Origin of the sequence: Arthrobacter sp. AFG20 (genome assembly GCF_002892795.1) — a bacterium.
GTDB lineage: Bacteria > Actinomycetota > Actinomycetes > Actinomycetales > Micrococcaceae > Arthrobacter.
The window spans coordinates 57672-115342 of sequence record NZ_PJMC01000002.1; the positions used below are offsets into that span (position 1 = coordinate 57672).

At 64.8% G+C, this 57671-nt stretch carries 50 protein-coding genes (2 of these 50 cut by a window edge); 19 read left to right on the forward strand and 31 right to left on the reverse strand.

From position 1 onward, the window contains the following. The 3 genes from CXZ05_RS02250 to CXZ05_RS02260 form a co-directional block, all read right to left on the reverse strand. Positions 1-507, reverse strand: partial view of an ABC transporter permease gene (locus CXZ05_RS02250; protein WP_102971005.1) — the start only. Its footprint begins 507 nt before the window's first position; 507 of the gene's 1014 nt are visible here — the first part of the coding sequence; its start codon is at positions 505-507; the stop codon falls past the left edge of the window. 1 nt (position 508) lies between these two features. After that, positions 509-1972: a sugar ABC transporter ATP-binding protein gene (locus tag CXZ05_RS02255; RefSeq protein ID WP_258006409.1), complete on the reverse strand. Its 1464-nt coding sequence runs from the start codon at positions 1970-1972 to the stop codon at positions 509-511. A 261-nt stretch (positions 1973-2233) separates the two neighbouring features. After that, positions 2234-3367 (reverse strand): Gfo/Idh/MocA family protein, encoded by a 1134-nt coding sequence (locus CXZ05_RS02260; RefSeq protein ID WP_102971007.1) that lies wholly within the window; start codon positions 3365-3367, stop codon positions 2234-2236. Between the two features lie 248 nt (positions 3368-3615). Between CXZ05_RS02260 and CXZ05_RS02265 the strand changes: the two genes are divergently transcribed. Together CXZ05_RS02265 and CXZ05_RS02270 are read left to right on the forward strand one after the other, a co-directional pair. Further along, positions 3616-4890: an ROK family transcriptional regulator gene (locus tag CXZ05_RS02265; RefSeq protein WP_102971008.1), complete on the forward strand. Its 1275-nt coding sequence runs from the start codon at positions 3616-3618 to the stop codon at positions 4888-4890. Between the two features lie 300 nt (positions 4891-5190). After that, positions 5191-6213, forward strand: coding sequence for a helix-turn-helix domain-containing protein (locus tag CXZ05_RS02270; RefSeq protein ID WP_102971249.1), 1023 nt, complete (start codon positions 5191-5193; stop codon positions 6211-6213). Between the two features lie 951 nt (positions 6214-7164). On the opposite strand, the gene CXZ05_RS02275 is transcribed toward CXZ05_RS02270, so the two are convergent. From CXZ05_RS02275 to CXZ05_RS02305, 7 genes are all read right to left on the reverse strand, one after another. Further along, positions 7165-8130, reverse strand: a complete 966-nt coding sequence (locus CXZ05_RS02275) for a zinc-binding dehydrogenase (protein ID WP_102971009.1) — start codon at positions 8128-8130, stop codon at positions 7165-7167. A 106-nt stretch (positions 8131-8236) separates the two neighbouring features. Next, positions 8237-8770 carry an acyl-CoA thioesterase gene (locus tag CXZ05_RS02280; RefSeq protein ID WP_102971010.1) on the reverse strand — a complete coding sequence of 178 codons (534 nt, stop codon included), beginning with the start codon at positions 8768-8770 and terminating at the stop codon, positions 8237-8239. Positions 8771-9046: 276 nt separating this feature from the next. After that, positions 9047-10258, reverse strand: a complete 1212-nt coding sequence (locus CXZ05_RS02285) for an acyl-CoA dehydrogenase family protein (protein ID WP_102971011.1) — start codon at positions 10256-10258, stop codon at positions 9047-9049. A gap of 130 nt (positions 10259-10388) precedes the next feature. Continuing rightward, entirely contained in the window at positions 10389-12086 is a 1698-nt protein-coding gene (locus tag CXZ05_RS02290) for a class I adenylate-forming enzyme family protein (protein WP_219726520.1), read from the reverse strand. A 230-nt stretch (positions 12087-12316) separates the two neighbouring features. Beyond that, complete coding sequence (locus CXZ05_RS02295; protein WP_102971013.1) at positions 12317-13804, reverse strand: aldehyde dehydrogenase (NADP(+)); 1488 nt, start codon at positions 13802-13804, stop codon at positions 12317-12319. Positions 13805-13896: 92 nt separating this feature from the next. Then, entirely contained in the window at positions 13897-15087 is a 1191-nt protein-coding gene (locus CXZ05_RS02300; RefSeq protein WP_219726521.1) for a CaiB/BaiF CoA-transferase family protein, read from the reverse strand. A 117-nt stretch (positions 15088-15204) separates the two neighbouring features. Next, entirely contained in the window at positions 15205-16554 is a 1350-nt protein-coding gene (locus tag CXZ05_RS02305; RefSeq protein ID WP_219726522.1) for an MFS transporter, read from the reverse strand. Positions 16555-17033: 479 nt separating this feature from the next. On the opposite strand from CXZ05_RS02305, the gene CXZ05_RS02310 reads away from it, so the two are divergent. Then, positions 17034-18212, forward strand: a complete 1179-nt coding sequence (locus CXZ05_RS02310) for an alcohol dehydrogenase catalytic domain-containing protein (RefSeq protein ID WP_102971015.1) — start codon at positions 17034-17036, stop codon at positions 18210-18212. On the opposite strand, the gene CXZ05_RS02315 is transcribed toward CXZ05_RS02310, so the two are convergent. Next, a complete protein-coding gene (locus tag CXZ05_RS02315) occupies positions 18143-18919 on the reverse strand; it encodes an IclR family transcriptional regulator (RefSeq protein WP_102971016.1) in 777 nt (258 codons plus the stop codon). The two genes, CXZ05_RS02310 and CXZ05_RS02315, sit on opposite strands and share 70 nt — an antisense overlap. A gap of 171 nt (positions 18920-19090) precedes the next feature. Between CXZ05_RS02315 and CXZ05_RS02320 the strand changes: the two genes are divergently transcribed. From CXZ05_RS02320 to CXZ05_RS02330, 3 genes are all read left to right on the forward strand, one after another. Continuing rightward, positions 19091-20242, forward strand: a complete 1152-nt coding sequence (locus CXZ05_RS02320) for a glycoside hydrolase family 88 protein (RefSeq protein ID WP_102971017.1) — start codon at positions 19091-19093, stop codon at positions 20240-20242. Between the two features lie 37 nt (positions 20243-20279). Then, positions 20280-21497, forward strand: a complete 1218-nt coding sequence (locus CXZ05_RS02325; RefSeq protein ID WP_102971018.1) for a CaiB/BaiF CoA-transferase family protein — start codon at positions 20280-20282, stop codon at positions 21495-21497. Positions 21498-21698: 201 nt separating this feature from the next. Then, positions 21699-22676, forward strand: coding sequence for an ornithine cyclodeaminase family protein (locus CXZ05_RS02330; protein WP_102971019.1), 978 nt, complete (start codon positions 21699-21701; stop codon positions 22674-22676). On the opposite strand, the gene CXZ05_RS02335 is transcribed toward CXZ05_RS02330, so the two are convergent. The 11 genes from CXZ05_RS02335 to CXZ05_RS02380 form a co-directional block, all read right to left on the reverse strand. Beyond that, complete coding sequence (locus tag CXZ05_RS02335) at positions 22671-22922, reverse strand: helix-turn-helix domain-containing protein (protein WP_102971020.1); 252 nt, start codon at positions 22920-22922, stop codon at positions 22671-22673. The genes CXZ05_RS02330 and CXZ05_RS02335 overlap by 6 nt on opposite strands. Before the next feature lie 76 nt (positions 22923-22998). Beyond that, entirely contained in the window at positions 22999-23061 is a 63-nt protein-coding gene (locus CXZ05_RS23635) for a hypothetical protein (protein WP_374754621.1), read from the reverse strand. 433 nt (positions 23062-23494) lie between these two features. After that, positions 23495-25855 carry an FdhF/YdeP family oxidoreductase gene (locus CXZ05_RS02340; protein WP_102971021.1) on the reverse strand — a complete coding sequence of 787 codons (2361 nt, stop codon included), beginning with the start codon at positions 25853-25855 and terminating at the stop codon, positions 23495-23497. Between the two features lie 132 nt (positions 25856-25987). Continuing rightward, entirely contained in the window at positions 25988-26608 is a 621-nt protein-coding gene (locus tag CXZ05_RS02345) for an MBL fold metallo-hydrolase (RefSeq protein ID WP_102971022.1), read from the reverse strand. Next, a complete protein-coding gene (locus tag CXZ05_RS02350) occupies positions 26605-27744 on the reverse strand; it encodes an S-(hydroxymethyl)mycothiol dehydrogenase (RefSeq protein ID WP_102971023.1) in 1140 nt (379 codons plus the stop codon). The genes CXZ05_RS02345 and CXZ05_RS02350 overlap by 4 nt, the downstream gene beginning before the upstream one ends. Positions 27745-27803: 59 nt before the next feature. Further along, positions 27804-29447 (reverse strand): APC family permease, encoded by a 1644-nt coding sequence (locus CXZ05_RS02355; protein WP_102971024.1) that lies wholly within the window; start codon positions 29445-29447, stop codon positions 27804-27806. 151 nt (positions 29448-29598) lie between these two features. Further along, the gene (locus tag CXZ05_RS02360) at positions 29599-31134 is read right to left on the reverse strand and encodes an aldehyde dehydrogenase family protein (RefSeq protein ID WP_102971025.1); all 1536 of its coding nucleotides are present in this window, start codon (positions 31132-31134) and stop codon (positions 29599-29601) included. Between the two features lie 4 nt (positions 31135-31138). Then, complete coding sequence (gene betA / locus CXZ05_RS02365; RefSeq protein WP_102971026.1) at positions 31139-32854, reverse strand: choline dehydrogenase; 1716 nt, start codon at positions 32852-32854, stop codon at positions 31139-31141. Positions 32855-33189: 335 nt separating this feature from the next. Further along, a complete protein-coding gene (locus CXZ05_RS02370; RefSeq protein WP_102971027.1) occupies positions 33190-33774 on the reverse strand; it encodes a TetR/AcrR family transcriptional regulator in 585 nt (194 codons plus the stop codon). A 38-nt stretch (positions 33775-33812) separates the two neighbouring features. Then, on the reverse strand, positions 33813-35186 hold the full coding sequence (locus CXZ05_RS02375) for an ATP-binding protein (protein WP_102971251.1): 1374 nt from the start codon (positions 35184-35186) through the stop codon (positions 33813-33815). 23 nt (positions 35187-35209) lie between these two features. Continuing rightward, positions 35210-35893, reverse strand: a complete 684-nt coding sequence (locus CXZ05_RS02380; protein ID WP_102971028.1) for a response regulator transcription factor — start codon at positions 35891-35893, stop codon at positions 35210-35212. Positions 35894-36312: 419 nt separating this feature from the next. On the opposite strand from CXZ05_RS02380, the gene uraD reads away from it, so the two are divergent. Genes uraD through purM form a run of 6 tightly spaced genes read left to right on the forward strand, consistent with a single transcriptional unit; the run spans position 36313 to position 41424 of the window. Beyond that, the gene (gene uraD / locus CXZ05_RS02385) at positions 36313-36810 is read left to right on the forward strand and encodes a 2-oxo-4-hydroxy-4-carboxy-5-ureidoimidazoline decarboxylase (protein ID WP_102971029.1); all 498 of its coding nucleotides are present in this window, start codon (positions 36313-36315) and stop codon (positions 36808-36810) included. Continuing rightward, positions 36807-37145 (forward strand): hydroxyisourate hydrolase, encoded by a 339-nt coding sequence (gene uraH / locus CXZ05_RS02390; protein ID WP_102971030.1) that lies wholly within the window; start codon positions 36807-36809, stop codon positions 37143-37145. Before uraD ends, uraH begins: the two co-directional genes overlap by 4 nt. 11 nt (positions 37146-37156) lie before the next feature. Then, entirely contained in the window at positions 37157-38044 is an 888-nt protein-coding gene (locus CXZ05_RS02395) for a fumarylacetoacetate hydrolase family protein (protein WP_102971031.1), read from the forward strand. A 16-nt stretch (positions 38045-38060) separates the two neighbouring features. Beyond that, positions 38061-38483 (forward strand): hypothetical protein, encoded by a 423-nt coding sequence (locus tag CXZ05_RS02400; protein WP_258006410.1) that lies wholly within the window; start codon positions 38061-38063, stop codon positions 38481-38483. Between the two features lie 47 nt (positions 38484-38530). Continuing rightward, positions 38531-40261 (forward strand): amidophosphoribosyltransferase, encoded by a 1731-nt coding sequence (gene purF, locus CXZ05_RS02405; RefSeq protein ID WP_102971032.1) that lies wholly within the window; start codon positions 38531-38533, stop codon positions 40259-40261. After that, positions 40261-41424, forward strand: a complete 1164-nt coding sequence (gene purM / locus CXZ05_RS02410) for a phosphoribosylformylglycinamidine cyclo-ligase (protein WP_102971033.1) — start codon at positions 40261-40263, stop codon at positions 41422-41424. Before purF ends, purM begins: the two co-directional genes overlap by 1 nt. 60 nt (positions 41425-41484) lie before the next feature. Here the strand turns inward: purM and CXZ05_RS02415 are convergent, their stop codons facing one another. Then, on the reverse strand, positions 41485-42294 hold the full coding sequence (locus tag CXZ05_RS02415) for a VOC family protein (protein ID WP_102971034.1): 810 nt from the start codon (positions 42292-42294) through the stop codon (positions 41485-41487). A gap of 236 nt (positions 42295-42530) precedes the next feature. Further along, a complete protein-coding gene (locus tag CXZ05_RS02420) occupies positions 42531-42764 on the reverse strand; it encodes a DUF3073 domain-containing protein (RefSeq protein ID WP_003803040.1) in 234 nt (77 codons plus the stop codon). Between the two features lie 327 nt (positions 42765-43091). On the opposite strand from CXZ05_RS02420, the gene CXZ05_RS02425 reads away from it, so the two are divergent. Continuing rightward, complete coding sequence (locus CXZ05_RS02425; RefSeq protein ID WP_102971035.1) at positions 43092-43805, forward strand: septum formation family protein; 714 nt, start codon at positions 43092-43094, stop codon at positions 43803-43805. A gap of 46 nt (positions 43806-43851) precedes the next feature. On the opposite strand, the gene clpB is transcribed toward CXZ05_RS02425, so the two are convergent. Further along, the gene (gene clpB, locus CXZ05_RS02430) at positions 43852-46509 is read right to left on the reverse strand and encodes an ATP-dependent chaperone ClpB (RefSeq protein WP_102971036.1); all 2658 of its coding nucleotides are present in this window, start codon (positions 46507-46509) and stop codon (positions 43852-43854) included. Between the two features lie 291 nt (positions 46510-46800). Between clpB and CXZ05_RS02435 the strand changes: the two genes are divergently transcribed. Beyond that, the gene (locus CXZ05_RS02435; protein ID WP_102971037.1) at positions 46801-47136 is read left to right on the forward strand and encodes a YciI family protein; all 336 of its coding nucleotides are present in this window, start codon (positions 46801-46803) and stop codon (positions 47134-47136) included. Positions 47137-47139: 3 nt separating this feature from the next. On the opposite strand, the gene CXZ05_RS02440 is transcribed toward CXZ05_RS02435, so the two are convergent. Next, positions 47140-47937 carry a trypsin-like serine protease gene (locus tag CXZ05_RS02440; protein WP_180987234.1) on the reverse strand — a complete coding sequence of 266 codons (798 nt, stop codon included), beginning with the start codon at positions 47935-47937 and terminating at the stop codon, positions 47140-47142. Positions 47938-48445: 508 nt separating this feature from the next. Here CXZ05_RS02440 and CXZ05_RS02450 point away from each other — a divergent pair. Beyond that, positions 48446-49306 carry a metallophosphoesterase gene (locus CXZ05_RS02450; protein ID WP_102971039.1) on the forward strand — a complete coding sequence of 287 codons (861 nt, stop codon included), beginning with the start codon at positions 48446-48448 and terminating at the stop codon, positions 49304-49306. A gap of 19 nt (positions 49307-49325) precedes the next feature. Here the strand turns inward: CXZ05_RS02450 and CXZ05_RS02455 are convergent, their stop codons facing one another. Then, the gene (locus tag CXZ05_RS02455; protein WP_258006411.1) at positions 49326-50423 is read right to left on the reverse strand and encodes a glycoside hydrolase family 16 protein; all 1098 of its coding nucleotides are present in this window, start codon (positions 50421-50423) and stop codon (positions 49326-49328) included. A 234-nt stretch (positions 50424-50657) separates the two neighbouring features. Between CXZ05_RS02455 and CXZ05_RS02460 the strand changes: the two genes are divergently transcribed. The 4 genes from CXZ05_RS02460 to CXZ05_RS02475 all read left to right on the forward strand — a co-directional run bounded on the left by CXZ05_RS02460 (position 50658) and on the right by CXZ05_RS02475 (position 55778). Continuing rightward, entirely contained in the window at positions 50658-51509 is an 852-nt protein-coding gene (locus CXZ05_RS02460; protein WP_102971040.1) for a glycosyltransferase family 2 protein, read from the forward strand. A gap of 1 nt (position 51510) precedes the next feature. After that, positions 51511-52509, forward strand: coding sequence for a glycosyltransferase (locus tag CXZ05_RS02465; protein WP_102971041.1), 999 nt, complete (start codon positions 51511-51513; stop codon positions 52507-52509). A gap of 61 nt (positions 52510-52570) precedes the next feature. Further along, positions 52571-53671 (forward strand): hypothetical protein, encoded by a 1101-nt coding sequence (locus CXZ05_RS02470; RefSeq protein ID WP_102971042.1) that lies wholly within the window; start codon positions 52571-52573, stop codon positions 53669-53671. Between the two features lies 1 nt (position 53672). Beyond that, positions 53673-55778, forward strand: a complete 2106-nt coding sequence (locus CXZ05_RS02475) for a glycosyltransferase (protein ID WP_102971043.1) — start codon at positions 53673-53675, stop codon at positions 55776-55778. Between the two features lie 111 nt (positions 55779-55889). Here the strand turns inward: CXZ05_RS02475 and CXZ05_RS02480 are convergent, their stop codons facing one another. The 4 genes in view from CXZ05_RS02480 to CXZ05_RS02495 are tightly spaced (each overlapping or abutting the next) and all read right to left on the reverse strand, a layout consistent with a single transcriptional unit that may run on beyond the window. Further along, positions 55890-56942, reverse strand: coding sequence for a hypothetical protein (locus CXZ05_RS02480; RefSeq protein WP_102971044.1), 1053 nt, complete (start codon positions 56940-56942; stop codon positions 55890-55892). Continuing rightward, positions 56939-57145, reverse strand: coding sequence for a hypothetical protein (locus tag CXZ05_RS02485; RefSeq protein WP_102971045.1), 207 nt, complete (start codon positions 57143-57145; stop codon positions 56939-56941). Before CXZ05_RS02485 ends, CXZ05_RS02480 begins: the two co-directional genes overlap by 4 nt. Next, complete coding sequence (locus CXZ05_RS02490; protein ID WP_102971046.1) at positions 57142-57483, reverse strand: hypothetical protein; 342 nt, start codon at positions 57481-57483, stop codon at positions 57142-57144. The genes CXZ05_RS02485 and CXZ05_RS02490 overlap by 4 nt, the downstream gene beginning before the upstream one ends. Next, on the reverse strand, positions 57480-57671 hold the 3' portion of the coding sequence (locus CXZ05_RS02495) for a glycosyltransferase (protein ID WP_102971047.1). It continues 1662 nt past the right edge of the window; the window shows 192 of its 1854 coding nt (coding positions 1663-1854); its start codon lies beyond the right edge, outside the window — the gene reads right to left on this strand; the stop codon is at positions 57480-57482. Before CXZ05_RS02495 ends, CXZ05_RS02490 begins: the two co-directional genes overlap by 4 nt.

The window sequence follows — 57671 nt, forward strand, 5'->3', positions numbered from 1 at the left end:
GTCCCCGTATCCACTCGGCAGACTTTGGGCCGTGACCTGGTTGCTGCCGGCGAGAATTGAGTCAATACCTCGGTAGATATACAAGGTTCCGAGGGTGACCATGATAGAGGGGACGCGCAAAGTTGCGATGATGATCCCGTTGATGCTGCCCAGCACCAGGCCGAGCAGGCACGAGGCCAGGACGACGATGATGATCGGCAACTGCGGGTTCTTGACCGCGAAATCCGCGGCGAAGTAGGCGGTCAGCCCCACCATGGATCCTACTGATACATCAATGTTGCGTGTCAGGAGCACGAGTGCGAGGCCTATGCCGACGATGACGACTATCGCCATGTTGTTCAGGATCTGACCTACCGTGTTCACGCTCGCGAATCGGTCACTGAGCACACTGAACACAATGAACAGGAACGCGAGTACGGCAAGCAGGCTGATCTCGCGCCGGGCAACGAATCTTTTCCACGACGGCTGGGATGCCGGTTTCTGAAGTGTTTCGGTTTGGAGCGACATCCTAATGCTGTCCTGTCATCGAAGCGAGAACGGTTTCGGAGTCGAAGGGCCGTTCGGTGAACTCGCGGCCTTGGGCGCCGCGATAGAAGGTAATAACGCGGTCGGAGACTGAGAGCAGTTCTTCGAGCTCGTTGGAAATCAGGATGATTGCCAGCCCGGCCTGGGCCATTCTCCCGACGATCTTGTAGACCTCAGACTTCGCCCCGACGTCAACGCCCTTCGTGGGATCGTCGAGGATGAGGATCTCAGGGTTGGTCGCCAGCCACTTGCCCAGGACAACCTTTTGCTGGTTTCCGCCCGAAAGCGCCGAGATTAGTTGCTCAGGGCCACTGGTCCGGACACCCAGGCGTTTGATGTAATCGGCGGACAATTCCCTGTCGCTCTTGCTCTTGACCAGACCGAACGAGGAAAGAGTGTCCAAAACGGCCAGCGAAAGGTTGAAGCTGATCGACTGCTCCAGGACGGCACCCTCACGGGTCCGGTCTTCGGGCACATAGGCGATCTTGTGCTTCATGGCATCGCCCGGTCCGACGATGCGTACGGGCTTGCCCCCGATCAGGACTTCTCCGGAGTCCACGGGGTCCAGGCCGAAGATGCCGCGGGAGATCTCCGTGCGGCCAGCTCCCACCAACCCGGCCAGGCCAAGTATTTCGCCCTTTCGCACGGTGAAGTTGACGTTTTCGTACGCCCCCTTGCGGGTGAAGTCACGCACTTCGAGGTGCACATCCCCGAGTTCGACGTCTTCTTTGGGAAAGACACTCTCTAGGGTCCGCCCGACCAAGTGAGTGACCACGGATTCGGGTGTGAACTCGGCTGCGGGTCCGGAGATGATGGTCGTCCCGTCCCGGGAGACAGTTACGCGGTCGGCCAGTTCAAAGACTTCGTCGAGCCGGTGGCCGACGAAGAGAATTGCGACGCCCTGGCTCTTAAGCCGGCGGATCACCTCCATCAGGTGGTCGACTTCGTGCTTGGAAAGAGCGGCGGTCGGTTCATCAAGAATCAGCAACGCGGTGTCGTCACTCAGAGCCTTGACGATCTCCAGCAACTGCTGATCTGCCGCCGAAAGATTCTGCACAAGTTCACGCGGATCCAGTTTCACCTGGAGGCGCTCCATTGCCCGGATGGAGTTGGCCTGTACGGCCTTCCAATCCAGGGTGTGCAGACTGGTACGCGGCGGAGCCGCGGCAAACATGATGTTCTCGGCTACTGTCAGGTCCGGAAACACTACGGGGTGCTGGTGCACTACGGAGATGCCAAGCGCGCGCGCTGCGTGCGGATTATGGATCGTGATCGTATCGCCGTTGACGGTAAGCGTGCCGGCGTCCGGTTGCACGATGCCTGCGAGAATGTTCACCAAGGTGCTCTTGCCCGCGCCATTCTCACCGAGCAGAGCGTGGACCTCGCCAGGGTAAAGGGTGATATCGGTGCGCTTGATCGCGATTACGCCGCCAAAGCGCTTGGACACACCAGCGACGCTGACGAGCGGCGTCGCCGTGGCCTCATGGCCTGTTACAGCTATTGATTCGGTCATCGTAGTTCCTCGTTGAGCTAGCTGGACCTGAACGTTATGACGTCAGGGAGAAGGATGGGACACGCAAGGGGACTCCACCCTCGCGCCGGTTTGGTGAGACCCGAGCAATGCACCTGTAAGAATGGCGGCACGTGCCGGAGACGAAGGCATCGAACGCATCCTGATTACCCTGCGCCCGAGCACATGCCTGGCTCATTACTGCACTCCTTCTAGTTCTTTCATCTTTTTGACGTCGACCCACTCGCCGCACTTGCTGGATTCGAGGATGCTTTCGGTGAGGACGGCTGACCTAAGGCCGTCGTGGAAGGTGGGAAGGCCGTCGCGGAGGTCTCCGTCGATTGCGGCGTAGGTATCTGCAACAAACGCATTGAAAGCATCCTGATAACCCTGCGGGTGCCCCGCAGGGAGAACAGATAACCGCGCCGCGTCGGCTCCCAGGGCCTCCGGGTCGCGGACGAGCAGCTGGGAGCCGCCCCGTTTGCCTAGCCACAATGTCTCCGGTGCTTCCTGGTCAAACTGCACGGTACTTTCGGTGCCGGAGATCTCCATCATCAGCCGGTTTTTCCGGCCCGGCGCGACTTGGCTGATCAGAAGGTTTCCCACAGCGCCGGCGTCGGTTGCGAATACCGCTGCAACGAGGTCCTCAGTCTGGACCTCCTCGTGGTTGGCCCGGCCGGTAAACAGCGTTCGGCTAACAGCGCCAATGCGGGTGATCCGGTCATTGGTGACGAATTCGATCAGATCGCACAGGTGGGAGCCAATGTCAGCGAACGCGCGTGACGGCCCGCCGAGGCCGGCGTCCACCCGCCAGTTGTCGTCGTCCCGGGACAGCAGCCAGTCCTGAAGGTAGGACCCCTGGATGGTAGAGATCCGCCCCGTCTGGCCGGAGGCAATGCGTTCCCGGGCTTCCCGAACCATGGGGTGGAACCGGTAGACGAAAGGAACCGTCGCGATCGTTCCGGCGTTCGCGGCCAGCTCCACCAGATGGGCGGCATCCTGCACATTGGTAGCCAGAGGCTTCTCGCAGACAACGTGCTTGCCTGCCTTCAGCGCTGCGTCCGCTACCGGGAGATGGGTCGCGTTGGGGGTGCACACGTGGATGACATCGATCGCATCGTCCTCGATGAGGTCCTGGACGGAGGCGTAGGCCTGCGCGATGCCCAGACGGTCTTTGGCGCGGGCGGCACTGGCAGGGCTCGAGGACGCGATGCCGGCGATTTCCGCACCGGCAGCACGGGCGGCTCGGCTGTGTACCTCAGCCATGAACCCGGCGCCGACGAACCCGGCCCGTAACCGGGAGGGGGCTGTCGTGGTTCTGTGGTTTTCCATGCCGAAACAGTGACACGCCCCACAGGGCTTTCGTCAGTCATCCAGCAAAAGTGTGCACCTTTTGACGCTGTTGGGCACGGAATGCACACCGAAGTTGCACTTTTTGATGCTGCGGGCATCAACGAGTGGACGGGGACGTGCAGGCGCCCGACACTGGGTGAAGATAAGGGCCCCTCGGGGTCGTGTGAGCCTGGTGTGTCAAGACCTCAGTTTCACGATTCACTTCTTGCGCCCCGAAATGGAGAGACATGGATAACGGCGGCCCCGGCGAACTTTTGCATATCCTGCGGGACGGACGCCCGCGAACCAGGGCGGACCTGGCCGGAATCACTGGCTTGGGACGAGGTGCCATCAGTTCCCGCCTGGAGCCGCTCCTAAGGCTCGGACTGGTTGCACCCGTATCGGGTGCGCCTTCCACCGGGGGCCGCCCCTCAGCACGGCTAGCCTTCAATCCGGGTGCAGGGTTGGCCGCCGCCGCTGACGTCGGCGCCACGCACGCGACCATGGCTGTCACCGACCTTTCGGGAAGGGTGATCATCGAAAACACTGAACGACTTGAGATTTCGTCCGGACCGGAACCTGTCCTGGACTGGCTAACGATGACGCTGACAGGCCAGTTGAAAGAGATGAAGCGCCCAGCAGCAGATATCCTCGCCGTCGGCATCGGGCTACCCGGTCCGGTAGAACACTCCACCGGAAAGCCGATCAGCCCCCCGATCATGCCCGGATGGGACGGATTCGATGTCCCCGCGTACGTTCAGCAAACCTTTGACGTTCCCGTCCTCGTCGATAACGACGTCAATCTCATGGCCCTCGGGGAGCGGGCGACGCGCTGGCCCAATGAGGACAACATGATCTTCCTTAAAGTCGCCACCGGTATTGGCTCGGGGGTTGTGAGTGGAGGAATATTGCAGCGAGGCGCGGCAGGGGTCGCTGGAGACGTCGGCCATATCGCTGTTTCTAGAGGAGCAGGAATACTATGCCGCTGCGGCAAAAGTGCCTGCCTTGAGGCCATAGCAGGCGCCCCGGCCATCGCCGCGCAGCTCCGCGATAACGGGCTCGAGGCCATCTCCGGAAACGACGTAGTCACACTCGTCCGTTCCGGTGATTTGGCCGCGATTCAAGCCGTCCGCCAGGCCGGGCGCGACATCGGGGAAATGCTCAACATGTGCGTGAGCTTCATCAACCCCTCCCTGATTGTCGTGGGCGGATCCCTTGCACAATCCGGAGAACATTTGATCGCCGGGATCCGCGAAACGGTTTACGCACGCTCAACACCGTTGGCGACCCAGCACCTGAATATCACCCAATCCGAAACCGGGCCGGAAGCCGGAGTGGTTGGTGCCAGCATCTTGGCCATCGAATACGCCCTCGCCCCTCACCGAGTCAACGACCTCGCAACCAGGCTGAATTCCGGCGGACACGATGATACTGACGATCTCCAGAAAGTGGGGCACGCCGCCCAGACATCCCAACCGCTCCGTAACGTGACGGCCAAACAACTGCAAGCCGCATTTCCTTGACCCCGGCTCCCAATGAAGAGGCGGAAGACAGCCGGGCCAGGGTGTAAAGCGGCCGACTGGTCATTTCTCCCAGCGCCCGCCCGCTTCAGGGCATGCTCACCCAGGCCTCTGGGGCGCCAATTCTCCCGTGAGGGCGGCCGATAGCAAACCCCATCAACGCACCAATCAAAACTGCAACAGGTAAAATAAGGCTAACAGCTGAGGCCCTTCGGCCAGTCTTATGAGCCCCCGCAACCGCTTCCTCAAAACGTGGCAACTGGCAGGGCCGCCATGATGGTTCAGCTGGTGAAGGAGGATCGCATGCCTCAAGCTGCTAACGGAAGTAGCGGCCGTCTGCGACGATATGCAGTGCCGGAGGGGCTCAATCCCGAACAAAGGTTCGAACACTGGCGAACATGGTACGGCAGTGCCGTGGAAACCCCGATGCGGTTGGAAAAGTCGGCACGTCAGACTCCCGTGTCCTTCAATCCTGCAGCCATTAATCTCAACGGGCCAGGCTTCAGCCTCATAGAAATGGTCAACGGCCCCGCATTGGGTTCGTGGGCGCCGAATCCCGACGCCGCAGATTTGCGCCTGGCCTACTTCCGTAAGGCGACGGGGCTAACCCTCGCACTCCACGGGGTGCCTGAGCCAGTATCACCAGGCGCCGTCAGGTTCATCGATACCTCCCTGGGCGGAAGTTTCGATGCTCCCGAAGGTTTTCACGCCTTGCAGCTCAACATCGACCGCAGCAGCCTGAATGTGAGTGAGGCCGAACTGCGCTCCCTGCTTCGCCTGCCTGACCTCGCGAAGCACCCAATTGTGGGCACTTTCGTGATCCCTGCGCTGATGAGTTGGAAGCGGCCAGGCATCGACCGCGAAGCACCGGGAACAGCAGACATCCTCCGTTCCGTGATGGCAACTCTTGTGGGCTCCCTGCTTGAAACTCCGGTCGACGAGGCGGCACAGAAACCGGCCCTAAGTCGCGCGGTGAAGAAATACCTTGATGCCAGTTACGACAACCCCAATCTCGATGTGGCGATGGTCGCCGAAAAGTTCAATCTCTCCCGTCGCTCTCTGTTCTACTTCTTCGAGAATGAGGAACTCCGCCTGGGTGAGCGTATTCGCGCCTTGAGAACGCGCAAGGCCCTCGAGCTCCTCCTTCAGGCCGGCGCCCAAAGGATCACCTACTCAGAAATAGCGAGATCATGCGGATTCACCAACGTGCAAAGCCTGCGCCGTGCAGTAAAAGAATTCACCGGGATGAATGTGAGGGAGATTCATCGCTCCGAGACCGTCGTTCGTGACGCACTGCAACGCCTGCGGGAGGTCACTAACCCCTAACGCCTAACCACGCTGGGGAAGCGTAAATAGACGGCAACCCGGGCCCTGGTCAAAACCGCGTACGACCTATCGGCGAGGTCATGTCCAGCCTTTCACCGTGTCGCAGCACTGCTTGATGACAGTAATAGCAACAGCCGCTCAATGCGGTGAGACTCCCAAGGACCGTTAGTGCCTCATTGACCAGGCCTTGCAACCCGTGCTTGCGCGACCGGCATCCGGTTGGAGCTGGCGAACAACAGGCTGAAGTGCACCCCAACATGACACTGCTGACGTGAGCTTTGCCGTGGCGCGGCATATGGCTGGAGCACTGATTAATGCGACAAGTCAGATGCGGCATGGGTTGACCCCTGCCCTGCCCGCGGCTGCTGACGCACGGGAACAGCATCGATCTTGACCAAAGCGCGATGCACCGCGACGAGAATCATAATGTAACCGGCCACGGTGAGGAGTCCACCAACGGCAGCGATGATCAAACCGATTACCAACCCCCGCGATTTACGTTCCCGGTATGGATGACAGCGCCGTTTGGGGCGGCGATGACTGCTCCAAGTGCACCGAGGACTGGGCCACCAATGGCCATCAGAATCCCTGCCTTAAAGATCCCTGCTGAACGCTCGAACCGCATCATTCCCCCATTAGATATTCGTGACTAGGGACAGACTACAGTTGGTGCCGATGCGCCTTGACATGCTTGGTATGAACGATTTCCAGATCGTGTGCGGGCTGACGATGCACACCGCATGGATCCCCTGCAGCCGATGGGGCTGCCCGCGGTCAGCCGCAGGCTCGCTGCAGGTTGATCGAATCTCGGTTATCGGCGTTTGAATAGCACGTCGGGATGCTAATAGCGGTTATTACTTAAACCTAGGGCGATGAGTTCCACGGACACTACGCACTCCGTGACTCCCTGTTTATCGCCTCCCCGACGCGGGTCGCGCCGCTTCATTCAGGTCAATGTGTGAAGACGATCTTTCCGATCAGGTTGCCTTCAAGCATTTTGCTGAAGCCTTTAAGAGCTTCGCCAAGGGGCAGTACAGTGTCGATCGTTGGGCGTATCCCGGTTCCCGCAAGGAACCGGGTGAGTCTTTCGAGTTCGTCCCTGGTGCCCATGGTGGAGCCAAGGATCTTCAGTTGGGTGAAAAAGAGCCGATTCAAGTCGGTTGCTGCAACGCTGCCCGAGGTTGCCCCGCAGGTGATGACGGCCCCGCCGGCTCGCAGCACCTTGAGGCTATGCGCCCACGTTGCCTGCCCCACACAATCAAAGACGGCGTCCACCCTGTTTGGGAGCCTCGCACCGCAATCAAAAACCTGTTCCGCCCCGAGAGTCAATGCGTGGAGCCGCTTTTCATGGCTGCGGCTGGTAACCCACACCCGGAACCCGCTAGCTGCTGCCAACGATGTCAACGCTGTGGAGACCCCTCCGCCGGCCCCTTGGATCAGGATGGTGGATCCGGGCGCCGCAGGAGAGACGGAGAACAGCATTTTATAGGCAGTCAGCCAGGAGGTGGGCAGGCAGGCGGCTTCTTCCCAGCTCAGTTCCGCTGGTTTGGGGACTGTGCTTCCTGCAGGCACCCAGACGTGGTCCGCCATGGTTCCCGGATGCCGTTCCGAGAGGACTGTGCGTTCAGGGTCCAGTGTTTCGTCGCCACGCCATCCAGGGCTTGCAACGACCGGGTGGATAATCACCTCGTTGCCGGCCGCATCCACTCCCGCGCCGTCACAGCCCAGCACCATCGGCAGATCCTCTTTGCCGAGAACGCCTTTGAGGGAGAACAGGTCGTGATGATTCAGGGCGGAGGCTTTGAGCGTGATCTTCTCCCAGCCCTTGGCTGGAGATTCGGTGTCCGGCAGGTCCCCGATCGCGAGTCCGGCAAGTGGGTCATCAGGGGCTAGCGATGTTGCATAAACAGCACGCATTCTTGTCTGCCTTCTCGGGCTGAGTCTCTGGCCCGCCCCGTCTTGGGTAGGCATCTTGTGTGAGGGTTTAACGGTACGGACCAGCCACGGTCCTGGGCACCGTGGATCAGGCGGGCAGCAGATCCAGCGGGTTCCGTTCCCTCCGGTCCCGTCTGATCCGCGCTCGGCGCATCCTATCGTTCCGTCGTTGGTGGGCTTCCTGGAAGCGCCTCCTTTCGATGGTGTCGGAGGGCTTGAATTCGGGCACGGGCGTGGGTTTGTTGTTGTCGCCTATGGCCACCATGGTGAAGTACGAGCTGTTTGTGTGCCTGACGCTTTGCTCCTGGAGATTTTCGCTAAGAACCCGGATTCCGACTTCCAGTGACGTGCGTCCGGTGTAATTGACGGAGGCCTGGAACGTTACGAGTTCACCGACCTGGATGGGTGCGATGAAGTCCACGCGGTCCACTGAAAGGGTGACGACGTAGGTGCCGGCGTAGCGGGTCCCGCAGATGTATGCGACCTGGTCAAGGTACTTGAGCAGGACTCCGCCGTGGACTTTCCCTGAAAAATTAACCATGTCCGGCGTCATGAGTACCCTCATGGACAGTCTGCCATTTTCGTCGACGACCTCCTCAAGAGGGTTTTCCGTGCGGTTCATTTCGTCTTCCTTGGATCTGTGGGCGTGGAGTACGGATTGTTGCTGCGCGGATCCGGGCTGGAATCGGCTGGTGATGGTTTCGCGTCCCGGGGCCGCGGCCGGTGGATCGGTTGTCGAAACGCTGACGGGCGCCGCGCGAAGAACACCATTCGGGTGTGTGGAAGCCATCTTGGGTTGCGATCGGGCCCTGGGCCGGACCTCCGCCGGGAGCGTGCACAACGGAGGTCCGATCCCGAGCCAGGTTGCCTGACTAGAGCAGAATTTTCGGACGTGCGGCTACGCGCCGGTAGGGGTCTCGGCTGGCTGCCCGGTCTTCCAGGAGGGCATGTAGGAGCCGCCGTGGCCGTCCTTGGCGAATGCGTTGACCAGTCGGCGTCCGAGCATTGTTTCGTGGATTTCGCTGGTGCCGTCGAAGATCTGGGTCGCTTTGGCGTCCCGGTGCAGCCGTTCGACCCGGGAATAGGCGATGAGGCCCGATGCGCCGAAGACCTGCATGGCCTGGTCCGTGTGTTCGCGGGCGAGGTCGCTGGCGGTCATCTTGGCTATCGAGATGATGTCCTGGTCTCCCCCGGTGCCCTGCATGTAGGTTTCGGTGGCGCGCATCGCGAGTTCCCTGGCGGTGTGGTAGGCAGCGCGCATCCGGCCTAGCTTGATCTGGATGCTGGGCAGGTCGCCGATGCGCTTGCCGAATGCGGTGCGTGTAGCTGCTCGTTCCACGCTGACTTCCAGGGCAGCACGCAGCAGACCGCAGGCGTAGGAGGCGGCGTCAATGCGTGCCATGTTCAGGCCGTCCATCATGCCGGCGAAGCCATCCACTTGGAGGGCATTCCCTGCGGGGACCACGACGTTGTCGAAGCGGAGGGCGCCGTTGGTCAGGCCGCGGAAACCCGAGAGCTCCGGGCCCGGCTCGCCCGAGGCTCCCTTGCTGGACATGTCGACCACGAGCGCGATGGTGGGGGCGTCTCTGTCGGTGGACTCCAGCTTGCACAGAACGATGGCGTAGGACGCTACGGGAGCGAACCCGACCCAGCATTTCTGGCCGCTGAGGATGTAATTGTCACCGTCCCTGCGCGCCACCGTCAGCATGCCGCGAAGGTCCGTTCCTGCCTGCGGCTCCGTGAGGGCGAAGGAGCCGTAGGCGCGGCCTTCGATGGTGGGCTGCAGCCAGCGTTCTTTGACGGCCGGAGCCGCATATCGCGAGAGCAGATAGGCCACGAGCCGCATGACGCCAAGTTCCATTGCTACAGGGGGGCAGACACTGGCGATGCGCTCCGTCACATCATGAACCAGCGGCATCCGCGACAGGTCCAGGTCCAGATTCTCGTCAAAGATCAGTTTCACGAGACCCAGCGCTGCGCCTTCGTCCAGAATCTGCTTATCGAATTTGGCGTTTCTATCCATGGTTTCTGCCCGCTCGGCCAATTTGGTGGCGAAGTCTTCGACGTGGGCCAGGACCTGCTCGGGGGCGAAGGCGGTCGCGATGCTCATGCGCCTGCTCCGATGCTGCGGGTACCGGGGGTTACGGTGGTGATCGTTGTCATTTGTCTCTCTCCTGGGCGTTTCGATTTATGTGTGATGGCCGGGCCCGTCGTGGGTCCCGGATGCGTAGTCAGATTGGTCATTGGGCGGCAGGTAAAGGGCTCTGCGTGTCCGCCCTGCGCTCAGGGACGACGGCGGCCGGGCGGTGGCCCCGAGTTTCGGTGCGGAAGGACGTTTCCCAGAAGCGGGCGAGCTCGCCGGCCAACTGCAGGGCCAAAGCACTGCGGCGGATTTTTCCCACGCTTGTCGAGGGCATCTCGGATCCGAAGATGACGACTTTCGGGCACATGTTCGGCTCGAGCCGTTCGGCGCACCAGGCAAGAAGCTCTGCTTCGGTCAGATCCCCGCTGGCGATCACGAACACGGCGATTTCCTCACCCTGCCAGCGGTTGGCGAAGGGAACCGTTGCGGCGCTCTGGACCAGCGGGTGGGTTGCGACGACCTCGTCGATCAGCTGGGGCGCGATATTCAGGCCTCCACGGACGATACTTTCCTTCAGACGTCCTTCCAGGAAATACCAGATCTTTCCATCGGCCGCGCGTTCCCAGTATCCGCGGTCCCCGGTGTGGAACCAGCCACCACTGAATGCTTTGGTGTTCGCGGCGTCATTGTTGGCGTAGCCGGTCATGAGCATGCCGCCGCGTGCCACTATTTCCCCCCGCACGCCGTGGCCGCACGGGATCCCGTTGGAGTCTACGACGTCCACCTGGGCATGAGGAACGGCCGTGCCGATGGATTTCCGAAGCCGTGGTTCAAGATTTCCGCCCGTCCGTGGCGGTGTGGCGGTCAAGACGGCTGTGGTCTCTGACAGGCCGTACAGCTGCCGAACCGGTATCCCGAAGCGCTGCTCGAATTCGGATGCGGCAGTGGAGCGCAGCGGACCGCTTCCGGAGATCACTTCCTTCATTAGCGGCGCAGGGTGGTCCCCGGCCTCACCGGCGAGCAGATATTCCAGCACGGTCGGCACGATACTGCTTGTCGTAGCCCGTGTTTCGGCGGCGATGTGCCAGAACGTGCTTCCTTGGAACTTATCGACCAGCACCGTGGATCCCCCGACGAACCAGGGCAGGAAGCTGTTGATGAGCAAGCCGTTGGCATGGCTTATGGGCAGTACGGTCAGCACCCTCGTTTCCGGCGTCCAGCCGAAGGCTTCCTGCATTGCATGGCAGTTGAGCAGTATGCTGCGCATCGGGATGATGATTGCTTTGGGGCGACCGCTGGTGCCGCTGCTGTGCATGCGCAGGGCCGGAGCGTCCAGCGGTCCTCCGATCACCGCGGGATGTTCCCGCCGCTGAGTGGACATCAGACCGCCAACGACGATCGTATCCGCAGACGCATGACGACGCGCCCGGGCAACCGATTCCACACCCGAATCCACGCCTATCCATCGCGCTCCGCACTCCTGGAGGATTTCCTCGTGTCTCTCGTCGCCGTCCCGTGGGTCAAGAGGAACCAGGCAGCCGCCGAGCAGCCACACCGCGAAGGTCAGAGCCAGCGTCTCCGCGGAGTTGTGAGCCAGAACGGCGACGCTGTTACCGGCCCTAACACCATGCCGGCTCAGTTGGTCGGCCACGTTGTAGACCGCGTTCCGCCACTGACCTACGCTCCATTCCGCCCGTGTTCCCTGGCCTCGGCTGACAGCGATCAGGAACGTCCGGTCATCGTCCTTCCGGTGCCGAAAGAACGCCGCGAAGTCGGCCCAGGGCGGCGAGTAAGCGTCGATATCGCGCCGTGCAACAGGTTCGGCGGCCGTCGGCCGGCAGCGCTGCTCAGTCATCATGTGGAACCTTTTCTGAATGCAGAACACTGATCGCGTTGATCGCGCCAGAACTGCAAATAGTCGTGAATCAGAGGGCTCGAAGTGGGTTTCTTCGGTGCGTCTGACATATCGATCAGTGATTGATATATAGAACGCTAGCGTGGGTGGGGTCACATCGCAAGCGGGCGGGGGAGCCTCACGGCAGAATCTGGATCCGGGTAGTCACCGATGGGCGGGCCTCGCCGGTCTCAGACTTTGTAGTCTGGGTTCTGAAGCCGGCCGTCTATCTTGCGGGGGATGCGCAGGGGGTTGGTGTCCTGCAGTTGGCCGGGCAGGAGGTGCTGGGGCAGGCCCTGATATGCGACAGGTCGCAGAAAACGGAAGATGGAGGCGGTTCCGACGGACGTGGATGTCACTGAGGTGCTCGCCGGGTAGGGGCCGCCGTGTTGCTGGGCGTGGGTGACCGACACGCCGGTCGGCCATTGGTTCCATAGGATACGCCCGGATTTGCGGGCGAGCAGGCGAATCAGTTGCGGGGCGATGTCATCGTCGTCTTCCCCGTGCACGGTGGACGTCAACTGTCCGTCGATGATCCGCGCGATCTGGAGCAGTTCGGATTCGTCCTCGTAGCTGACCACGAGGGCGGCCGGACCAAAGCACTCCGCGAGGAGTTCCTCGGGTTCTGCCAGTACACGGGCTGCGGTGGTGTGCAGGAGGGTCGGCGCCGGCGGGTTCTCATACGCTGCCGGCCCCAGGACCAGGGGCTCAACATCGTCGTGTCCGCTGAGTGCCTGCAGGGCTTCGACGTAACCGGACTGGATGCGCTCGTTCAGCAGCACGGCGGCGGCGGGGTGCGCGGCGGCAGCGAGGCGGCCGGGGATGTCTGATTCGGCAGGTACGAGCAGGATGCCCGGTTTTGTGCAGAACTGGCCCGCTCCGAGCGTGTAGGAGTTCACGAAGTCGGTCACGATCTGTCCGCTCCTCTTTTGGGCGGCTGCGCGGGTGACGAAGGTGGGGTTGACGCTGCCCAGTTCTCCGTAGAAGGGAATCGGGTCAGGCCTGGAGTTGGCGAGGTCGAACAGTGCCCGGCCGCCGGGGATGGAGCCGGTGAATGAGCTGGCCTTCACCCTTGGATCAAGCAGCGCGTCGCGTCCGGCCTGGGTGCCGAAGATGACGTCGAAGAGCCCTGTGGGGGCTCCGGCATGTGCGAGGGCGGCTGCCACGACGTCTCCCGTTCGCTCTGAGAGCCGGGGATGACCCGAATGTGCTTTGACGATAACGGGGCAGCCTGCGGCCAGAGCGGAGGCGGTGTCTCCGCCTGCGACGCTGAAGGCAAACGGAAAGTTGCTGGCTGAGAACACGAGCACGGGACCTAGGGGCTCCAGAGTGCGCCGGATCTCGGGCCGCGGCCCCATGCCCCAGATCGGATCGGCATGATCGATCCGTGCGTCCAGGTAGCTTCCTTCTTCCAGGACTTCGCCGAATAGCCGTAGCTGGAAGGTGGTGCGTTTCAGTTCACCTCTCAGCCGGGCTTGGGAGAGGTGGGTCTCCTCGTGGGCGGTTTCGATGAGTTCGTCTGCCGCGCTGTCCAGCTGGTCGGCGACGGACAGGAGTACTGTGGCGCGCTCCTGGGGAGTGGTCTCAGCCCAGATGCCGGCCGCGTCTGCTGCCCGGGCAAGAATGCTGTTAAGCCTGTCGGTACTGGTGGGGGCGGGTGTGGTACTGGTCAGTGCCATGGGTTCCTCGGTCATCATTGGCGGGAGTGGTGCGCACTGCAATGCACGGCGCTCTCCGGTGGATTTGGAGTGGATAGTTTGCCGGTTCCGCTTTACAGGGGCGGCCAGCTGAGGCCGGTGACGGCTGTGCGGTCGCTCTGGGCTGCGACCCTGGCTGCGAGTTCAGGGTCAAGGCCCTGACGGACCAGCACCTTTTCGGTGCGCGGCTCCATGTCGGTCTGGCGGCGTTCCGGACCGTCGTGGAACGCCGGAATCACGGGTACCGAATCCAGGGTGAAGCCGGGATCCCGACTGATGATCTGCTCGAACGAGGCCAGTTCGTGTGGCTCCAGGACGGGGGTGACGCAGGCGTCGACCTCGGCGAAGATTCCGGCCCACTCCCCCATCGTTTTTGTGGCGAATGCGCCAGTGAGTGACTCTTCGATGGACGGCCACGTTGCCCGGTCGAAATGGTCCGGTACTGCCCCCAGGTTAAGGGTGTTCCACAGTTCTGCGAAGAAGGCCGTTTCGAGGGCTCCGACCGCTACATAGCGGTTGTCTGAGCAGCTGTAGCACCGGTAGAACGGTGTGGTGCCTGTCAGGACACCCTCGCCCCGGCGGGGCAGCGTCGGGGTGTGCCAGTCAGCAAAGTTCATCGCCATCATGGACAGGACCCCGTCCACCATGGCTGAGTCGATATAGCGTCCCTTGCCCGTGTTGGACCGCTCGTAAAGGGCGCTGACGATGCCGAAGGCAGAGAGCATGCCCCCGCCGCCCAGGTCGGCGACAAGATTCAACGGAGGAACCGGCGGCTGGCCGGCCGGCCCAAACGTCCCTAGGGCCCCGGCAGCGGCAAGGTAGTTGATGTCATGCCCGGCGCGCTGGGCCAGTGGCCCGGTCTGGCCGTAACCCGTGACGCTGCAATAGACGAGGCCGGGATTGATTTCGGACAGCTCCCCGTAGCCTGCGCCCAACCTGTCCGCCACGCCTGGGCGGAAGCCCTCCATGAAGACGTCGGCTTCGGAGACCAGCTGGCGCAGGGCCTGCCGGCCGTCATCGCTCTTGAGGTCAAGGGCGATGAATTCCTTTCCCCGGGACAGTGACGGAACCGGGAGGCCGGAGCGGCCTCCGCCGATGACGATTACTTCGGCGCCCAGGTCGGCCAGAAGCATGCTCGCGTAGGGTCCGGGCGCGAGGCGGGTCATGTCCAGCACCCTGATTCCGGCCAGGGGACCTGCCGGGTCGCTGACGTCCGCGCCGCTAATCTGCGGGCTGTCGATTGCTCGCGTTGATGCTTCAATCACGTGGGTTACTCCTTGTTCATGCGATGTGTGGTCGTGGCCCGGGCTACGGACGGTTTGCCCGTGCTGGCCGCGGCTGTGTGTGGGCCTCCGGGCAGTTTTTCGAGGCCACGGTGGTTCCTAGAGGGGGGTCTTCAGGTGCTGGCTGGTTGTGTCGGCGTTGTGCGTGCTGTCCGCGCCGGCGGCCGGCGGCTCCTGGTCGTATTTCTTTCCGAGCTCGGAAAGACCCAGCCGGTGGGTTTCCTTCATGGCGATCACGCAGATCACCGAGATGACGCACATGGCAATCATGAACAGGGCTACGCCTTCATAGGATCCGGTCTCGGCGATCACGTATGCGGCGACAATGGGTGTCGGGGCACTGGCGGCGAGGGTGCCGATCGTGTAGCCGAAGGAGATGCCGGTGTAGCGGATTTTCGTCTCGAATGCCTCGGCGAAGAACGCGGCCAGCGGTCCGTAGGAGGTGGAGAATGCGAGGCAGAAGACCACGAACCCCAGCAGTGCCAGGATGTAGGAGCCGCTGTTGACCAGCCAGAACCACGGGAACGTGAATAGGAGCATGGCGATGACGCCGCCGAGGAAGACGGGCTTGCGGCCGAGTTTGTCCGACAGTTTTCCGAACAAGGGCAGGGCGAAGAACGTGACGGCCATGGAAATCAGGACGATGCTCAGCATTTCGTTACGTGAGAAGCCGACCGTCTGGACGCCGTAGCTGAGGCCGAACACAGTGGCCCCGTAGAAGGTGACGCCGATTGCGAAGTAGGATCCGCAGATCAGGAGAATCTGCTTCGGGTAGTGGCGAAGGACGACGGCGATGGGCATCTTCTCGGTCTTTTCCTGCCTTTTCAGCTCGTCAAATACGGGACTTTCAACGACCTTCAGACGGACAACCAGACCGATCACCACAAAGACCCCGCCGACCAGGAACGGGATGCGCCATCCCCAGGCGAGGAAGGATTCGGACGACAGACTCGCCATGAGAAGGAAGACCGCGTTGCCCAGCATCAGACCGGCGGGAACGCCCATCTGTACCCAGCTGCCGTAGTAGCCGCGCTTGTTGGCAGGGGCGTGCTCCACGGTCATCAGGATGGCACCGCCGACCTCGCCGCCCAGCGCAAGTCCCTGCACGAAGCGCAAGGTGACCAGGACGATGGGCGCTGCGACGCCGATGGTCTGGTAGGTGGGAAGAAGGCCGATTGCCAGGGTGGTGAGGCCCATCAGCGTCAAGGTGATGATGAGCATGGACTTCCGGCCGATCCGGTCGCCGAAATGGCCGAACAGGATTCCGCCCAGTGGTCGGGCGATAAATGCCGCGGAGAACGTGGCGAACGCCAGCAGCGTCCCGACCAGCGGGTCGAAGTCGGGGAAAAAGATCTTGTTGAACACAAGCCCTGCGGCCGTGCCGTAGATAAAGAAGTCGTACCATTCGACCGTGGTGCCCACACCACTGGCCAAACCGACTTTCTGCATTTGGGACATTCTGGACATGCGATGGCCTCCTTGCCATTTGGGTGGGAAGGCTTAGTAATCTGCGTTCCCGAAAAATCAACCGAACCGCGCGTCTAATATTTCAGACGGGTTCTGGTATGTGGACAAATCGTTGCACGGGGTCAGTCGCGAGGTCAACCCCCTCGTCTTGCTTGTCGGTAAGCGGCGACATGGAAGCGCCGAGCGGGCCCGAGGTGAGTGGGCATGAAGAATTATGCCGACCTCCGAAGTGCTTGACGGCGCCGGGAATGATTACTAGGCTGTTTGTTATTCCAGACACCGTCTGAAATATCGTACACAATCGGGGAGGGCCCCGATTGAACCGCGCGGCTGTGGTTGGGACGCAGAGTTGCGGAACCGACTAACCACAGCGCAGGGCCGCACCGGAGGGACCAGAGGCATGAACCGCGAAGCGGTGCCATTCTGGCCGCCGGGATGATCCACACCACGAGGAGACCACCATGAAAGCAGCCGTCCTATTTGAGGCCAGGACCCCGCTCCGCATCGTAGACGTAGATCTGGAGCCTCCCCGTCGGGGCGAAGTCAGGATCCGCATCCAGGCGGCGGGGGTGTGCCACAGCGACCTTCACTATATGAACGGGGACCTGAACGGGAAGCTTCCTGCCGTCCTTGGGCATGAGGGGGCTGGCATTGTGGTGAGCGTCGGTGAAGGCGTGACACGAGTTGCCCCGGGGGATTCTGTCATCACTACCTGGCGTCCCCGCTGCGGCGACTGTGAATTCTGCACCAGCGGGCGCCCCGCTTTGTGCGTGGCCGGCAAGGTGCAGGCAAGCACGGGCGGTCTCGTGGACGGGACTTCACGCCTGAGCCTGGACGGGCTGAAGGTCCACCACCTTATGGGCGTTTCGTGTTTCGCTGAAGAATGTGTGGTCTCCGAGCGTTCCGTGATCCGAATTTCATCGGAGATACCGCCGGAAATCGCCGCCATTACCGGATGTGCCGTCATTACCGGCGTTGGAGCAGCACTGAATCTGATGAAGGACTCCACTGGGGAGGCGGCCCTCGTCATCGGAGCCGGCGGGGTCGGACTGAGCGCCATCATGGGTCTGAACCTTATTGGTGCGCATCCCATTATCGCAGTGGACACCGTCGACGCCCGGCTCGACCTTGCCCGCGAGGTCGGCGCTACGCACACGATCAACCCTGTGACGGAGGATCTGGAAGCGGAGATCGCACGGATATGCCCGAGGGGGCTCAAATGGGCGCTGGATGCGGTTGGAATCCCCGCCACTCTCGCCCAGGCAGTGAACAACGTCGGAACCTCCGGCACCGTAGTGGCCGTGGGTCTGGGCCGGGCAGGAACATCCTTCGAGGTTCCCGTCAACACCCTCGTCCAGCAGGAAAAGCGCATCATAGGAAGCCTCTACGGCTCCTCCAACACCCTGGTACAGGTACCGAAGATCCTCGAGCTGTACACGGCGGGCAAGCTGCCGCTGGAGCGGCTGGTCGGCGACAGGTTCGACCTTTCGCAGATCAACGAAGCGTACGAAGCGCTGTCCACCGGAGCAACGGGACGCGCCGTCATCCTGCCCTCAGCCGACGCTCCGGACTATCGTGTGGACAGCGACCCCAGGTTCGTCGAAATCTCCCGGGCCCCCTTGACGACCAGCTTGACATAGTCCTCCTTCTGCTTCTCGCCCCATCGCAGAGTGGGGGTGGAGATGCTCATGGCAGCAACGCAGGCGCCGGAGCGGTCAAAGATGGGGGCAGCGACACAGGCGACATTCTCATTGGATTCGCTGTTCTCCTCGGCCCATCCCCGTTCCCGCGTCGTCGCCAGCTCGGCCAACAGACGCTCACGGCTATTGATGCTTTGCGCAGTCATGGCAGGAAGGGCCGCATCATCAGGAAACAGGGCGTCCAGCTCTTCGGGAGCCAATGACGACAGCAACATCTTTCCTCCGGCGGTGCAGTGGGCGGGGAGACTGCTCCCAACATCGGAGACAAGGCGAATGGAATGCGTGCTGTCAATCCGCACGATGAACACGGCAAACCGTCCCTCCCTGACGACGATCTGCACGGTCTCTCCGCACTCCGCGGCGACCTTGCGGGCACTGTCCCGACCCAGGGCAGCCAGGTCCAGTCCACGTTCGTACGCACCGCCCAGGCGGAACGCCCGGACCCCGAGGACGTAACGGCTCGGTGGTTCCGAAACCGCCTGGAGGTAGCCACGATCCGCCAGGGCACCAACCAGCTCATGGGCGCTGGCCCGGGGAATACCGAGTTTCTCGGTGATCTCGGGAACACGGAGACCATTATTCGGCTCCAAAAACAACTCGAGAATATCCAGGCCCCGCCGAAGCGCGGGGGCGGTGGTGCGGTTCATGTTCTCCCCAATCCTGAGTCGGGCGTCGTCGGCCGGTAGACGCACCACCGGCCAAACAGTAAGCTTTATAAATATCGGACACCGTCTGAAGTATCAGACAGAATCATACACCCGTTTCACAACCAACAGACCGTACCAGACACGGTCTTACCGACTGAACAAAGGAGTTGCATGTCGTCGTCACAGTTTTTGGAAGCCCAGTCGCGGATGCTTACACGCATTCAGGCCACTAGGGACGCCGGGCTTCCCGGTGTTCCGCACTGGGCGGACACGGAGACCGGAGAATGGACTATCACCCCTGATGGGGACTGGACCGGTGGCGGCTGGGTTGGGCAGCTGTGGCTGGCCAACAGCATCGACCCGGCCAGGTTCAGCCTCACGGACGCACACCGCGCCCTTGAGCTGATCACACCACGGATGTTCAAACAGACCGTCTTTAAGGGGTACGGCTTCTACTGCGGCGCCGCAATAGGAGACCTCCTCACCGGCGATCCGCACGCTCGCGAAACAGCCCTGCAGGCGGCAAAGTCCCTCGCAGAGATGTTCGATGAACGGCTCGGACTCATACCCTTGGGTGAGGATGCCGAGGAGGCGTCTTCGACGGGTGCGGCTGAAAGCAGCATCGACTCTCTTCTGGCCAGCCCCCTCCTGTTCTGGGCGGCATCCGAACTGGGCGATGCCCGCGTGGAGGAAGTGGCCATCCGCCACACTCAAAGAGTGCTCGAGAATCACGTGAGGGAGGACGGCTCGGTCGTCCAGTCATCCACCCTGGACCCCTCGACAGGTGCCGTCCTGAAAACCCATACCCACAAGGGCTATAGCAACACCAGTACTTGGGGCCGCGCCCAAGCGTGGGCCATGATTTTCAGCGCCCACGCTGCGGTCGTGCGCCCCGCTGAACCCGTGTGGCGCGAATACGCACGTCGCACGGCTGACTGGTGGATCGACAACGTTCCGGCGGACAAAATTTCCTTCTGGGATTTCTCGGACCCGGACATACCTGACACAAGCCGCGATACTGCCGCCAGCGCCATAGCCACTGCGGCCTTCCTCCGGCTCAGTCATGCCTTGGGGGCCAAGGACGGCTCACGCTACGCACAAATTGGCCGAGAGACGGCATCAGCACTCGTCTCCGGCTACCTGACGCCCTGCCGCCCGGACGACACCCGGCCTAGCGGCATCCTGACCGGAGGCTGCTTCACCCGCAGAAGCACAGTCAGAAGCGTAGACGCAGCAACCGACGTTGAACTCATCTTCGGCAGCTACTTCCTGTTCGAATCGTTGGCTGTTCTCACCGGGTCCATCCCCGCCGGCCGCATATAACCCCGCCCCGAAACCCAGGCACAGGAGCAGAACCACCATGACCGCTATCCGATCACTCCCGCTGACAGGCATCCGCATTCTGGACTTCAGCCAAGTGCAGTTCGGCCCGATGGCAACACAGATCCTCGCCGACTTTGGCGCCGAGGTGACAAAGGTCGAGCGTCCGAAGCTCGGCGACATCAGCCGCACCATCGACGTCCGATCCAGCGGCATTGAAGACAGTGCCAGCTTCCTCGCTGTGAATCGCAACAAACGATCGCTCGTCCTGGACATGAAGAACCCACGCGCCATGGGCATCGTTCACGAGCTGCTGGAAAAAACAGATGTCATCGTCATGAACTTTCGCGCAGGTGTGGCCGAACGCATGGGCCTCGGCTACGACGCCCTGCAGGAGAAGTACCCAGGCCTGATCTACGCCTCCGGCACAGGCTTTGGCGAGAGCGGTCCAATGAAAAACATGGGCGGACAGGACATGGCGCTCCAGTCCTTCAGCGGATCCACCTGGCACAACAGAGACGACACGGGCCGCCCCGGAATATTCCCGATCCCCTTCGTCGACTTCGGAGCAGGCATGGCCCTCGTGCAGGGGATCCTGATGGCTCTTGTCGAGCGATCAGCCTCGGGCAAAGGGCAACGAGTCGACGTATCGCTGCTGGACACCGCTCTGTTCGCCCAAATGAACGAATACACACAATGGATGATGAGGCGCTTCGAGATCAACTGGGAAAGGGACAACCTCGTCGGCTCCTTCAAGACCTCCGACGGATGGATAAACATCGTCGGGCTGTTCCGCCCGGACCCCCTCGAAGCAGTATGTGATGCTCTGGGCATTGATAACCTCACCATCCGACCCGAATTTGCAACCTCGGAACTTCAGATGGAAAACAGGGAAGCCCTGTGGTCGATTCTGGACCACGAACTGAGCAGGTTCACCACCGACGAAGCCGTTCAGAAACTCAGCGCCCGCAGCGTCCTGTGCGCACCGGTGCTGGACTACGACGAAGTACTGGCCCACCCCCAGGTCATAAACAACGACATCATCCGAACAGTGGACCACCCAACCGCCGGACCCATCAGAGTCATAGACAACCCGATCCGCCTGTCCGCCGCAGGCAGCAGGAAGTACTCCCCCGCACCCCTGCTCGGACAGCACTCGGAGGAAATCCTGGCCGAGCTCGGCTACTCATCCGCCGAGATCGATGAACTGCGCGTCGACGGCCTCATAAGCAGCCCCTCCCGACCCAGCTTCGCTTAAGGCGACAAGGCCATGTCCCCGGCAAGAACTGCCCACCACTAACGCCGACGCCGGTGGCAGATCTCACGAACGTCGGAGCATCTACAGGGAGCAGCAAATCGCTGTAAACCGGAAAGGCTTGGATGGCGGCGCACACGCCGTCATCGAAGCCTCCACAACGCCAACCAGAGTTTGCGAACAAAAATAGAATCAGGAACGCCAATGAATCCCCAGTCTTCATCCTTTCCTGCTCCGGTTTTTATCAGCAGCTGTGACATCCAAAGGGCTGTCCCTCTCCCGGATGCCGTCAAATTGCTCGAGAGTTTCCTCTTGGCAGGCTTTGATCCTGAACGTGATGGCCTGCGTTCGACACTAAAGACCGACCGGGGGCATTTCCTACAGATGCCCTCCACCTCGGGAACCTACACAGGAACGAAGCTGCTCACCATTAGCCCCGAAAATGCATCCTCCAACCTGCCCGTGATTCAAGGCCTCTACGCACTTTTCGGCGGCCCGGACCAGCGCCCGCTGGCGGTCCTTGATGGTACGGCACTGACAAATCTTCGCACTCCCGCCGTGTCTGCCTTAGGCGCCTTACGGCTGACCTCACCTGGCCCTAAGAATCTCCTGATTTTCGGTACCGGACAACAAGCCTGGGAACACATTAAGGCCTTCAGTACTGTACTAACAATTAACCGTGTCGGCATCGTAGGGCGGAATCCAGGTGCGGCAAAGTCACTGTCTGCCCGCGCAGCCGGACTCGGGCTGAAGTCCAAGGTCTGCAGCACCGAAGAGGTCGCCAATGCCGATCTGGTCATCTGTTGCACCGGCTCAGCCGAGCCACTCTTTGACGGTTCGCACGTAAAAGACACCGCAGTAGTCATCGCTATAGGCTCACATGAACCGGCACGACGGGAACTGGATGACGCCCTGATGGCACACGCGAGCATCTGCGTCGAATCACTGCGCACTTCACAGCTCGAAGCAGGCGACATTATCCAGGCGATGGAGTCCGGCGCGATCGTCGGCCCGGAAAGCCTCATCACGCTGGCGGACGTCGTGTCCGGCCATAAACGCATCCCACATGGGCGACCCACCGTCCTAAAGACCACCGGCATGCCCTGGCAAGATTTAGCCATCGCCACCGCTGCCTACGAGGCAATCGCCTCGGAAGTCGGCGACTCTGTCTTGGTTTCATGACAGTTCATGGATACGCCGGTACAGGGTGGCGGGCGACATTCCCAGGTCTTTGGCTATTCGTGTGGCCTGTTCGCCGCCGTCGACCAGACGGCGGGCGTTCTGGATCTGTCTGTGCCTGAACTGTTGCCATCGGCGGCGCCCAGGTCCTTCCCGTCGGCACGCTGTTTCCTCACCGCTGTCGTTGTCCCGTTCCCGCTCGATCGCCAGCTCCATCTGCGCCAACGCGGCCATGCCGGTGAACACCATGCTGCCTCTCGGACTGCCGGCGTCGTCGTTGCCCCGTCGAGGTTCAAGACATGGCCGTTGCCGCCCTGCCTGGCAGCTAGTCAGACAAGTCGATCATATTGTTAGTCGACCGTCCCAGCCGGGCGAGAGCGATAATCACCAGAGTGTCACCCTCCTGCAGGGAATCTAGCGCCTGATCGAAGGCGAGCTGTGCCTGTCGCTGTCTTGACGCTGTGATGTCGCCCCGCTTGCGAGGCAAGGTAGCAAGACAAGTAGGGGCCTATGACCTCTGTACGTTCCTCGTCTCAAAGACCTATCCCGTAACCGGCGGCTTGCGAGACGGCTCCCAAGAAACGCGCTCCGAAACCCCTCGGCCTGCGAGACACACTTCGACCATTGACAGGTTTGAACTACACCCCAACCTGACGTCAGGAAACACTGAAAAGACCGTCAGAGTAGGGTCCGGTTCAATCTTTTCTGACGCGACGTCGAGTACGTCTGAGAACTCAATCTGACAAACCGGGCTGGCGCCCCTGGCCGAAAACAGAACGGCCCGCTTCCAAAAGGAAGCGGGGCCGTTCTGTTTGATAGTTTCAGCGAACCGCTGCAGCCTCAAGGTCGGCTGCTTCACCGGCCTCGGCAGTCGCAGTCCCGCCTGCGTGCGGCTCGAAGCGGACGAACATGGCCTTGAAGCCGGGGGTGTTGGACACGCGGGCCACGTTTTCCTTGTGGACCAGGGCGTTGGCTTCGGGGAAGTACGCCGCGGCACAGCCCTTGGCCGTCGGGTAGGCCACCAGGCGGAACTTCTCGGCGCGCCGGTCGGTGCCCTGGAAGGTGCTCACCACATCCACGAGGTCGCGGTCCTTGTAGCCCTGCTCGGCGAGGTCCTCGGGGTGCACCAGGATCACGCGGCGGCCGTCGGAGATCCCCCGGTACCGGTCGTCCAGGCCGTAGAACGTGGTGTTGTACTGGTCGTGGCTGCGGATGGTCTGCAGCACCAGGTGCCCGGTCGGCGGGGTCAGATACTCCAGCGGGCTCACCGTGAACCGGCCGCGGCCGATGTCCGTTTTGAACGAACGGGTGTCGCGCGGCGGATTGGGCAGCACAAAGCCGTTCCTGGTCCGGACCCTGGCGTTAAAGTCCTCGAATCCCGGCAGGACCCGGGAGATGTGGTCGCGGACCACGTCGTAGTCCTCGGCCATGGCCTTCCAGTCCACCGCGTGGCCGGGGCCGAATGTGGCCTCGGCCATCCGGGCCACGATCACGGGCTCGGCGAGCAGGTGTTCGGACACCGGGGTAAGCCTGCCCTGGGTGGAGTGGACCACGGACATGGAGTCCTCCACGGACAGGAACTGGGCGCCCTTGGGGTGCTTGTCGTCCTTGTCCGTCCGCCCCAGCGTGGGCAGGATCAGCGAGGTGCGGCCGTGCACAATGTGGGACCGGTTGGGCTTGGTGGAGATATGGACGGTGAGCCCGATCCGCTGCATTCCGGCTTCCAGCGTCTCCGTGTCCGAACACGCCAGCGAGAAGTTCCCGCCCATCGACACGAAGACGTCCACCTCGTCGCGTTCAAACGCCTCCATGGACTCCACAGCGTCGTGACCGTGGTGCCGCGGCGACCGGATACCGAACTCCTTGTCCAGCGCTTCGAGCAGCCATTCCTTCGGCTTCTCCCAGATGCCCATGGTCCGGTCGCCCTGGACGTTGGAGTGGCCGCGCACCGGGCACGCACCGGCGCCGGGCTTGCCGAAGTTGCCCTGCAGCAGCAGGACGTTGACCATTTCCTTGATGGTGTCCACCGAGTGCGGCTGCTGGGTGACACCCAGCGCCCAGCAGAAAATGGTGGCCTTGGACGCCACCAGCATCCCGGCCACATCCTCGATCTGCTGCCGTCTCAGGCCCGTCGCCTTCTCCGTCTCCGCCCAGTCCAGGTCGCGGCGGGCTTCGACGTAGGCGCCGAAGCCGTCGGTCTGCGCGTCAATGAAGGAACGGTCGACGACGGTCCCCGGGTTTTGCTCTTCGGCCTGCAGCAGCAGGTGGCCGAGGGCCTGGAACAGGGCGAGGTCGCCGCCCACCTTGATCTGCAGGTATTCGTCGGCCAGCGGCGTGCCGCCGCCCACCACGCCGGAGAGCGTCTGCGGGTCGCGGAAGTTGAACAGGCCGGCCTCCGGCAGCGGGTTCACCGCCACCACCTTGCCGCCCTTGTCCTTGCATTCCTTCAGCGCGGACAGCATGCGCGGATGGTTGGTGCCGGGGTTCTGCCCCACCACGAAGATCAGCTCGGCGTCGTGGATGTCATCCAGGGATACCGTGCCCTTGCCGATGCCGATGGTCGGGTTCAGCGCGGAACCGGAGGACTCATGGCACATGTTGGAGCAGTCCGGCAGGTTGTTGGTGCCCAGCGACCGGGCGAACAACTGGTACATGAAGGCTGTCTCATTGGCCGTGCGCCCGGAAGTGTAGAAAACACAGCGGTCCGGCGTGCTGGCCCGGATGTGCTCGCCGATCAGCTCGAACGCATCCGCCCAGGAGATCGGCGAGTAGTGCGTCTCCCCTTCCCGGATGACCACTGGTTCGCTGAGCCTGCCCTGGTTGCCCAGCCAGTACTCGGTCTTCTCGGACAGCTCGGCGATGGAATGCTTCGCCCAGAACTCCGCCCCCACGGTCCGCAGGGTGTTCTCCTCGGCCACAGCCTTGGCACCGTTCTCGCAGAACTCGGCGGCCTTGCGCTTCTTGTCCGACTCCGGCCACGCACAGCCCGGGCAGTCAAAACCGCCGCGCTGGTTCAGCCGCAGGAGCGACTGCGCCGTGCGGGTCACACCGGCCTGCGCCACGGCGCGTTCCAGCGCCACCATCACGGCCTTGACACCGGCGGCTTCGGTCTTCGGCTTGTGGACTTCGAGATCGTCCTCGTTAATGTCCGCGACGGGGGCGGGCTGCTTCCCGAACTTCATTGTTCCAACTTCCTAACCGGCTGCCTTCGTGCCTGTTTGATCGCCACGAAGGCGCGCCAGGCATTCCTGGCGCGCCTTATGCGTAGCGAACTTGCTTTCTTCTTACTGTGTCACCTGTTGCTGGGCCACCTGTTACTGCGCCACTTTGGCGAGGGTTTCGCGTTCGGCGGCGATGGTGGTGTTGTCGCCGTGGCCGGTCCGGACGGTTGTTTCCGGCGGGAGGGTGAGGAGCCGTTCGCGGATGGAGGTCAGGATGGTGGGGTAGTCGCTGTAGGAGCGGCCGGTGGCGCCGGGGCCGCCGTTGAACAGGGTGTCCCCGGTGAACACGGTGGTCTCTGCTTCGAGGTGGAAGCAGGTGGAGCCGGGTGAGTGGCCGGGGGTGTGGATGGCCCGGAGCGTGGCCCCGCCGACCTGGAACTCGTCCCCGTCGGCGATCTCCTTGTCGGGGGTGGTGCCGGGGTAGACCTGTTCCCAGAGGACCTGGTCCGCCGGGTTCAGGTGGATCGGGGCGCCGACGGCGTCGGCGAGTTCGCGGGCGGCGCCGATGTGGTCGTTGTGCGCGTGGGTGAGCAGGACCGCCAGAACTTTCCGGCCCCGGACCTGGTTGATGATCGCGGCGGCGTCGTGCGGGGAATCAATGATCACGCACTCCTCCTCGTTGCCGACGATCCAGACGTTGTTGTCCACATCCCAGGTCCCGCCGTCGAGCGAGAACGTGCCCGAGGTGACGAGGTTTTCGATCGTGACGCTCATGCCGAGGCCACCGCCGGCTCGGCAGCAGCCGCCGTGGAGGCTCCTGCGGGCTGGATTTCGACGACCGAGCGCAGGACCTTGCCTTCGTGCATTTTGTCGAAGGCCTCCTCGACCTGGTCGATGGTGATGCGTTCGGAAACGAACGCGTCCAGGTCCAGGTTGCCGGCCTTGTAGTGGGCCACGAGCATGGGGAAGTCGCGGGAGGGCAGGCAGTCCCCGTACCAGGAGGACTTCAGCGACCCGCCCCGCCCAAACACATCCAGCAGCGGCAGCTCCAACTGCATCTCCGGGGTCGGGACACCGACCAGGACCACCCGGCCGGCGAGGTCGCGGGCGTAGAAGGCCTGCTTGTACGTTTCGGGCCGGCCGACGGCCTCGATCACCACATCCGCGCCGTTCCCGCCGGTCAGGGCCCGGATCGCCTCGACCGGGTCCGTGGTGCGGGAGTTCACCCCGTGCGTCGCGCCCAGGGTCTTGGCCATCCCGATCTTGTTCTCGTCGATGTCCACGGCGATGATCGTGGTCGCCCCGGCGAGCTTCGCGCCGGCGATCGCGGCGATACCCACCCCGCCGCAGCCGATCACGGCCACCGACTCGCCGCGCTTGACCTCGCCGGTGTTGATCGCCGCGCCGATGCCGGCCATCACACCGCAGCCGAGCAAACCGACCGCGGCCGGGTCCGCGTCCTCATCGACCTTCGTGCACTGCCCGGCAGCGACCAGGGTCTTCTCCGCGAACGCCCCGATCCCCAACGCCGGGGACAGCTCGGTGCCGTCCTCCAGCGTCATCTTCTGAGTGGCGTTCGCCGTGTTGAAGCAGTACTGCGGCTGGCCCTTCGCGCACGCCCGGCACTGCCCGCACACCGCCCGCCAGTTCAGGATCACCCGGTCACCGACGGCGACCTCGGTAACACCCTCACCCACCGCCGCGACAACACCGGTGGCCTCATGGCCCAACAGATACGGGAACTCATCCCCAATCCCGCCCAGCTTGTAATGCAGGTCCGTGTGGCACACCCCGCACGTCAGGACATCCACCAACGCCTCGCCCGGCCCCGGATCCGGCACCAGGATCGTCTCCACCGACACCGGAGCGTCCTTCGCCCTGACAACAACAGCCTTGACTTTATGAACCATGAGTAAGTGTTCCTTTCCTGAGTCCTGGGGACTCGTTGGCAACGGCACCCGTTGCCAATCTAGCTGACTCGTTGCGGTTCAAGATCATCTTCGATCGGATCGAGGCCGTCCTCCGCGCCTCCGCCTGCCCTGGCCGGCTGCGGCTCCCCAGCCGCACCGGACGACGGGTGGGCCGCTACGGCAGCTGCGTGCTCGGCGAGGACGCCCGTCTGGTGCCTGATCTTCAGGCGGTAGAGAAGGGTGCCCCCGATGGTGACGGCGGCGACGAAGAGGACGCCGCCCCACTGGAAGTACCACTCAAACGGCGGCACCGAGTTATAGATTTCCGGCCGCGGCCAAATGAGGTTGAGCGTCATCGCCCCGCCCCAGAGCACGGCGAGGATGTTCACCGGCAGTCCCCATTTGCCCATGCTGAAGCCCGCTTCGCCGTGGCCTTCATCGCGCAGGGGCCACTTTTTCAGGAGGCGCTTGCGCAGCATGGGAACCGTGACCAGCAGGTAGGACATGTAAATCAGGACGATGCTGATGCTGGACAGAATGGTGAAAATCGCGGGCTGCATGACATTGACCAGCAGCGGGATGACGGCCAGGACGCCGATCACGATGGCCGCGATGGTGGGGGTCTTCCGGACCGGGTCCACCTTGCTGAGCTGCCGGCTGAAGGGCAGGTTGTTGTCCCGCGCCATGGCGAACATCATGCGGATGGCTGCGGCGTGGACCGCCAGGGTGCAGACCACCACGGCCACCACGATGCACACCAGGAAGGCCTTGCCGAAGGGTCCGCCGAGGACGGAGAGCACGATGTGCTGCAGGCCGCCGTCGGCAGCGCCGATCTTGGGGTCGGTGAGGTCCGGTGCGGCCAGGATGCCGAAGAGCAGGATCAACCCGCCCAGCAGGAACGAGGCGGTGACGGCGCGCAGGATGGCTTTGGGCGCGGTGCGCTTCGGGTCCTTCGTTTCCTCGCCGAGGGAGCTGGCGGTGTCGAAGCCGTACATGACGTAGCCGGAGGCCATCGCTCCAATGAGGAACACGCCAAAGAATCCCAGGTCGTGGCCTTCGCCGAACCCGGCGGTGTCGAAGAAGACCTCGGGGCCCCGGACCACGTGCCAGCCCAGCGCGAGGATCAGCAGCACGGCCGCGACGAGCTCCACGAACACGCCGATGCTGTTGATCATGGTCATAAGCTTCACGCCGAAGGCATTGATGAGGGTGGAAATGGTGATCATGATGGTGGCCAGCACGACGCCGTTCATTGCGAAATCAAAGGGGCCGGTGCCATCACCGACGATCTGGAAACCGGACCAGAGCTGCGGCAGGGTTATCTGCAGGGCCAGTGCCACGGATCCCAGCGCCATGATGGAGGACAGCAGCAGCAGCCAGCCAGCGAGCCAGGCCGAGGTGCCGGAGGCGAGCCGCTTGGCCCAGTTGTAGACGGACCCGGCCACGGGGTAGCGGCCTGCCAGTTCGGCAAAGCACAGCGCTACCATCAGCTGGCCGACGAAAACGATGGGCCAGGACCACGCGTACGCCGGGCCGGCCATGGAGAAACCAAAGTAGAACAGTTGAAAAACACCGGTGAGGATGGAGATGTAGCTGACGCCTGCGGCGAAGCTGGCGAACTTGCCGATGCTCCGGTCCAGGGTCTGGGCATAGCCGAACTCGTCCATGCCGCTTGAATCAGTACTCTTGCTGGGTTCCAACATCTGAACTCCTAAGTCAGAAAAGCACGATGGTGATGACCCGCGGCCGCCTTTGGACGCGGGTAACACTACACCCACGTGAAATCGCACGCAGGTGCATCGACGGCCGGGCACCGCGCTGCAGCGCCCGGCTGTCTCCCCCCAAAGCTGATGCCTAGCCGGCCGTGCCCGCCCCCGTTTCCCCGGGAGCCGAACCGAACCATCCGCTCGGGGCGGGGGCGATGTTCTGCCAGATGTGCTTGGCCTCGCGGTACTCGGCCAGGCCCGCCTGGCCGAGCTCACGGCCGATGCCCGACTTCCCGAAACCGCCCCACTCCGCCTGCGGAACGTACGGGTGGTAGTCGTTGATCCACACCGTCCCGTGCCGGAGGGCGCCGGCGACGCGCTGCGCCTTCGACGCGTCCGACGTCCACACCGCGCCGGCCAGGCCGTATTCGGTGTCGTTCGCGATCGCGACGGCCTCGGCCTCGGTCCGGAACGTCTCCACGGTCAGCACCGGGCCGAACGATTCCTCCCGCAACACGCTCATCCCCGACCGGCAGTTGCCGAGCACGGTGGGCGGGTAGAAGAAGCCGTCCGCGAGCGGCCCGTCCTCGGGGATGTAGCCGCCGCACAACAGCTCTGCGCCTTCCGCGATCCCGGCGTGGACGTAGGCGTGGACCTGGTCGCGGTGCCTGGCGGAGATGAGCGGCCCGGTCTCGGCGTCGGCGTCGAACGGTCCGCCCATCCGGATCTTCTTCGCCCGCTGGACCACCTCGGCCACGAAACGCTCGGCGATCGTCTCTTCGACGACGAGCCGTGCCCCTGCCGAGCAGACCTGGCCGGAGTGCAGGAAGACCGCGGTCAGGGCGTTGTCGACGGCGGCGTCCCAGTCAGCGTCCGCGAATACGACGTTGGGGTTCTTCCCGCCGAGCTCGAAGGCGACGCGCTTCACGGTTTCGGCGGCGGCGGCCATGATCGTTTGCCCCGTGGCCAGGCTCCCGGTCAGGGATACGAGGTCGACGCGCGGATCGGAGCTGAGCGGGCCGCCCACCTTGGACCCGGATCCCGTGACCAGGTTCGCCACGCCGGCCGGAACGCCGGCCTCTGCGAGGGTCTCCATGAGCAGGATCGAGGTCGACGGGGTGAGCTCGCTGGGCTTGAGCACGAACGAGTTCCCCGCGACGAGTGCCGGCGCCACCTTCCATGCCGCCTGGAGGAGCGGGTAATTCCACGGCGCAATGAGCGCGCAGACCCCGAGCGGCTCGTACACCACGCGGCTGATCGCATCGGCCCGGCCGGTGTCGATGACACGGCCGGCGTCGAGCCCGGCCACCTTGCCGTAGTACCGGAAGCACGCGGCGATGTCGTCCATGTCGTACTCGGCCTCCACGAGCCGCTTGCCCGTGTCGAGCGCCTCGGCCCGTGCATAGGCGGCCTTGTCCCGCTCAAGGAGGTCCGCGACGCGTAGCATGACTGCGCCGCGCTCGATGTCTGTGAGCCGGCGCCAGGGGCCGTCGTCGAACGCCGCCCGGGCACTGGCGATGGCCCGCTCCGCGTCCTCCGCCGTCGACGAGGCGACTACCGCCACCTCGCGCCCGTCCGCCGGGCAGCGCACGGTGGTGGTCCCGCCGTCGGACGCCTCCTGCCAGGCGCCGTCGACGTACAAGCCGCGGGCGAGGTCCAGTTGGGTATCGATCGTCAGGCTCATGCCCTTAACCCTTCGCCGCCGCGGGTGCTGCTACCGGCGCGGCTCCGCCGCGTTCCAGCGGGCTCACACCGTGCCGGTAGAAATCGGCATGCTGGGGCGCGAGCGGCGCCTTGCCGGCGATCAGGTCGGCAGCCTTTTCGGCGAGCATCATTACCGGAGCATAGATGTTGCCGTTGGTCACGTAGGGCATGGCCGACGCGTCCACCACGCGGAGGCCGCGGGTGCCGTGCACGCTCATGTCCAGCGGGTTCACCACGGCCATGGGATCGGAGTCCGGCCCCATCTTCGCGGTACAGGACGGGTGCAGTGCCGTCTCGGCGTCGCGGGCAACCCAGTCAAGAATCTCCGCATCGGTCTGCACGCCCCGGCCGGGAGAAAGCTCGCCGCCGCTGAAGGGACCCATGGCGGACTGGCCGAGGATGTCGCGGGCGACGTGGATCGCCTCGACCCACTCGCGGCGGTCCTGGTCGGTGGAAAGGTAGTTGAACAGCATGGACGGGTGCACCGTGGGATCGGTGGACTTGATCTTCAGGCTGCCGCGGGCGTCGGAGTACATGGGGCCGATGTGCACCTGGTAGCCGTGCTTGGCGTCCGCCTTCTGGCCGTCGTAGCGGACGGCGACCGGGAGGAAGTGGAACATCAGGTTGGGGTAGGCCACGTCATCGTTGGAGCGGACGAAGCCGCCGCCTTCGAAGTGGTTGGTGGCGGCCGGCCCCTTACGCCCCAGCATCCACTGCAGCCCGATCAGCGGGTAGCGCCACAGGTCCAGGTTGGGCTGCATGGAGACCGGCTGGGTGCAGGCGTGCTGGATGTAGACCTCGAGGTGGTCCTGGAGGTTTTCGCCGACGCCGGGCAGGTTCACCACAGAGTTGATGCCCAGCGAGTTCAGGTGGGCTGCATTGCCGACGCCGGAGAGCTGCAGCAGCTGCGGCGTGTTGATGGCGCCGCCGGCCAGGATCACTTCACCGGCGTTGACCTGATGGGTCTTGCCGTTGCGGCGGTAGGTGACACCGGTGGCCACGTTGCCCTTGAAGTTGACCTTGGTGACGAGGGCCCGGGTCAGGACGGTCAGGTTCTTCCGGCCGAATTCAGGCCGGAGGTAGGCGCGGGAAGCGGAGAGCCGCTGGCCCTTGTGGACGTTGCGGTCGAACGCAGCGAAGCCCTCCTGGCGGTAGCCGTTGACGTCGTCGGTCAGCGGGTAGCCGGCTTCCTGGGCGGCGGCGAAGAAGGCCTGGAACAGCGGATTGGTGGCGGGGCCGCGCTCCAGCACCAGCGGACCGGAATGTCCGCGCAGTTCATCGTCGGGATCGGCTGCGAGCGCGTTTTCCATCCGGTTGAAGTACGGGAGGCAGTGCGCGAAGTCCCACGTTTCCATGCCGGCGTCGGCGCCCCAGCGCTCGTAGTCGAGCGGGTTTCCGCGCTGGAAAATCATGCCGTTGATGGAACTGGAGCCGCCCAGGACCTTGCCGCGGGCGTGCGCCACGCGCCGGCCGCCCATGTGGGGCTCGGGATCGGACTCGTAGCGCCAGTCATAGAGCGGGTTGCCGCTGGGGAAGGTCAGCGCGGCGGGCATCTGGATGAAAAGGTCCCAGGGGTAGTCGCTTCGTCCGGCTTCAAGAACCAGGACGCTGCTCTGTCCTCCGTCGCTCAGGCGGTTGGCGAGCACGGAACCCGCGCTGCCGCCGCCGACAATGACGTAGTCGTAATTGGTCTGTGTCATGCAAAATCTCCTTCTACCTGGTGCAGATCAGCGTTCACGAAGGTGTGAGTCGTTGGACCCCGGGCTCTTAGGTGACCGGCGGCCCATAACGCGATAGGGGTTGACGGGTTGGTCAGAGGCTGCGGCGAGTGAAGTTGCGCCTGGGCCGGGGACCGGAAGTCGCCGATGAAACGCCTTTATTTCCGCGGGACCCCGCTTGTGTGGTGTAGGTCATACACATGCAGAATAGTCGAGCTTGAACAAGTGTTCAAGGTTAAAACTGAACCGATGTTCAAGAAATTTTGGGCATGGGCCGCCCAGGCCGAGTGTGCGTGTTTAGCTAGGGCCTATTTCCGCTAGCCGGCGAAGGCGATCTGCTCGGTGCGGGCGAGGCTCCTCCTGATGGATGCCTCGTCTACCCCAAGGAGCGCCGTCAGCCACATGCCGTTTTGCACGACGACGATGTCGGCTGCCCGCTCCCTGCATTCATCGCTGGAGAGCTCGGGTTTGGCATTGCCTATCAGCGTCGCGAGCCCATCGAGATACCGCTCAAACGCCGCCGCGTTAATCAGTCCAAAGTCTTCATGGGCTTGCGCGAGCGCCCAAAGATGGAGTCGCAGGGACAGATATTGTGTGGTCAGGAGTTCCGGGCCGGCAACACGCCGGAGGGCCGTGCGGAGCTGCTCGTCTGGGGGTGACGCGGGGTCGGCCGCGACCAGCATGAGGTCGTGCTCGTCGATCCGGTGCAAGGCCGCACGGATCAGGCTCGACTTGTCTTCGTAGTAGTAATTCACGAGCCCCAGTGCGACGCCAGCTTCGCGGGCCACGGCGCGCATATTCACACCCGAGATGCCGTGGCGTGACAGCAGGCCCAGCGCCGCTTCAAGAATGCGCGCCTGCCTGTCAAGCTGTTCGCCGGAGTTCACGGTGCTTGTATCCACTTGGCCAGAATATGGCGAAACCCGTCATGGTGCATCCGTCAGGGGCGCGGGGCGGCCTTGAATGTGACACGGGCGTCCAGGCCCGGGGCGCCCGGCCTGGCTTCGAGGGAAGCCGCGGCGCCGCTGGCTTCGGCGAGCTGCTGGACGATGGCCAGGCCCAGGCCGCTGCCCTCGGACGTCGACTGGCCGCGCCAAAAACGGTTGAAGGCCTTCTGCCGGTCTTCCTCGGAAAGCCCGGGGCCGTCGTCGAGCACGTGAAGCTCATAACCTCCCGAAGTGCCGTCAGGGCGGACCACCAGGCGGATCTCCGAGTCCGGCGGGGCCACGGCCAGGGCGTTGTCGATGAGGTTGTCGATGATCTGTTCTGCCGCGCCGGGCATGGCCATCACCTTTGCCTCCGGGACCGCGTCCAGTACCGTCCGCACCCCGCTTTCCTCTGCCAGCGCTTCCCACTGTTCCATGCGGTTCCGGGCGATCTCACTGAGGTCCACATCCTCCCGGTCGACATTGCGGCTGTCCGCCCGGCTCAGGACGAGCAGGCCCTCAATGATGCGCTGCAGCCGATACGTCTCCTCCAGGGAGTCGGCCACCATGACGCGCGCGCCGTCCGGATCGTTGCCGACGGCATCCACGGCGTTCTCCAGCCGCAGCCGCAGCCCCGTCAGGGGGGTGCGCAGCTGGTGCGACGCGTCGCTGGCGAAGCCCCGCTGCTGCTGCAGCAGGTGCTCCAGGCGGTCCGCCATCTGGTTGAAGGACCGGGCCAGGGTGCGCAGCTCCGGCGGCCCCTGTTCCTCCTCCGTGCGGGTAGCGAGGTTGCCTTCCGCGAGCAGTTCGGTGGCCTTCTGCAGCCGCTTGATCCGCCTGGTCACGGCCCCGGCCATCAGGTAGGCCAGCAGTCCCGCGAGCAGCACGGTGATGCCTGCAACCGCCCACATCACCCGCAGTTGGCCGGAGACGCGGTCATCCACCACGGACGCCGGGTAGGTCAGGCGCACCGCACCGGTGATGTTCTCGCCGCTGAGGACGGGAACAGTGACGTAGACCAGGTCGAACCCCAAGGTGTCCGAGTGCCGCTGGCCTGAGGTGATCTGGCCGGCGAGCGCGGCGGAAATTTCGGGGCGTGAAAGGTAGGAGGCGCCGGTGGCCGACTGGTCGTCGTCGGACGTTGCTACGGCTGTACCGGAACGGTCCACCACCACCACGCGGGCCCCACTGGCGCGGCCGTAATCGCGGACGGCCGTGGCCACCGTCCCGGGCGCGGAACCTCCCGTTTCGAGCAGCTGCCGTGCACGCCCGCTGAGCAGGAAGGCGTCGCGTTCAAGGGAGGTGGCCAGCCGGTCGCGTTCCACCCGTACCAGGTAGCTGCCCAGCGGAATGTCCTGCACCAGCACCACCAGAAGCGTGATGGCCATGAACACGGAAATCAGCCGCCACCTCATCCGGGCACGTCCAGCCTGAACCCTACGCCGCGCACCGCCTCGATCCAGCGGGGGTCGCCGAGCTTCTTGCGGATGGCCGCCACGTGCGCGTCCAGGGTCTTGGTGGTTCCGTACCAAGTGCCGTCCCACACCGCGCGCAGAATGTCGCTGCGCTGGCACACGGCGCCGGGGTCCTCAGCCAGGTAGTAGAGGAGCTCGAACTCCTTGGCGGTGAGATGGATTTCGGTACCGTCCACCAGGACTCTCCGCGAGCGCTGGTCAATGCTCAGGGTGCCGATGACGCGCGCGCCGTCAACCGGCGGGGTGGTCTCGGACTGCGGGTCGGCCGTGCGGCGGGCTACGGCCCGGATCCGCGCGATGAGTTCCCGCATTCCGAACGGCTTCACCAGGTAATCGTCCGCCCCCAGCTCCAGGGCCAGCACCCGGTCGATCTCCTCGTCGCGGGCGCTGACAACGATGATCGGCGTCATGGTCAGGGAGCGGATGGACCGGCAGACGTCCGTGCCGTCCATGTCCGGCAGCCCCAGGTCAAGGAGCACAAAATCAGGGCTGGAGGAGCGGATCTCGGCGAGTGCCCCTGCCCCGTCGGAGACGTGACGGGCCTGGAAGCCGGCCCTGGTCAGGCCCTCCAGCACGCCGGCGGCCACCGATTCGTCGTCTTCAACCACCAGGATCTGCATATCCGATTATCTTCCGGCCGGAACGGTGCCGCGGGATAGCCACGGCCTGGACAGGCTACTTCTTGGAGCTTTGACAATTCTTGGCCCCTCAAGGTCCCCCAATCACCCCCTCCATCCCCCAGAACCCTTCCTCAGATCCTGCAGGAAAAACCCAAACGCGTCCGCACCCATTGCGGGAGCGTCGGCCAAAAGCCTGCCAAAGCTGAGGGAGCGTCTTGTGTCGGCCTGACCTCAACCCCTGCGGTAGTCTCTTGACACCAGCAGACATGCTCGGCTTCACTATTACGTATGCTGAAATAACAGTTCCATGATGCGGAACTCGTCAACCCCTCGGTGAGGGGTTGCCGATCGCCGGGAGAGGACCCGGAGCTCCGCATAGCCGTCACCATGGATGCCAGCGTCTGCTTGAGGATCACACCGTGAAGCTTGCCGAATTCAATACCGCGGACAGGGACGCTGCCAACGCAGTCCTGCGCCCCTGCATCGACGTCCCCCGCTGGGTGGACCAGATCGCCGCTGCGCGGCCGTTCGCATCCCGCGAGGAGCTCCTCGACGGAGCCCGGGCCGCCGCCGCGCCGTTCACCCCGGACGAGGTGGAAGGTGCCATGGCGCACCACCCGAGGATCGGCGAACGTCCCGCCGCGCGGACCACCGAGGCCGCCATGTCCAGGTCGGAGCAGGCGGGTGTGGACCCGGCAGACGCCAACGTGGCCGATGCCCTGGCGCGCGGCAACCGCGCCTACGAGGAAAAGTTCGGCCGGGTCTTCCTGATCCGGGCCGCCGGACGCACCGCCCCCGAAATCCTGGCAGCGCTGAACGAGCGCCTGGCCAATACCCCGGCGCAGGAAGACGCCATCGTCGCGCAGCAGCTGCGGGAAATCGCCCTGCTGCGCCTGGAAGGAGTGATCAGCGAATGAGCGTTTCCCACGTCACAACCCACGTCCTGGACACCGGCACCGGACGCCCGGCGGCGGGCATCGCCGTCGTGCTGTATGCGAACGACGGCGGCAGCTGGACTCAGCTGGGCAGGGGCACCACCGATGCGGACGGCCGCGCGAAGGACCTGGGGCCGGAGGTCCTGGCCCCCGGGAACTACCGGCTCAACTTCGCCACCGGCGACTACTACGCCCAGCAGGGCGGCACCACATTCTTCCCGGAGGTGGACCTGGTCTTCGAGGTCACCGGCACCGAGCACTACCATGTGCCGCTGCTGCTGAGCCCGTTCGCCTACTCCACCTACCGCGGCAGCTGAAAGGAGACAGCATGCGGCTCATGCGCATTGGCCCGGCGGGGAACGAGGTACCTGTGGTCATCGACGACGACGGCCAGGCCTACGATCTGCGGCCGGTCACCCAGGACATCGACGGGGACTTCCTCCAGGCCTGGTCCGGCCAGCTCACTGACCTGGACCTGTCCGGCCTCCCCCGGGTGACCCTCGACGGCAAACGGATCGGTGCGCCGATCGCCAGGCCCGGCGCCGTGATCGGCGTGGGGCTGAACTACGCCGGGCACGCCGCAGAATCCGGCTTACCTGTGCCGGAACGGCCCATCATCTTCTTCAAGCATCCCAACACCGTGGTTGGTCCGGACGACGACGTCGTCATCCCGCCCGGGGCGCAGCGGGTGGACTGGGAGGTGGAGCTGGGCGTGGTCATCGGCCGGCGTGCCAGCTACCTGGCATCCGACGCCGAGGCGGCGGGCTGCATCGCGGGCTATGTCCTGTCCAACGACGTCTCCGAGCGCGAGTACCAGCTGGAGCACTCCGGGCCGCAGTGGTCGCTGGGCAAGTCGTGCCCCACTTTCAACCCGGTGGGACCCTGGCTGGTTCCCGCCGCGGCGGTGGACGCGGACGATATCCGTCTCGCGTCCTGGGTCAATGACGAGGTGCGGCAGGACAGCTCGACGGCGGACATGGTGTTCGGACCGGCCGAACTGGTCCGCCGGCTCTCGCAGTACATGGTGCTCGAGCCCGGCGACCTCATCACCACCGGCACCCCCGAGGGCGTGGCACTATCCGGCCGCTTCCCGTACCTGGTAGCCGGCGACGTCATGCGGATGTCCGGCGGCGACCTCCTGGGTGAGCAGCGGCAGCGGCTGGTCCCGGCGGGGCAGCAGGCCGAGCCCGCCGGGGCAGGCCAGCGGCCGGGATGACAGTAGGCTAGATGGCATGTCTTCCGACCAGCCCTCCCCCGAACGGCGCGAAATTCCCGAACGGCGCGAGATCACCGTCCGGCGCGCCCCCAAGTATGTTCCCTTCCTGATCCTGGGCGGGCTGGTGGGCTTCGCCGCGGCGGCGGTCATTGCGTACGCCCTGCCCGGCGATGCCAGCTACGACCGCGGCGCCGTGTACGGCTTCTTCATGGTGCCGTGCGCCGCGGCCGGTGTGATTCTCGGCGCAATTGCCGCCCTGGTACTGGACCGCACCAGCGTGCGGCGCGCCCGCCGCGGCGTCGTCGAAGCCGTGCCCGAAGCGGAACAATCCGCACCAGGCACGGCACCGGCCACGCATCCAGCCGGCGAACCATCAACAGAGCCGGGCCCCGCACCGAAGCGGACCACGGACGACGGCGAGCCCGGCCAGCGGTCATAATCCGGCGGCCGGAATTTCCCTACCCCATGACGTGAGATAATCGACCAGTGGCACGCGGCGATGGAAAACTTTCTCATGATCTTCTCCCTGGCGAAAAGGGCCCACAGGACGCTTGCGGCGTCTTCGGGGTCTGGGCACCAGGTGAAGAAGTAGCAAAACTTACCTACTACGGGCTGTACGCGCTGCAGCACCGCGGTCAGGAGTCGGCTGGCATAGCAACCAGCGACGGCAAGCGGATCAACGTCTATAAGGACATGGGCCTCGTATCCCAGGTCTTCGACGAGACCACGCTGAACACCCTGACCGGGCACCTGGCCGTCGGCCACTGTCGCTACTCCACCACCGGAGCCAGTCACTGGGCCAACGCCCAGCCCACCCTCGGTGCCACCAGCACCGGCACGGTGGCCCTGGCGCACAACGGCAACCTGACCAACACGGCCGAGCTCAACGCCATGATCCTGGAACGCAATGACGGCCAGCTCAGCGGCGAGATGAAGCAGGGCAACACCTCGGACACCGCCCTGGTGACGGCACTGCTGGAGGGTGAAGAGGGCAAATCCCTCGAACAGACCGCGATCGAGCTGCTCCCCAAGATCAAGGGCGGCTTCTGCTTCGTCTTCATGGACGAGGGCACCCTGTACGCCGCGCGGGACACCTACGGCATCCGCCCGCTTTGCCTGGGCCGGCTGGAACGCGGCTGGGTGGTGGCGTCTGAACAGTCCGCCCTGGCAACCGTGGGTGCCAGCTTCATCCGCGAAATCGAACCCGGCGAATTCATCGCCATCGATGAGCAGGGTGTGCGGTCCCAGCGCTTTGCGGAGCCGACTCCGGCCGGTTGCGTTTTCGAATACGTCTACCTCGCGCGCCCCGACGCCGCGATTGCGGGGCGCTCCGTGTACGAATCCCGCGTGGAGATGGGCCGCCAGCTGGCCCGCGAGAACACGCAGGAAGCGGACATCGTCATCCCGGTCCCGGAATCCGGCACCCCTGCAGCCGTGGGCTACGCCGAGGAATCCGGCATCCCGTTCGCGCACGGATTCGTCAAGAACTCCTACGTGGGCCGCACGTTCATCCAGCCCTCACAGACGCTGCGCCAGCTGGGCATCCGGCTGAAGCTCAACGCCCTGGAGTCCGTGATCCGCGGCAAGCGCGTGGTGGTGGTGGATGACTCGATCGTCCGCGGCAACACGCAGCGCGCCATCGTCCGGATGCTCCGCGAAGCCGGCGCCGCCGCCGTGCACGTCAAGATCTCCTCCCCGCCGGTCCAGTGGCCCTGCTTCTACGGCATCGACTTCGCCTCCCGCGCCGAGCTGATCGCCAACGGCGCCACGATCGAAGAAATTTCCCAGGCCATCGGCGCCGACTCGCTCGCCTACATTTCCGAAGACGGCATGATCGGCGCCACCCAGCAACCCCGCGAACGGCTCTGCACCGCCTGCTTCACCGGCAAGTACCCCATCGAACTCCCGGGCTCGGACAAACTGGGCAAGAACCTGCTGGAGCGCACGGACCTCGGCGGCCTGCCGGCCAGCCCAGCAGGCAGCGCTCCGGCCGCCTCCGGTGACGCCGCCGCGGAAGCCGCCATCGAACCGGCCACCGCCACACCGGGCAATCCGGACAGTATCCCCGTCACCGAGGACCCTGCCGAGAAGCCGGGCGCCACCGGCTGTGATCCGGGGCCGGATGCCGAGTTCGAGAACCTGCTCACCGACGCCGACCGCGTGCCCGATCTCCACCACGACGCTGCGACCGTCGGCGCTGACAAGAAAGAGTCCTAATGACTTCCGCTTCCTCCACTGCTGACATGAATGCTGCCCAGAACAACGCCGGCATCACCTACGCGGCCGCCGGTGTGGACGTCGAGGCCGGCGACCGCGCCGTCGAGCTCATGAAGGACGCCGTCAAGGCGACGCACAACGCATCGGTGATTGGCGGCGTCGGCGGTTTCGCAGGCCTGTACGACGTCTCGAAGCTCCTGACCTACAAGAGGCCCCTGCTCGCCACGTCCACGGACGGCGTCGGCACCAAGGTGGCCATCGCCCAGGCCATGGACATCCACGACACCATCGGCTACGACCTCGTGGGCATGGTGGTTGACGACATCGTGGTGGTGGGCGCCGAGCCGCTGTACATGACCGACTACATCGCCTGCGGCAAGGTGGTTCCGGAGCGCATCGCGGACATCGTCCGCGGCATCGCGGCCGCCTGCTCTGTTGCAGGCACCGCCCTCGTGGGCGGCGAAACCGCCGAGCACCCCGGCCTGCTGGGCGAACAAGAGTACGACGTCGCCGGTGCCGCCACCGGCGTTGTTGAGGCAGATGCCCTGCTGGGGCCGGACCGCGTCCGCGAAGGCGACGTGGTGATCGGCATGGCCTCCTCGGGCCTGCACTCCAACGGCTACTCCCTGGTCCGCCGCGTCATCAACCACGCCGGCTGGGCCCTGGACCGCCAGGTCTCCGAACTTGGCCGCACGCTGGGCGAGGAACTGCTGGAACCCACCCGCGTCTACGCCGCGGACTGCCTGGACCTGGCGCGGGCCTTCCCCGTCACCGCGGAGAAGGCCGTGCACGGCTTCAGCCACGTCACCGGCGGCGGGCTCGCCGCCAACCTGGCGCGCGTGCTGCCGCAGGGCCTCGTGGCCACCGTTGACCGCTCCACCTGGGAGCTTCCCGCCATCTTCAAGCTCGTCTCCGAGCTGGGCCGCGTCCCGCTGCCCGACCTGGAGCGCACGCTGAACCTCGGCGTCGGCATGGTGGCCGTGGTCTCCGCCGAAGCCGCAGACGCCGCCGTGGCCCGCCTCAACGAGCGCGGCCTGCCGTCCTGGATCATGGGCTCCGTCAGCGCCGATTCAGACGCCGTGATCAAGACCGGCCCGGACTACGTGCAGGGCGCCAAGGGCGTGGACGGCGGCGCAGTCCAGCTGGTCAACGCCTACGCATAGCTAAAACAGCGAGTGCTCCCCGCCGGCCGGTGGGGAGCACTCGCTGTTTAAAGCCTGCGTCTAAACCTCCAGGACGCTGAACACGCCGCCCTGCGGGTCCTTCAGGGTGGCGATGGTGCCGCCGTCGTCGTCGAACTCCGGCTCCACGAGCACCTCGGCTCCGGCTGCCACGGCCGACAGCACGGCTTCCTTGACGCTGGAGACGCCAAAGTAGACCTGCCAGCCGCGGCTGCCGGGCTCGCCGTCCTCGTCGTCGCTGCCATCGTCGTCCACGTCCTCCTGCGGGGCAGGGGCAATGCCCGCCACCTCCGCGCCGTTCACCATCAGCGTCGTGTACGTGCCGCCGTCGTCCTGCGGGTATTCCGTCACCTCATGACCGAACAGCTGCTGGAAAAACCCGACGGCGGCCTGCGGCTCGGGCGTGAGCAGTTCGGCCCAGGCGAAGGCGCCGGGCTCGTTGTGCCGCCCGCTGCCGGGGTGGGTTCCGGCCTGCCAGACGCCGGTGGCACCGCCGCCCGGCGGCTCCACAAACACCATGATTCCGGTGTCCCCGATGTCCTCCGGCCCGAACTGCACCGCGCCGCCCGCGTGGTCGGCTTCCTCGGCGGTGGACCGGGCGTCGTCCGTGGCAAAGTAGATGTTCCACTGCGCGGGCCGCTGTTTGCCACCCTGCTGCGGCTGCGGTGCCACCGTCGCCACGACGTCGTCGTCCAGGAAGGCCTTCGCGTAGCTGCGGCCGTCCGGGGTCGGGAAGTCCTCGTACCGCCACCCGAACACGGCGGCATAGAAAGCCTTGGCGGCAGCCACGTCCGGCGTCTGGACGTCCGTCCAGCAGAGCTCTCCGAGGCTGTACCCGCTGCGCTGAACCATGCGTCCGAACCTTTCGTTGGCTGAATTCTTTCCAGCCTAGTTCCTGAAGGGCATGGTTCCTAAGGACGCGGTTCCCACGGGCACGTTCCGGAGGGGCGGGTTCCCAAGGGGGCATGCGCGGCAACGCCAAAGGCCCGTTGGGCACGCCAACGACCGGCGTGCCCAACGGGCCTGATAACTATGGTGTACGACGGCGGCTCGCAGCCAACTGCCTTAAGGCAGTTCAGCGGGAACGACTAACCGATACGACGGCTGTCTACCTCGTCGTCGTCTTCATCCAAATCGTCCGCGTACTTATCCACGTAGGCTGAATAGTCCGGCTCGACCGGTTCATTCGCGAAATGGCTCGTGGCACGACTTCCCGGACCCGTGAGCTCTCGCTGTAGGGCCGAATAATCAGTGTTCGGGGAGTAGTACTTGATGTCCCGAGCCTGCTTGGTAGCTTTTGCCTTTTGACGGCCGCGCCCCATGGCGTGACCCCCTTTTGTACTTGGACCGGAGGTGGTCACCTTTGGCGATCGGTGAGGCCCCGGAATGTTTGGTCAATTTGTCGTACCCCTAGATTACATGCTTTCGGCGGCATCTGCTCTCCACGGAGGCCTCCAGAGACCGCCGTGGACCGCTTCGCCGCGGCAATCCGGGGCTCACAGGGATTTTTTGTTCGATAGAGTCTCCTGAACGACTGAATTAAGCGACCATGGGAATCCGGCAAACGGCCGCCTGGGCCACATCGCGGAAACGCATCTTGCCGGATACCCAGCGCTCGAGCGAACGCCAGGAAGGGGTGCCGCCCCCACATGAATGACAATGATCCCAGCCACGACGGGGAACGCGGGCCGGCCCGCGCCGTCGCCGTGCAACCCGAACCGGCAGAGCGCAAAGCGGCAGAGCCGAAATCGGCCGCACTGAGACAGACGCAACCCAATGGGGCCCTGCCCAGAAGCCTCGCCGGACCGCTCATCGCCCGGCTCGCACAGCCCGAGGTCCGGCAAACTCTGCTCAAGTCCGGTTTTGTCGCTGCGCTGCTGGTGGTGGGCGGCCTGCTCGTGTGGCTCCTGACGTCACTCCTTGCCGGCGCCACCATGCAGGCGGCCAACCGGCCCGGCGCCGCGGCGGCAGTGCCCTCCCCCGGCCCTCCGGCCGCGTCGCCCCGGCCCAGCCTGCCCCTTGCCAGCGTGAGTCCACTGGATTTCCGGGTGGGCGACTGCCTCAAGGACTTCGACCCCGAGGCATCCAAGTCCACCGTGGTTGCCTGCACCAGCGATCATTCTGCCCAGCTGGTGGCGGTCACCCACTACGCCGACGGTGACGGATACCCGGGCCGTGACGCCATGAAGACCAGGGCCAGGGAGATGTGCCAGACTGCGCCGCTGACGGCGAAATCAAATGCCTACAACCTGAACTACCGCCTCGCATATCCCAGCACCGCCAGCTGGGCCAAGGGCGACCGCCGCGTGGACTGCTATGTCACCGCGTCCGGCAACATCCTCAAGGCAAGCCTGCTCCCCTAGCTCCGAAGGGAACCAACGGAACCAAGGGAGCGGGCCAGCCCCGCTGCTAGTCCCGGCGGCGGACCGTGAGCCCGCTGCCCAGGGGAGCGCCGCCGTCGGGCCCCGACAGTGCTTCCAGACCCTCGACGGTGAGTTCCCCGAGATCGGCGGCGGTGTCCACCAGGACGGTGTCGCCGTCGGAGATTTCACCGGCCAGGATGGCCTTGGCCAGCCGGTCGCCGATTTCGCGCTGCACAAGGCGGCGCAGCGGCCGGGCGCCGTAGGCCGGGTCGAAGCCGGACATCGCCAGCCAGGAGCGGGCCCCTTCGGTGACCTCGAGCGAGAGCCGCCGCTCCTGCAGGCGCTTTGTCAGCTCCGCCACCTGCAGCTCGACGATCCGGGCGAGCTCCTCGACGGACAGTGGATCGAACAGCACCACCTCGTCCAGCCGGTTCAGGAACTCGGGCTTGAAGGAAGCGTTCACCGTGGCCATCACTGCGTTGCGCTTGGCGTTCGCATCCAGTGTCGGGTCCACGAGGAACTGGCTGCCCAGGTTGGAGGTGAGCACCAGGATCACATTGCGGAAGTCCACGGTGCGGCCCTGGCCATCGGTGAGGCGGCCGTCGTCGAGCACCTGCAGCAGGATGTCGAACACCTCGGGGTGGGCCTTCTCCACCTCGTCCAGCAGCACCACGGAGTACGGCCGGCGGCGGACGGCCTCGGTGAGCTGGCCGCCCTCCTCGTAGCCGACGTAGCCGGGAGGCGCGCCGACGAGGCGCGCGACGGAGTGCTTCTCGCTGTACTCGGACATGTCGATCCGCACCATGGCGCGCTCGTCGTCGAACAGGAAGTCCGCGAGCGCCTTGGCGAGTTCGGTTTTGCCGACGCCGGTGGGGCCGAGGAACAGGAACGAACCAGTGGGCCGGTTGGGGTCGCTAATGCCGGCCCGTGCGCGGCGCACCGCGTCGGACACGGCGGTGACGGCCTTGGACTGGCCGATCAGCCGCCTGCCGAGTTCCCCCTCCATGTGCAGCAGCTTCTGGCTTTCGCCTTGGAGCATGCGCCCGGCCGGAATGCCGGTCCATGCCGCGATGACCTCGGCGATGTCGTTGGCGGTGACGTCCTCCGCCACCATCAGGGCGGACTTGTCGGCGACGGCAGCCTCGGCCTCGGCGGCGGCGTTCAGTTCGCGTTCCAGGGCCGGGATCTCGCCGTAGAGGATCCGGGACGCTGTCTCCAGGTCACCTTCGCGCTGCGCCTTGTCCGCCGTGGACCGCAGCTCATCCAGTTTTGCCTTCAGGTCGCCCACGCGGTTCAGGCCGGCCTTCTCGGCCTCCCAGCGGGCGTTCAGGCCGGCCAGTTGCTCCTTCTTGTCTGCCATGTCGGCCCGCAGGGCGGCGAGGCGCTCCACGGACGCAGCGTCCGTCTCGCCCTGGAGGGCGAGCTCCTCCATGGTGAGCCTGTCGACTGCACGCCGCAGCTGGTCGATCTCCTCCGGGGCGGAGTCGATCTCCATCCGCAGCCGGGAGGCGGCCTCGTCCACGAGGTCGATCGCCTTGTCCGGCAGTTGCCGGCCGGAAATGTAGCGGTTGGAGAGCGTCGCGGCGGCCACCAGCGCGGAGTCGGCGATGGCAACCTTGTGGTGGGCCTCGTACCGCTCCTTCAGGCCGCGGAGGATGCCGATGGTGTCGTCGACGCTGGGCTCCCCGACGTAAACCTGCTGGAAGCGCCGCTCCAGGGCGGGGTCCTTCTCGATGTTTTCGCGGTACTCATCGAGGGTGGTGGCGCCGATCAGCCGCAGCTCACCCCGGGCCAGCATGGGCTTGAGCATGTTGCCGGCGTCCATGGCGCTTTCGCCGCTGGCCCCGGCTCCCACCACGGTGTGCAGCTCATCGATGAACGTGACAATCTGGCCGTTGGAGTTCTTGATCTCCTCAAGGACGGCCTTGAGGCGCTCCTCAAACTCGCCGCGGTACTTGGCGCCGGCCACCATGGAGGCCAGGTCAAGGGCGATCAGGGTCTTGCCGCGAAGGCTCTCCGGCACATCGCCGGCGACCATCCGCTGGGCCAGGCCCTCGACGACGGCGGTCTTGCCGACGCCGGGTTCGCCGATCAGCACGGGGTTGTTCTTGGTCCGGCGGCTGAGCACCTGCACGACGCGCCGGATCTCACTGTCACGGCCAATGACCGGATCGAGTTTCCCCGAACGCGCCACCGCGGTGAGGTCGGTGCCGAACTTCTCCAGGGCCTGGAAGGTGTTTTCGGGATCCGGCGAGTTGACTTTGCGGTCGCCGCGGACACCCGGAAGGGCCGCCGCCAGCGCCTCATGCGACGCGCCGGCGTCGCGCAGCAGCCTGCCCACGCCGTCGCTTCCGGCAGAGAGCCCCAGCAGCAGGTGCTCGGTGGAAACAAAGGAATCGCCCAGCTTGTCCGCCTCGTTCTGGGCGTTCTGGATTGCCTGGAGGGAAGGCCTGGAGAGCTGGGCCTGCTGGACCGAGCTTCCGGACGTGGCGGGCAGTGCCTTGATGGCGGTGCTGGCCTGGACGCTGACAGCGTCCGGGTCCGCTCCGGTGGCGCGGAGGAGTGCGACGGCGACACCCTCCCGCTGATCCATCAGTGCCTTGAGCAGGTGGGCAGGTTCCACCTGCGGGTTCCCGGCTGTGGAGGCGTTCATGGCGGCAGCCGAAAGAGCCTCCTGGCTCTTGGTGGTGAATTTGACGTCCAAAGAGAGCTCCTTTCGAAGACGGTTTAGCTGAGTTGAGTCTACTACGCTCAACTTTGCTTTTCAGGTCTTCACAGCCAAGTTTTCCCACAGCGAAATGCCTTCTGGTGGTCGGGCGAATTTTCCGTGAACGCTGGCCCTTGAACTGTATCGCCGCAGGCCGAATCCCCCTAGGATCAACCTGTGGCTGCGAGGGTCAAACCCTGGAGACGGCCGCCGTCAAGAGCGTCAGTCCACAACGCCAAAGACCACTACCCCAGAGAAAAGACCACTACCCCAGAGACAGGACCGGCAATGAAGAAGTTTGTAGTTCTTTACAATGCACCGCAGTCGGCACAATCCCAGATGGCGGAGAGTTCCCCCGAGGCCGCGCAGGAGGGCATGAAAGCGTGGATGGAGTGGGCATCCCGGGCCGGCAGCGGCATCGTGGACATGGGCCTGCCCCTGGGAGCCGGCAAGGAGGTCAGCCAGTCGGGCACCTCGGACACGAACACCAGCGTTGGCGGATACGGCATCCTGCAGGCCGAGGACATGGACGGCGCCCTGGCCCTCCTCGAGGGACACCCGCACCTCATGATGCCCGGCGCGAGCATCCAGGTATACGAGACCCTCGACCTGCCCGGGATGTAACCGCTAGGAGCCCCGAACCCCTGAGACGCTGGTGATCCAGGCCAGGTTGCGGACCACGGAGGCGTGGTCATTGTAGTAACCGGTGTAATTTGAGGGGTTCGGGGCCGGCAGGATGTCCGACGAAGACAGGACCCCTGCAAGTTTGCCGTTCACGATGAGCGGGCCGCCCGAGTCGCCGCTGAGCGTGTGGCCGCTCTCCGACCGCGTCCGGACAGACGGACCCCCGTAGTTGTCCACGCCCTGCCACACCACGGAGACGTCCGCCGCTTTGAGGTAGTAAGACATGGCGCCGGACCCCTCGGACTGATCGCCCCAGCCATAAACCCTCGCGGGAGTTCCGGTGGTAGGAAAGGAACTGGACAGGCCCACGTAGGAGCCGTAGTACGGCGTGGACAGTTTCAGCAACAGGACGTCCCCGGCCGGAGCGGGGTAGCGCGCGGCAACCGAACGGACGGCCCCTCCGGTTCCGAGGTAGCCCGTGCCTAGCCGGACCGACCTAAGGCTCGTGGAGTTGCAGTGCTTGGCCGTAATGACCCAGCTCGCGGCGATCTGGCTCCCGGCACACCCCACGTTGGCACCTGCGGAGTCGAAGGAAACTTGCACCGCGAAGGGGGCGGCTGAAACTGTGGTGGTGCTGCCACCGGCGATGTCCCTGCTCAACGTGCCGTCACCGCCGGGGGCCGGCACTTCCTTGGCCGGCACCTGCCTAACCGCGGCGGCCTGTGCCGGCGGGCCGCAGAGGACGGGAGCCAGCAGGCCCGCGCTGGCCGTTGCCATGGCCAGGATTTTCGGGATCTTCAACGTGCGACTCCTTAGCGTCAGGTGCGAGAGGCCCGCCTGCGAGCGTACGTGCAGTGACAAAATTTGTCATATTCGTTACTAGCGAAGTCACTGCGCTCCGGCGCCAGCGGCGGAGCATGGCCTCGGGGCGCTGCGGGCATTACCCTGAGGCTCTAACAGTAATTACTGTTCGCCAGCCTGCGGCGGCATCAGGCTCAATTCCGCGGTGTGAGGGATCATGACTGGACTGTCGAAACAGCGGAGATGGTCCGGGGTTGCTCCGACCGTACTTTCACTGGCGCTGCTGCTCACCGCCTGCCAGCAGGGTCCGCCCCCGCCCCCGTCGTCGCCGTTAGGGACGCCGGCTTCGCCCGTTACGTCCGGGCAGGCAACCGCGCCGCCCAGCCCAGTGGAACCCCCGTCCCCGGCTGGGCCTTCCTCGGCCACAGGGTCCTCCTCCATCCCAGCGCAAGCCGCCGTCCACTTCACGGCCCAGGGCGACATCGGGTTGGGCACGGGGGCAAGGAAGGTGCTTGACACGATCGGCGGCCTACGGCCTGAGCTGAACCTGGCCCTCGGGGACTTCCCCTACGAGGCAGGGCGCGAGCAGGATTTCTGTGACATGGTCACCGGCAAGCTGGGCGGGGACTTTCCCTACCAACTGGTCACCGGCAACCACGAGAGCGACGGCCATGACGGCGACATCGCCAACATTGTTAGCTGCCTGCCCAACAAGCTGCCGGGGCTCCAGGGCGAGTACGGAATCCAGTGGTACGCCGACTACCCGGAACGGAACCCGCTGGTGCGTTTCATCCTGGTGTCCCCGGGGATCAAATTCCATGACGGAAACAACCTGGACTATTCGCGGGGCAGTGAGCGGTGGCGTTGGACAGCAGCCGCGTTGGACGGCGCGAGGTCCAAGAACATCCCCTGGACTGTGGTGGGCATGCACACTCCTTGTCTCAGCGTGGGTAGATATGCTTGCCAGGCGGGAGCCGACTTCACGGACATGCTCATCGAGAAGAAGGCAGACCTGGTCCTGAGCGCCCACGATCACATCTACCAACGGAGCCACCAGATACGTCGGGGCCAGGATTGCCCGGCACTGGTGCCGGACACGTTCTCCCAAGGCTGCCTCGCCGATTCGGACGCCACAATGGTCCATGGCGCCGGAACGGTCTTCGCCACAGTCGGAACCGGCGGTAAGGGGCTCTACGACGTCAACGACCAGGATTCGGAATCCCGCTACTTTGCCACCTGGTCCGGGGGTAACCGCGACGCCGCCCTCGGCACACTGGACGTGACGGCCACCGCTGACCGGCTCGCAGCAAAGTTTGTCCCGGCGGAGGGGTACACCTTTACGGACAACTTCGGCATCGACCGGAAATAGCCGGGCGGGCACGACCCCTCTAGGCGCGCTTCCAGATAGCGATCCAGTCCAAGTGGAGGTGCCCTGCCGTCTCAGGCTTGGGACACACATTGAACATGCAGGATTCCGTTTGAAGTATGTAATGCATGGGGGTATTCGGCACCCGGGAAGTGCCTGCTCCGAGCGAGTGGCCATCAAGGAAGAACTCGACCTTTCCCGGGGACCACTCCATAGTGGCGACGTGCCAGGAGGTGAACGAAGCATTGGCATAGAAGACATCCGTGTCGCGCGGGTCCTTGCCCATCTTGTGCACCGCTCCGTAGAACGAGGATGTAGCCAGATCGCTTTCCGGGAAGTCAATCTCTCCGTCCCGGGGCCACATCTTGCTGTCCGGCCACAGGAGCCAGGCTGTCTTGAAGCCTTTCAGTGGATCCGCCTTGAACCGGACGGAGTACCTGCCGTAGAGGAGGCTGTTGGCGCGGGGAGGGTTGGTGGTGGCATTCGGAATCTTGGGAGTAGGCGCTGCCCCCATCGAAATGCCGTTCTCCGAGTGCAGGTACCAGTCCAGCATGCCGTTTTTTACACTGAGGACCTTGGATGGATAGTAGCGTGAAGGTTGGCCGGTCTGGCCCGCGGAATCGGGCCACCCGTCCTTGTATCCGGCACTCCACTTATCAATGTATGCCGGGCCGGGAAATGCGCCAATGGGCACATCGCCGCGGTTAAAGTCCTCCACGAAGACCTGCTTCCAGCCGGGCAGATCGCCTAAAGGCAACTTGTGCACCGCAGGGTCGACGGCAGGGACCGGCGTCCCGGGGGTGGGCCGCCGTCCCGCCGTTGGAGCCGCCGTGGCCGGCGCAGGTGCAGTAGGTTCAGCTGCCGCCCGTGGCACTGCAGACGGTGCCGCTGCAGTTGGTGCCGCTGCAGAGGGCTTGACTGGAGGGGCCGTAGCCGGGGACAGTGCCTTGGTGGACGGCCTCACCGCTGAGGGTTGCGTCTCGGGCAGCCGGTCCAGCGGAAGCCGCTGCGCTTCCTTGGCCACGGGAGCGCACGCGGTGAGCATCACCACCGCGGCGAGCGCGGCGAACCGCCATACGCGGTGTTTTTGGTGGTTACCGTGCGCTGGGGTTGAGGCCATGGGGAAACTATGGCATTTGGGCCTTGGGGATTCCAAGGGATCCCTGACCCCCAAAACTGGGGCTGTTTCAAGGAATCCCAAGCTTTTTACAGGCTACTCAGCCGAACATGTTCCGAGGGGGAGTGCAAGCAAGTTGCCAGGACCGCAGCAGCAGGCGCTTCGATTTCCCGTAACCAGCCGGGGAGGCTGCTCGGGAGGGGCATAGGCATACGACCCCAATGAGTGGTGAGGCTAGTGACCATCCCCATACAAGTTTCGACTGTTCATGCACCAAGTCCGGCGCCGGTTCCTCTGGCCTCCATCAGCGTGGTGATTCCCACGCTGAACGAAGCCATGAATCTCCCGTGGGTTCTGCGCCGGATGCCCTCCTACGTGGACGAAGTGGTGATCGTCGACGGCCGCTCACTGGACAGCACAGTCGACGTCGCCCGTGCCCTGCGCCTCGACGTGGTGGTGGTCTCGGAGACCCACGCGGGCAAGGGTTTCGCCGTACGGGCCGGGCTCGCTGCAGCCTCCGGAGACATCATCGTCATGCTGGACGCCGACGGGAGCATGGATCCGCAGGAAATCGGCTGGTTCGTCACCCCGCTGCAGCATGAATTCGACTTCGTCAAGGGCTCCCGGTACGTCACCGGTGGCGGATCCGAGGACATCACGCTGCTCCGCAGCGCCGGCAACCGGGCCTTGACGCGCTTGGCCAATGTGGTACTCCATAGCAACTATTCCGACCTGTGCTACGGCTACATCGCCATGCGGCGGGAGTGCGTGCAGATCCTCGAACTGGAGTCGGAAGGGTTCGAAATCGAGACCGAGCTGATCGTCCGCGCGTCCAGGGCTGGCCTGCGGATCGCCGAGGTGCCCAGCAACGAACTCAACCGCATTTCCGGCAATTCCAACCTGCATACATTCCGCGACGGGTGGCGCGTCCTGAGGACACTGGCCCGTGAATGCGTGGGCTGGGAAGCACCCACGGCCGGCGCCCGGCCGGAGTCGCTCAGGCGCGTGAAATACAGGTACCCCAGCATCTCCCTCCCCCACATTCCGACGGATCCGGCAACCGTCCTTGGCTTGATAGCAGGTGATTAACGTGAACCACGCTGAAGGTCTTCCGGCCGTTTCGGTGGTGATCTGCTCCTACACGGAAGACCGGTGGGACCGGCTGATGGCCGCCGTCGAATCCGTCCGCGCACAAACGGTGCCGCCCCAGCAGACCATCGTGGTGGTCGACTACAACGTTGACCTGTACAAGCGGCTCATCTTCTCGGTTGATGATGTCGTGCTCCTGGAGAACACCGGCCCCAAAGGCCTCTCCGGAGCACGGAACACGGGTGCCGCGGCGGCAACGGCCGGCGTCGTTGCCTTCCTCGATGACGATGCAGTGGCGGCCCCGGACTGGCTGGAGCGGCTGACGGCCCTCTACGACGACCCCGATGTGCTCGCCGTGGGCGGACGGGTCGTGCCGGAATGGGAAACAAGCCGGCCGGCCTATTTCGGCGAGGAGCTGGACTGGATCGTCGGCTGCACGCACCGCGGCATGCCCAAGGTGGCGGCCGAGGTCCGCAACGTCATCGGCGCCAATATGTCCTTCCGTTCCCAGGTTATCCAGATGGTGGGTGGTTTCAACACCTCCCTGGGCCGGCAGAACTCGCTGCCTTTGGGCTGCGAGGAGACGGAAATCTGCATCCGCGCTGCCATAGGTTCGCCGGGTGGCCGCGTGGTGTACGAACCGGCGGCGCAGGTGTTCCATTACGTCCCCGCGCAGCGGGGCACGCTGAACTACATGCTGCGGCGCGGCTGGTCTGAGGGGATATCAAAAGCCCTGGTCAGCAAGATCGTCGGCCACAAGCGCGCCCTGGGGCCCGAACGCCGGTACGTCCGCGGCGTGCTGCCCCGGGCCGTGGCCGCCGGCATTCTGGGCAGCATCCGGGGAACGGACCCCGCCGGTCTGCGCCGGGCTGGGTCCATCCTGGCCGTGCTGGCCGTAACTACTTGCGGGTACATCCGGGGACGCCGCCTGCCCCTTGATCCCAGTGGCGGGGGCCTCGAGCCGCACGAGTCCCACGCCAACTGGAGGGAAGTCAAATGATCCGGATGTACCCGCAGGGCAGCTTTGCCCGAATCATCGAGACCGCTGGAGGGCCGGAAGCATGAGTCAGTCGGAAAAAAACGTCCTGAGGGACTCGCTCCCGTCCACCGGCGCCAGCTTCGATGTCCACGGCCTCGTGGGCATCGATGTGGCCCCCGGCACGCCTGGCGAAGCACAGCTGCGGGACATGCTCGCTCCGTTCCTGGGACCGTCCCGGGCACCGCTCCGCCTGCATGTTAGCGCGGAAACGGCGGACGTGGCGGAACAGTCGCACGCAGAGGATGCCTTCCGGTTTACGCCGGAGTCGCTCCATATCCCGGCGGACCGCGTCCAGGTACAGGAAACCCGGGATGGTTACTCGATCCAGGGCCGAGGCGAGCTGCTGACGGCCGTCATCCCCCTGCTTGACCGGCTCTGCATCAGGCAGAACGCCGCCATGATCCATGCGGCGGTGGTGGACTTCCGGGGCTCCGGAGTCCTGCTTCCGGCGTGGGGCGGCGTCGGCAAGACCAGCACGGTCGCGAAGCTTACGGCCATGCCCGGTGTGCGGTTCATGGCCGACGACTGGGCGTTCCTGGATGCCGACAGCATGCTCATGGGCTATGCGAAACCGATGTTCCTCAAGCCGCACCACCGCAGGATCTATCCCGAGGTGTTCAGCGGCGCCCGTAAGCCTTTGGCTCCCGGCTGGTTGACGAACACGGTGGCCCACCTTGCCACGACTGTCCATCCGGTGATCGTCCGCTATCCGAAGACCGCCGCCTTCACCCGCCGATGGTCCCCGGAGCACCGCATGGTCCATCCGGAGCTGGTGTTCGGACAGGACGGCATCTCATCGGCGGCGCTTACCCGGCTGGCCATCTTCCTGGAACGCTACGACGGTTCCGAAGCCCGGCTGGAGACACGCAGCCGCGAGTGGATGACCTCCCGCATCGTCGGGAACTTCCACTCCGAGCTCCCGGTGGTGTCACGGCGGCTGATCGAGGCCCTTGGCGCGACGGGCTTGGTTCCGCTGGAAGAATTTTTCAGCCAGAAGGCCGCCGTGGTACGCCGCGCCCTCGAGGACGTGCCGTGCTCCCTGCTCAGAATTCCCGCCTCCTGGTCCGCCGACCGGACATCGGACTATGTGGCTGGCCTGATCAGCTCCAAGCTGGAGGAGTGACTTGGGTGCCCATGTCAGCGACCTCGAAGTGTCCGTGGTGGTTCCCGCGCGGAATGCGGCGCGCTGGCTGGGCGAATGCCTGGAATCGATCCGTGCCGAGAGACCGCGCGAGATCATCGTGGTGGACGGCTGCTCTACGGACAACACGGTGGAGATCGCACGGTCCATGGGCGCCCGCGTCATCTCGGACGAGGGCCGCGGGTTGCCCGCAGCGCGGATGCTGGGTGTCGAGAACGCCTGCTCCGACCTCGTAGCACTGATCGACGCCGACGTCGTCCTTTCGCCGGGCGCCTTGGGCGGCCTCGTGGACGAGTTCAAGGCCTGCGGCTACGACGGGCTGCAGTTCGGTCTGGTCAGCGAGGCGGACGGACCCGGATACTGGGGTGCGGCCCTGGCCTGGCACCACATCCACAGCCGGGTACGCCCGGGGTTCGGCGTGAGCGCCACCCTCATGCGAAGGAAAGTCCTGCTGTCCGTGGCGTTCGATGACACCTTCCGCTCCGGCGAGGACATCGAGCTGAGGATCAGGCTTGAAGAGGCGGGCTACCGGCTTGGTGTTTCCAGCACCACTGCGGTGCGGCACCGGTTCATGGACACGTTCGGCGCCGCCCGCGACCAGTGGCTCCAGGACGGCGCCAAGCTGGCCCGCACGGTCCGCAAGCACCCAGGCCGCGCCGGCTGGCTTATGGGGTTGCCGCTGCTGGCCACCATCCGCGGCGCCGGCCTGTCGCTGCTGCACGCGCCCCGGTTCCTTGCGTACTGGGCCTGCTTCCTCGTGTACAACTACAGGTCGATGTTCGGCGAGCTCTTACGTCCGCCCGGCACCGGCCTTTCCGTGGGCGGGAACGCCGCCTGGCTGACCGCCGCCCGGGTGGCCCCAATGGCCACCGGTTTCCTCTTCTGGGCGACGGCGGCGATCATGCTGCCGCCCGCGCAGCTCGGGATGGGTTCTTCGGTGGTGGCCGCGGCCCTCCTGACCGTGCATCTCGGGATGCTGGGGGTCGGACCGGCCACGCTTACCCTGCTCCCCGAACAGTCCGACGGCGGCCGCCGGCTGATTGCCAGCAGCCTCCTCACCGTCGGAGTTTCCACAGTCGTGTTGTCCGGTGCAGTGGCGGCGGTGACCTACGGTCTGGGGTCTGGCGTGGGCTTGGCCTGGAACGATCCCGTCATAACCGGGATGTTCACCGCGACGGCACTGTTCGCCGCGGTCGCGTACCAGCTGGACCACGTCGGCGTAGCGCAGGAACGCTCCGACCGCGCACTGGTCAGGAGCCTGACCCAGAGCCTGGTGCAACTGGCTGTGCTGGCCTTTGCCATGGCCGCCGGCGTTCGGGAAGTGGCAGTGGTGGTGGGGGCAGTGGGCGCCGGTGCCCTGGCCAGTGTGGTCCTCGGGCTGCGCCAGCTCAATCGTGCCGGGGTGTCACCGGACTGGAAGCACGGGCTACGGGTCAGACCGGCCCTGCGGCTGCTGAAGCCGGGCCTGCCGAACCATGCGCTGATGCTCTCAGATCGCGCCCCCCGCTACCTCCTTCCACTGATCGTGGCCGCTACCCTCGGCCCCGCCGCAACCGCGTCCTGGTACATGGCCTGGATGATGGCTTCGGCGGTCTTCTTCTTTCCTCAGTCTTCCGGGTTCTCCCTGCAGACCGCGCTGGCCGGAGGCAGGTCAAGGCCTGGGCTGGTTTCCTCCGCGCTCAAGACCAGCCTTGCCCTCACATTCGTCGCCGGAACGATGTTGCTCATAGCTGGCCCCTACCTTCTCGGCTTCCTTGGCCCGGAGTACGCGGCGACCGCCATCCTGCTTCCTGTCCTGGTGCCAGCGTTGCTGCTGGGCTGCGTAACTCAGGTTTACTTCGGTCTGTGCCGGGCGCAAGGCCGCCTCGCCGAGGCGACGGCCGTAGCTGTCCTCGCTGCCGTCCTTGTCGTCGGGCCAGCCTCGCTTGGTGCCCGCGAATTCGGCCTCCTCGGCGTCGCAGCGCTCTGGTCCGCCGCCCAGGCATCCGCGGCTCTGATTGCCATCTGGCGACTCAGGAAACTGACGCCCGCAACGCTTCCAGCAGCTGGGCCGAACACACCGGCAGCAAGCGGTGCACGAGGTTTCTGACCACACGAGGTTTCTGGCAAGGGTCCTGACCCGGCTTGATCCAACCGGCTGTTCGCGGCCCCCTCAAGCATTTGGGCCTGCCCCGGCGGTGCGCTGACACGGGTTTACGGCTCAGCCACCGTCCGGACGCCAGTACCGCAGCCCGCCGCTGATGACGCCGTCGCGGGCGACGTCGACCACGGCGTACGGGAACGCCCGACGGTCCGACTGGTCAGGTCCGCTACCGCGGACGTCCGAACCCCATGTGCCGGTGTTGACGTACCGGGTGGGGCTCGCCTCGAGGGCCGACTCGAGGGCCCGGTGGGTGTGGCCCGAGACGTACCAGGCCACCCCGCAACCGTGCTCCTCGAGCGTACGTGCAACCCGGCCGGCTGCAGCGGGAGCCTCCTCGCCAGTGACTCTGCGCCCGGCGGCCGCGAGCACCATGCGGGTCGCGGCGACCGGGAGTGCCGACACCGTCCGGAACCGGGACAGGCGCGCCAGGTCCCGCACGGCCACCCCGTCAAGCGCGAGCCGCTGTGACTCGGCCTGCAACAGCTCGTCGTAGGCGGGCTCCCGGACACGGCGTTCCGCCCGCTCGGACGCCAGGCAGGCCCGGGCAACGGCCCCGGCGCGGCTCAGGCGTGACCTCGACGGAAGGGCGTTCCATGCAGCGAGCGGTGGCAGGTCCAACTCGTCGGTGCCGTTAATTGCCGAGCGGAGCACCTCGGGTATCCGATGCAGCGCGTGGTGATGGTGACCGTGCTCGGCCACGAGCACATGGGGCACGTGCAGGAACCACGGGTACACCCGGACCCGCGTCGGTTCGGCGGGTGACAGCAGCCCCGACAGGCGGGCGGCAACCGAGGGCCGGGCCAGCTCCACGTCGTGGTTGCCGCACACGAAGTGCAGCTGCACGCCGCGAGCCGCACACGCCTTCATCGCTGAGAACGTGTCTGGGTGGCGGGCGAGGATGGACTCGAGCCGGGCCAGGCTCTCGTCCTCCGTGAACCCGGCCAGCTCGAACGTGTCACCGACGAAGGCGACGTGCTGCTGCGGACCCGAGGCTGCGAGCACCTTGCGGCGCAGGAACTCGGGCAAAACTCTGCCGGGGCACCGCGGGTCGTCATCCGACACGCCCAGGTGGAGGTCGCTGAGGAGCCACCACTGCGCGGGACTGCTCACGCGAGCAGTCCCAGCACGCGTGGAAGGAAGAGCAACAGGTACAGCGTCCACATGGCGGCGACGGCCCAGCGGCTGACCTTTCGGCTGAGGAGCCTCTGGCGTGTGGGCTGCCCGGTGTCCGGGACCGTGCGTCGCACCTCGAGCGCCACGAGGGTCACGAGCAGGGCGGCAGCCGCGAATAGTCCCGCGAGTTCGATGGTCATGATGTTGCCTCCTGCCGTGCGCGTGCCATGCACGCTAGGACGGTGATGACGCCCATCGAGACGACGCACGCCTGCCACGACCACACAGCGAGGTAGAACATCGCCGTGGACACTGCCGTGAGCGCGGCGAGGCCGAGCGCCAGGACGAGCAGCGCGCCCAGCGCGAGGTCGGTCACCTGTGTGAGTCGGGCCAGTGCATGCCCGGGGAGCAGGACGAGAACGGCTATCGCGGCGATCGTCTGCAGTGGTGTCGGCAGCCCGACGAGCGTAATTAGCGACAGCGCGACGGCCGAGAGACCGAGCGCCAGGGTGAGCCGGCTGATGCTTCCGATGTTCATGGCGTCACCCGGTACACGCGTGCGTCAACGTTGCTGAACATAAGTTCCACGCCGTTCTGCGTGCCTAGCCACTTCTCCAGCTCGGAGAAGCCGCCGGCGCCAGGGACGCCCTGGAGCACAAGGCTCGCCTCCGACGAGCGCGTGATCAGCAGGACGGCACCGGCAGCGCTGCTCCGGGCGTAGTCGTA

Excerpts from the sequence above, each read along its gene's own strand:
- CXZ05_RS02260 (WP_102971007.1), bottom strand. The coding sequence starts at position 3,367 with ATGGAAAACCACAGAACCACGACAGCCCCCTCCCGGTTACGGGCCGGG.
- CXZ05_RS02265 (WP_102971008.1), top strand. The coding sequence starts at position 3,616 with ATGGATAACGGCGGCCCCGGCGAACTTTTGCATATCCTGCGGGACGGA.
- CXZ05_RS02270 (WP_102971249.1), top strand. The coding sequence starts at position 5,191 with ATGCCTCAAGCTGCTAACGGAAGTAGCGGCCGTCTGCGACGATATGCA.
- CXZ05_RS02275 (WP_102971009.1), bottom strand. The coding sequence starts at position 8,130 with ATGCGTGCTGTTTATGCAACATCGCTAGCCCCTGATGACCCACTTGCC.
- CXZ05_RS02280 (WP_102971010.1), bottom strand. The coding sequence starts at position 8,770 with ATGAACCGCACGGAAAACCCTCTTGAGGAGGTCGTCGACGAAAATGGC.
- CXZ05_RS02285 (WP_102971011.1), bottom strand. The coding sequence starts at position 10,258 with ATGAGCATCGCGACCGCCTTCGCCCCCGAGCAGGTCCTGGCCCACGTC.
- CXZ05_RS02290 (WP_219726520.1), bottom strand. The coding sequence starts at position 12,086 with ATGACTGAGCAGCGCTGCCGGCCGACGGCCGCCGAACCTGTTGCACGG.
- CXZ05_RS02295 (WP_102971013.1), bottom strand. The coding sequence starts at position 13,804 with ATGGCACTGACCAGTACCACACCCGCCCCCACCAGTACCGACAGGCTT.
- CXZ05_RS02305 (WP_219726522.1), bottom strand. The coding sequence starts at position 16,554 with ATGCAGAAAGTCGGTTTGGCCAGTGGTGTGGGCACCACGGTCGAATGG.
- CXZ05_RS02310 (WP_102971015.1), top strand. The coding sequence starts at position 17,034 with ATGAAAGCAGCCGTCCTATTTGAGGCCAGGACCCCGCTCCGCATCGTA.
- CXZ05_RS02315 (WP_102971016.1), bottom strand. The coding sequence starts at position 18,919 with ATGAACCGCACCACCGCCCCCGCGCTTCGGCGGGGCCTGGATATTCTC.
- CXZ05_RS02320 (WP_102971017.1), top strand. The coding sequence starts at position 19,091 with ATGTCGTCGTCACAGTTTTTGGAAGCCCAGTCGCGGATGCTTACACGC.
- CXZ05_RS02325 (WP_102971018.1), top strand. The coding sequence starts at position 20,280 with ATGACCGCTATCCGATCACTCCCGCTGACAGGCATCCGCATTCTGGAC.
- CXZ05_RS02330 (WP_102971019.1), top strand. The coding sequence starts at position 21,699 with ATGAATCCCCAGTCTTCATCCTTTCCTGCTCCGGTTTTTATCAGCAGC.
- CXZ05_RS02335 (WP_102971020.1), bottom strand. The coding sequence starts at position 22,922 with ATGGTGTTCACCGGCATGGCCGCGTTGGCGCAGATGGAGCTGGCGATC.
- CXZ05_RS02340 (WP_102971021.1), bottom strand. The coding sequence starts at position 25,855 with ATGAAGTTCGGGAAGCAGCCCGCCCCCGTCGCGGACATTAACGAGGAC.
- CXZ05_RS02345 (WP_102971022.1), bottom strand. The coding sequence starts at position 26,608 with ATGAGCGTCACGATCGAAAACCTCGTCACCTCGGGCACGTTCTCGCTC.
- CXZ05_RS02350 (WP_102971023.1), bottom strand. The coding sequence starts at position 27,744 with ATGGTTCATAAAGTCAAGGCTGTTGTTGTCAGGGCGAAGGACGCTCCG.
- CXZ05_RS02355 (WP_102971024.1), bottom strand. The coding sequence starts at position 29,447 with ATGTTGGAACCCAGCAAGAGTACTGATTCAAGCGGCATGGACGAGTTC.
- CXZ05_RS02360 (WP_102971025.1), bottom strand. The coding sequence starts at position 31,134 with ATGAGCCTGACGATCGATACCCAACTGGACCTCGCCCGCGGCTTGTAC.
- betA (WP_102971026.1), bottom strand. The coding sequence starts at position 32,854 with ATGACACAGACCAATTACGACTACGTCATTGTCGGCGGCGGCAGCGCG.
- CXZ05_RS02375 (WP_102971251.1), bottom strand. The coding sequence starts at position 35,186 with ATGGCCATCACGCTTCTGGTGGTGCTGGTGCAGGACATTCCGCTGGGC.
- CXZ05_RS02380 (WP_102971028.1), bottom strand. The coding sequence starts at position 35,893 with ATGCAGATCCTGGTGGTTGAAGACGACGAATCGGTGGCCGCCGGCGTG.
- uraH (WP_102971030.1), top strand. The coding sequence starts at position 36,807 with ATGAGCGTTTCCCACGTCACAACCCACGTCCTGGACACCGGCACCGGA.
- CXZ05_RS02395 (WP_102971031.1), top strand. The coding sequence starts at position 37,157 with ATGCGGCTCATGCGCATTGGCCCGGCGGGGAACGAGGTACCTGTGGTC.
- CXZ05_RS02400 (WP_258006410.1), top strand. The coding sequence starts at position 38,061 with ATGTCTTCCGACCAGCCCTCCCCCGAACGGCGCGAAATTCCCGAACGG.
- purM (WP_102971033.1), top strand. The coding sequence starts at position 40,261 with ATGACTTCCGCTTCCTCCACTGCTGACATGAATGCTGCCCAGAACAAC.
- CXZ05_RS02415 (WP_102971034.1), bottom strand. The coding sequence starts at position 42,294 with ATGGTTCAGCGCAGCGGGTACAGCCTCGGAGAGCTCTGCTGGACGGAC.
- CXZ05_RS02420 (WP_003803040.1), bottom strand. The coding sequence starts at position 42,764 with ATGGGGCGCGGCCGTCAAAAGGCAAAAGCTACCAAGCAGGCTCGGGAC.
- CXZ05_RS02425 (WP_102971035.1), top strand. The coding sequence starts at position 43,092 with ATGAATGACAATGATCCCAGCCACGACGGGGAACGCGGGCCGGCCCGC.
- CXZ05_RS02435 (WP_102971037.1), top strand. The coding sequence starts at position 46,801 with ATGAAGAAGTTTGTAGTTCTTTACAATGCACCGCAGTCGGCACAATCC.
- CXZ05_RS02455 (WP_258006411.1), bottom strand. The coding sequence starts at position 50,423 with ATGGCCTCAACCCCAGCGCACGGTAACCACCAAAAACACCGCGTATGG.
- CXZ05_RS02470 (WP_102971042.1), top strand. The coding sequence starts at position 52,571 with ATGAGTCAGTCGGAAAAAAACGTCCTGAGGGACTCGCTCCCGTCCACC.
- CXZ05_RS02485 (WP_102971045.1), bottom strand. The coding sequence starts at position 57,145 with ATGACCATCGAACTCGCGGGACTATTCGCGGCTGCCGCCCTGCTCGTG.
- CXZ05_RS02490 (WP_102971046.1), bottom strand. The coding sequence starts at position 57,483 with ATGAACATCGGAAGCATCAGCCGGCTCACCCTGGCGCTCGGTCTCTCG.